Origin of the sequence: Aeromonas bestiarum (genome assembly GCF_028751155.1) — a bacterium.
GTDB classification, from domain to species: domain Bacteria; phylum Pseudomonadota; class Gammaproteobacteria; order Enterobacterales; family Aeromonadaceae; genus Aeromonas; species Aeromonas bestiarum.
Genome location: NZ_CP064746.1, coordinates 4,620,001 through 4,675,785, shown reverse-complemented (window position 1 = coordinate 4,675,785; position 55,785 = coordinate 4,620,001). Strand labels below are relative to the sequence as shown.

At 61.4% G+C, this 55,785-nt stretch carries 51 protein-coding genes and 1 pseudogene (2 of these 52 cut by a window edge); 24 read left to right on the top strand and 28 right to left on the bottom strand.

From position 1 onward, the window contains the following. Nucleotides 1-2,492, top strand: the 3' portion of a protein-coding gene (locus IU367_RS21670) for a putative bifunctional diguanylate cyclase/phosphodiesterase (protein ID WP_274453076.1). It extends 55 nt beyond the left edge of the window; 2,492 of the gene's 2,547 nt are visible here — the last part of the coding sequence; its start codon lies beyond the left edge, outside the window; its stop codon occupies nucleotides 2,490-2,492. Between the two features lie 7 nt (nucleotides 2,493-2,499). Here IU367_RS21670 and IU367_RS21665 read toward each other — a convergent pair whose 3' ends face one another. Further along, complete coding sequence (locus IU367_RS21665) at nucleotides 2,500-3,240, bottom strand: substrate-binding periplasmic protein (protein ID WP_274453074.1); 741 nt, start codon at nucleotides 3,238-3,240, stop codon at nucleotides 2,500-2,502. Between the two features lie 76 nt (nucleotides 3,241-3,316). On the opposite strand from IU367_RS21665, the gene IU367_RS21660 reads away from it, so the two are divergent. After that, nucleotides 3,317-4,066: a class I SAM-dependent methyltransferase gene (locus tag IU367_RS21660; protein ID WP_274453073.1), complete on the top strand. Its 750-nt coding sequence runs from the start codon at nucleotides 3,317-3,319 to the stop codon at nucleotides 4,064-4,066. Nucleotides 4,067-4,138: 72 nt separating this feature from the next. Here IU367_RS21660 and IU367_RS21655 read toward each other — a convergent pair whose 3' ends face one another. The 4 genes from IU367_RS21655 to rhlB form a co-directional block, all read right to left on the bottom strand. Then, nucleotides 4,139-4,393 carry a Rho-binding antiterminator gene (locus IU367_RS21655; RefSeq protein ID WP_274453072.1) on the bottom strand — a complete coding sequence of 85 codons (255 nt, stop codon included), beginning with the start codon at nucleotides 4,391-4,393 and terminating at the stop codon, nucleotides 4,139-4,141. 17 nt (nucleotides 4,394-4,410) lie between these two features. Continuing rightward, nucleotides 4,411-5,388 carry a DUF4382 domain-containing protein gene (locus tag IU367_RS21650; RefSeq protein WP_274453071.1) on the bottom strand — a complete coding sequence of 326 codons (978 nt, stop codon included), beginning with the start codon at nucleotides 5,386-5,388 and terminating at the stop codon, nucleotides 4,411-4,413. 208 nt (nucleotides 5,389-5,596) lie between these two features. Continuing rightward, nucleotides 5,597-7,087: a guanosine-5'-triphosphate,3'-diphosphate diphosphatase gene (gene gppA, locus IU367_RS21645; protein ID WP_043135795.1), complete on the bottom strand. Its 1,491-nt coding sequence runs from the start codon at nucleotides 7,085-7,087 to the stop codon at nucleotides 5,597-5,599. A gap of 13 nt (nucleotides 7,088-7,100) precedes the next feature. Continuing rightward, the gene (rhlB, locus tag IU367_RS21640) at nucleotides 7,101-8,390 is read right to left on the bottom strand and encodes an ATP-dependent RNA helicase RhlB (protein WP_042867371.1); all 1,290 of its coding nucleotides are present in this window, start codon (nucleotides 8,388-8,390) and stop codon (nucleotides 7,101-7,103) included. A gap of 113 nt (nucleotides 8,391-8,503) precedes the next feature. Here rhlB and trxA point away from each other — a divergent pair, with 113 nt between their 5' ends. The 5 genes from trxA to fre all read left to right on the top strand — a co-directional run bounded on the left by trxA (nucleotide 8,504) and on the right by fre (nucleotide 13,827). After that, nucleotides 8,504-8,830, top strand: a complete 327-nt coding sequence (trxA, locus tag IU367_RS21635; protein ID WP_005307306.1) for a thioredoxin TrxA — start codon at nucleotides 8,504-8,506, stop codon at nucleotides 8,828-8,830. A gap of 206 nt (nucleotides 8,831-9,036) precedes the next feature. Further along, on the top strand, nucleotides 9,037-10,302 hold the full coding sequence (gene rho / locus IU367_RS21630; RefSeq protein ID WP_042036072.1) for a transcription termination factor Rho: 1,266 nt from the start codon (nucleotides 9,037-9,039) through the stop codon (nucleotides 10,300-10,302). A gap of 107 nt (nucleotides 10,303-10,409) precedes the next feature. Then, nucleotides 10,410-11,414: a hypothetical protein gene (locus IU367_RS21625; protein WP_274453070.1), complete on the top strand. Its 1,005-nt coding sequence runs from the start codon at nucleotides 10,410-10,412 to the stop codon at nucleotides 11,412-11,414. A 30-nt stretch (nucleotides 11,415-11,444) separates the two neighbouring features. After that, on the top strand, nucleotides 11,445-12,914 hold the full coding sequence (gene ubiD, locus IU367_RS21620; RefSeq protein ID WP_274453069.1) for a 4-hydroxy-3-polyprenylbenzoate decarboxylase: 1,470 nt from the start codon (nucleotides 11,445-11,447) through the stop codon (nucleotides 12,912-12,914). 214 nt (nucleotides 12,915-13,128) lie between these two features. Next, nucleotides 13,129-13,827, top strand: coding sequence for an NAD(P)H-flavin reductase (gene fre / locus IU367_RS21615; protein ID WP_043135798.1), 699 nt, complete (start codon nucleotides 13,129-13,131; stop codon nucleotides 13,825-13,827). Nucleotides 13,828-13,926: 99 nt separating this feature from the next. Here fre and ubiK read toward each other — a convergent pair whose 3' ends face one another. After that, nucleotides 13,927-14,184 (bottom strand): ubiquinone biosynthesis accessory factor UbiK, encoded by a 258-nt coding sequence (ubiK, locus tag IU367_RS21610; protein ID WP_042867376.1) that lies wholly within the window; start codon nucleotides 14,182-14,184, stop codon nucleotides 13,927-13,929. A 300-nt stretch (nucleotides 14,185-14,484) separates the two neighbouring features. Here ubiK and IU367_RS21605 point away from each other — a divergent pair, with 300 nt between their 5' ends. After that, entirely contained in the window at nucleotides 14,485-16,908 is a 2,424-nt protein-coding gene (locus IU367_RS21605) for a VolA/Pla-1 family phospholipase (RefSeq protein WP_274453068.1), read from the top strand. A gap of 87 nt (nucleotides 16,909-16,995) precedes the next feature. Here IU367_RS21605 and IU367_RS21600 read toward each other — a convergent pair. From IU367_RS21600 to glpE, 3 genes and pseudogenes are all read right to left on the bottom strand, one after another. Beyond that, nucleotides 16,996-17,109, bottom strand: a pseudogene (locus tag IU367_RS21600) (rhomboid family intramembrane serine protease GlpG); the annotation flags it as partial. Between the two features lie 20 nt (nucleotides 17,110-17,129). Further along, on the bottom strand, nucleotides 17,130-17,963 hold the full coding sequence (glpG, locus tag IU367_RS21595) for a rhomboid family intramembrane serine protease GlpG (RefSeq protein WP_103472987.1): 834 nt from the start codon (nucleotides 17,961-17,963) through the stop codon (nucleotides 17,130-17,132). 29 nt (nucleotides 17,964-17,992) lie between these two features. Further along, nucleotides 17,993-18,316 carry a thiosulfate sulfurtransferase GlpE gene (glpE, locus tag IU367_RS21590; protein WP_043557281.1) on the bottom strand — a complete coding sequence of 108 codons (324 nt, stop codon included), beginning with the start codon at nucleotides 18,314-18,316 and terminating at the stop codon, nucleotides 17,993-17,995. 170 nt (nucleotides 18,317-18,486) lie between these two features. On the opposite strand from glpE, the gene IU367_RS21585 reads away from it, so the two are divergent. Beyond that, complete coding sequence (locus IU367_RS21585) at nucleotides 18,487-19,080, top strand: LysE family translocator (protein WP_274453067.1); 594 nt, start codon at nucleotides 18,487-18,489, stop codon at nucleotides 19,078-19,080. Here IU367_RS21585 and IU367_RS21580 read toward each other — a convergent pair. From IU367_RS21580 to IU367_RS21555, 6 genes are all read right to left on the bottom strand, one after another. Further along, the gene (locus IU367_RS21580; protein ID WP_043557279.1) at nucleotides 19,059-19,901 is read right to left on the bottom strand and encodes an AraC family transcriptional regulator; all 843 of its coding nucleotides are present in this window, start codon (nucleotides 19,899-19,901) and stop codon (nucleotides 19,059-19,061) included. The two genes, IU367_RS21585 and IU367_RS21580, sit on opposite strands and share 22 nt — an antisense overlap. A gap of 3 nt (nucleotides 19,902-19,904) precedes the next feature. Continuing rightward, nucleotides 19,905-20,606: an ABC transporter ATP-binding protein gene (locus tag IU367_RS21575; RefSeq protein ID WP_274453066.1), complete on the bottom strand. Its 702-nt coding sequence runs from the start codon at nucleotides 20,604-20,606 to the stop codon at nucleotides 19,905-19,907. Nucleotides 20,607-20,616: 10 nt separating this feature from the next. Beyond that, complete coding sequence (livG, locus tag IU367_RS21570) at nucleotides 20,617-21,390, bottom strand: high-affinity branched-chain amino acid ABC transporter ATP-binding protein LivG (protein WP_065402307.1); 774 nt, start codon at nucleotides 21,388-21,390, stop codon at nucleotides 20,617-20,619. 97 nt (nucleotides 21,391-21,487) lie between these two features. Beyond that, nucleotides 21,488-22,756 carry a high-affinity branched-chain amino acid ABC transporter permease LivM gene (locus IU367_RS21565; RefSeq protein ID WP_043135809.1) on the bottom strand — a complete coding sequence of 423 codons (1,269 nt, stop codon included), beginning with the start codon at nucleotides 22,754-22,756 and terminating at the stop codon, nucleotides 21,488-21,490. Then, nucleotides 22,756-23,682 carry a high-affinity branched-chain amino acid ABC transporter permease LivH gene (gene livH / locus IU367_RS21560; protein WP_042867383.1) on the bottom strand — a complete coding sequence of 309 codons (927 nt, stop codon included), beginning with the start codon at nucleotides 23,680-23,682 and terminating at the stop codon, nucleotides 22,756-22,758. Before livH ends, IU367_RS21565 begins: the two co-directional genes overlap by 1 nt. Nucleotides 23,683-23,746: 64 nt before the next feature. After that, nucleotides 23,747-24,868 carry a branched-chain amino acid ABC transporter substrate-binding protein gene (locus IU367_RS21555; protein ID WP_043135811.1) on the bottom strand — a complete coding sequence of 374 codons (1,122 nt, stop codon included), beginning with the start codon at nucleotides 24,866-24,868 and terminating at the stop codon, nucleotides 23,747-23,749. A gap of 435 nt (nucleotides 24,869-25,303) precedes the next feature. Between IU367_RS21555 and IU367_RS21550 the strand changes: the two genes are divergently transcribed. Then, a complete protein-coding gene (locus IU367_RS21550; protein ID WP_043135813.1) occupies nucleotides 25,304-26,308 on the top strand; it encodes a substrate-binding domain-containing protein in 1,005 nt (334 codons plus the stop codon). A gap of 92 nt (nucleotides 26,309-26,400) precedes the next feature. Here IU367_RS21550 and norR read toward each other — a convergent pair whose 3' ends face one another. After that, a complete protein-coding gene (norR, locus tag IU367_RS21545; protein WP_274453065.1) occupies nucleotides 26,401-27,930 on the bottom strand; it encodes a nitric oxide reductase transcriptional regulator NorR in 1,530 nt (509 codons plus the stop codon). A gap of 171 nt (nucleotides 27,931-28,101) precedes the next feature. Here norR and norV point away from each other — a divergent pair, with 171 nt between their 5' ends. The 6 genes from norV (at nucleotide 28,102) to IU367_RS21515 (ending at nucleotide 34,829) form a co-directional block, all read left to right on the top strand. Continuing rightward, nucleotides 28,102-29,586: an anaerobic nitric oxide reductase flavorubredoxin gene (gene norV, locus IU367_RS21540; RefSeq protein ID WP_274453064.1), complete on the top strand. Its 1,485-nt coding sequence runs from the start codon at nucleotides 28,102-28,104 to the stop codon at nucleotides 29,584-29,586. Then, on the top strand, nucleotides 29,583-30,749 hold the full coding sequence (gene norW, locus IU367_RS21535) for an NADH:flavorubredoxin reductase NorW (protein ID WP_274453063.1): 1,167 nt from the start codon (nucleotides 29,583-29,585) through the stop codon (nucleotides 30,747-30,749). The genes norV and norW overlap by 4 nt, the downstream gene beginning before the upstream one ends. A gap of 51 nt (nucleotides 30,750-30,800) precedes the next feature. Beyond that, nucleotides 30,801-31,157: a TehB family protein gene (locus tag IU367_RS21530; RefSeq protein ID WP_274453062.1), complete on the top strand. Its 357-nt coding sequence runs from the start codon at nucleotides 30,801-30,803 to the stop codon at nucleotides 31,155-31,157. Nucleotides 31,158-31,280: 123 nt separating this feature from the next. Continuing rightward, nucleotides 31,281-32,498, top strand: coding sequence for a 4Fe-4S binding protein (locus tag IU367_RS21525; RefSeq protein WP_274453061.1), 1,218 nt, complete (start codon nucleotides 31,281-31,283; stop codon nucleotides 32,496-32,498). A 287-nt stretch (nucleotides 32,499-32,785) separates the two neighbouring features. Then, entirely contained in the window at nucleotides 32,786-34,012 is a 1,227-nt protein-coding gene (locus IU367_RS21520; RefSeq protein ID WP_274453060.1) for an aromatic amino acid transporter, read from the top strand. A 262-nt stretch (nucleotides 34,013-34,274) separates the two neighbouring features. After that, on the top strand, nucleotides 34,275-34,829 hold the full coding sequence (locus tag IU367_RS21515) for a hypothetical protein (protein ID WP_274453059.1): 555 nt from the start codon (nucleotides 34,275-34,277) through the stop codon (nucleotides 34,827-34,829). Nucleotides 34,830-34,975: 146 nt separating this feature from the next. Here the strand turns inward: IU367_RS21515 and IU367_RS21510 are convergent, their stop codons facing one another. Continuing rightward, nucleotides 34,976-35,455, bottom strand: a complete 480-nt coding sequence (locus tag IU367_RS21510; protein ID WP_274453058.1) for a DM13 domain-containing protein — start codon at nucleotides 35,453-35,455, stop codon at nucleotides 34,976-34,978. Between the two features lie 166 nt (nucleotides 35,456-35,621). On the opposite strand from IU367_RS21510, the gene IU367_RS21505 reads away from it, so the two are divergent. Next, nucleotides 35,622-36,194, top strand: a complete 573-nt coding sequence (locus IU367_RS21505; protein WP_274453057.1) for a P-loop nucleotide/nucleoside kinase family protein — start codon at nucleotides 35,622-35,624, stop codon at nucleotides 36,192-36,194. Between the two features lie 288 nt (nucleotides 36,195-36,482). Next, nucleotides 36,483-37,556 carry an SMEK domain-containing protein gene (locus IU367_RS21500; RefSeq protein WP_274453056.1) on the top strand — a complete coding sequence of 358 codons (1,074 nt, stop codon included), beginning with the start codon at nucleotides 36,483-36,485 and terminating at the stop codon, nucleotides 37,554-37,556. A 154-nt stretch (nucleotides 37,557-37,710) separates the two neighbouring features. Here the strand turns inward: IU367_RS21500 and glyS are convergent, their stop codons facing one another. Further along, on the bottom strand, nucleotides 37,711-39,780 hold the full coding sequence (gene glyS, locus IU367_RS21495) for a glycine--tRNA ligase subunit beta (RefSeq protein ID WP_274453055.1): 2,070 nt from the start codon (nucleotides 39,778-39,780) through the stop codon (nucleotides 37,711-37,713). A 9-nt stretch (nucleotides 39,781-39,789) separates the two neighbouring features. After that, nucleotides 39,790-40,716 (bottom strand): glycine--tRNA ligase subunit alpha, encoded by a 927-nt coding sequence (gene glyQ / locus IU367_RS21490; RefSeq protein ID WP_163155262.1) that lies wholly within the window; start codon nucleotides 40,714-40,716, stop codon nucleotides 39,790-39,792. Between the two features lie 221 nt (nucleotides 40,717-40,937). On the opposite strand from glyQ, the gene IU367_RS21485 reads away from it, so the two are divergent. Both IU367_RS21485 and IU367_RS21480 read left to right on the top strand, forming a co-directional pair. After that, the gene (locus tag IU367_RS21485) at nucleotides 40,938-41,510 is read left to right on the top strand and encodes a DNA-3-methyladenine glycosylase I (protein ID WP_274453054.1); all 573 of its coding nucleotides are present in this window, start codon (nucleotides 40,938-40,940) and stop codon (nucleotides 41,508-41,510) included. 254 nt (nucleotides 41,511-41,764) lie between these two features. Continuing rightward, nucleotides 41,765-42,421, top strand: a complete 657-nt coding sequence (locus IU367_RS21480; RefSeq protein WP_043135845.1) for an OmpA family lipoprotein — start codon at nucleotides 41,765-41,767, stop codon at nucleotides 42,419-42,421. 145 nt (nucleotides 42,422-42,566) lie between these two features. On the opposite strand, the gene IU367_RS21475 is transcribed toward IU367_RS21480, so the two are convergent. The 3 genes from IU367_RS21475 to tusA are packed head-to-tail and all read right to left on the bottom strand — an operon-like array spanning nucleotide 42,567 to nucleotide 43,297. Continuing rightward, the gene (locus tag IU367_RS21475) at nucleotides 42,567-42,674 is read right to left on the bottom strand and encodes a RidA family protein (RefSeq protein ID WP_098981349.1); all 108 of its coding nucleotides are present in this window, start codon (nucleotides 42,672-42,674) and stop codon (nucleotides 42,567-42,569) included. Between the two features lie 10 nt (nucleotides 42,675-42,684). Then, nucleotides 42,685-43,032 carry a RidA family protein gene (locus IU367_RS21470; RefSeq protein WP_043135848.1) on the bottom strand — a complete coding sequence of 116 codons (348 nt, stop codon included), beginning with the start codon at nucleotides 43,030-43,032 and terminating at the stop codon, nucleotides 42,685-42,687. A 19-nt stretch (nucleotides 43,033-43,051) separates the two neighbouring features. Next, a complete protein-coding gene (gene tusA / locus IU367_RS21465; RefSeq protein ID WP_043135850.1) occupies nucleotides 43,052-43,297 on the bottom strand; it encodes a sulfurtransferase TusA in 246 nt (81 codons plus the stop codon). A gap of 391 nt (nucleotides 43,298-43,688) precedes the next feature. On the opposite strand from tusA, the gene IU367_RS21450 reads away from it, so the two are divergent. Beyond that, the gene (locus tag IU367_RS21450) at nucleotides 43,689-43,880 is read left to right on the top strand and encodes a hypothetical protein (protein ID WP_042036104.1); all 192 of its coding nucleotides are present in this window, start codon (nucleotides 43,689-43,691) and stop codon (nucleotides 43,878-43,880) included. 74 nt (nucleotides 43,881-43,954) lie between these two features. Here IU367_RS21450 and IU367_RS21445 read toward each other — a convergent pair whose 3' ends face one another. The 6 genes from IU367_RS21445 to IU367_RS21420 all read right to left on the bottom strand — a co-directional run bounded on the left by IU367_RS21445 (nucleotide 43,955) and on the right by IU367_RS21420 (nucleotide 53,176). Then, nucleotides 43,955-45,193 carry an ABC transporter substrate-binding protein gene (locus tag IU367_RS21445; protein WP_274453052.1) on the bottom strand — a complete coding sequence of 413 codons (1,239 nt, stop codon included), beginning with the start codon at nucleotides 45,191-45,193 and terminating at the stop codon, nucleotides 43,955-43,957. Nucleotides 45,194-45,197: 4 nt separating this feature from the next. Then, nucleotides 45,198-46,643 carry an ATP-binding protein gene (locus tag IU367_RS21440; RefSeq protein WP_042867408.1) on the bottom strand — a complete coding sequence of 482 codons (1,446 nt, stop codon included), beginning with the start codon at nucleotides 46,641-46,643 and terminating at the stop codon, nucleotides 45,198-45,200. 51 nt (nucleotides 46,644-46,694) lie between these two features. After that, nucleotides 46,695-47,417 (bottom strand): response regulator, encoded by a 723-nt coding sequence (locus IU367_RS21435; protein WP_042867409.1) that lies wholly within the window; start codon nucleotides 47,415-47,417, stop codon nucleotides 46,695-46,697. 286 nt (nucleotides 47,418-47,703) lie between these two features. Further along, a complete protein-coding gene (gene fadA / locus IU367_RS21430) occupies nucleotides 47,704-48,867 on the bottom strand; it encodes an acetyl-CoA C-acyltransferase FadA (protein WP_042867410.1) in 1,164 nt (387 codons plus the stop codon). 21 nt (nucleotides 48,868-48,888) lie between these two features. Beyond that, nucleotides 48,889-51,036: a fatty acid oxidation complex subunit alpha FadB gene (gene fadB, locus IU367_RS21425; RefSeq protein WP_274453051.1), complete on the bottom strand. Its 2,148-nt coding sequence runs from the start codon at nucleotides 51,034-51,036 to the stop codon at nucleotides 48,889-48,891. A 202-nt stretch (nucleotides 51,037-51,238) separates the two neighbouring features. Further along, nucleotides 51,239-53,176, bottom strand: coding sequence for an acetoacetate--CoA ligase (locus IU367_RS21420; protein ID WP_274453050.1), 1,938 nt, complete (start codon nucleotides 53,174-53,176; stop codon nucleotides 51,239-51,241). A gap of 190 nt (nucleotides 53,177-53,366) precedes the next feature. Here IU367_RS21420 and pepQ point away from each other — a divergent pair, with 190 nt between their 5' ends. The 3 genes in view from pepQ to IU367_RS21405 are tightly spaced (at most 36 nt apart) and all read left to right on the top strand, a layout consistent with a single transcriptional unit that may run on beyond the window. Further along, a complete protein-coding gene (gene pepQ, locus IU367_RS21415) occupies nucleotides 53,367-54,689 on the top strand; it encodes a Xaa-Pro dipeptidase (RefSeq protein WP_274453049.1) in 1,323 nt (440 codons plus the stop codon). Further along, a complete protein-coding gene (locus IU367_RS21410; protein ID WP_098981361.1) occupies nucleotides 54,689-55,306 on the top strand; it encodes an IMPACT family protein in 618 nt (205 codons plus the stop codon). Before pepQ ends, IU367_RS21410 begins: the two co-directional genes overlap by 1 nt. Nucleotides 55,307-55,342: 36 nt before the next feature. After that, nucleotides 55,343-55,785, top strand: partial view of a TrkH family potassium uptake protein gene (locus tag IU367_RS21405; RefSeq protein WP_043557707.1) — the start only. It continues 1,015 nt past the right edge of the window; only the first 443 of its 1,458 coding nucleotides appear in the window; its start codon is at nucleotides 55,343-55,345; the stop codon falls past the right edge of the window.

The following is a 55,785-nucleotide window of genomic DNA, read 5'->3' as shown; positions in this document are numbered from 1 at the left end:
GTGGTCAGGGATATTTCGATACCTTTGTGAGTGAAATCGCAGCAGCGGTCAGGGCCGACTTCGTCCTGATTTCAGGTAGGGATCAAGCGGGGCTGTTTTTCAAGGTGCACGCCGCCCATCCCGCATCTCTCGACACCACCAACTTCAGTTTTCCGGTTAGCGCCAGCCCGGGGGAAGTCACCCTGCAAGAGGGGGAGGCCTGGTTCAGCGATCGCGTCCAGCAGCTGTTTCCCCATGCCGCCGTGTTGAAGGTCTGGCATATTCAGGCCTATGCCGGTGTGGCCCTCAAGAATGCCCAGGGCGAGACCATAGGCATCTGCAGCGTGCTGTTCAAACAGCCGCTCGCCAACATGGACAAGGTGATGGGCTTGTTGCGGCTGCTGGCACCGCTGGCGGGCCGCGAGCTGGCGCTGATGTGCCAGTCGTTGCCGGTGCAGAGCCAGCCCGAGTATCACCACTTCCTGCACACCATGATGTCCCACGCCCCCGTGGGGATTGGCAAGCTGGATCTGGATGGCAGGATCCTCTGGACCAACCCGGCTATCGAGAAGATGCTGGGCTACAGCCAGAAGGAGCTGCAGCACCGCACCGCCGCCGAGATCAACCATCCGGAAGACTGGCTGCGCAGCGTCTCCTGTTACGCTGAGCTCAAGCGCGGTGAGCGTACCGCCTTCACCCAGGAGAAGCGCTACCTGCATCGGGATGGTCAGGTGCTGTGGGGGCGAGTCACAGTCACCCTGGTGCGGGATGAGCAGCTGCAGCCCGACTACCTGATGGTGGTGCTGGAAAATATCGATCCCCTCAAGCGCCATGCCGAGCAGCTCAAGCTCTCCCACCGGGTCTATGACAACCTCTCCGAAGCCATTCTGGTGTGCGATGCCGACAGCCGCATCATCTCGGTCAACCCGGCGTTCGAGCAGATCACGGGCTACAGCGAGACCGAGGTGTGCGGTCAGCGCCCCAGCCTGCTCAAGTCCGGGCTGCACGATCAGGCCTTCTACGCCGACATGTATCACGCGCTGGAGCGGGTAGGGATTTGGCGTGGCGAGGTGTGGAACAAGCGCAAGAACGGCAAGCTCTACCCCCAGCAGCTGATGATCAGCACCCTGCGGGAAGGGGGCAGGATCAGCCAGTACATCGCCATCTTCAGCGATCTCTCCCAGACCAAGCTGGCGGAGCAGAAGATCGCCGCCCAGGCCAACTACGACAATCTCACCGGCCTGCCCAATCGCTGGCTGTTCGGTCGCTGCCTCAGCCGCTTCTGCGAGCGGGGCGAGCGCTTCGCGCTCATGGTGCTGGATCTCAACAACTTCAAGGCGGTCAACAACAGCATGGATCACCACGCCGGTGACGCCTTGCTGCGGGAGGTATCGGATCGGCTGGTGAGCCGGGTGCGCACCGAGGATCTGGTGGCCCGCATCGGCGGCGACGAGTTCGCCTTCCTGGTGCCCGGCATAGTCAACCGCCGCCAGGCCGAGGTGTTCGCCAAGCAGGTGATAGGCGGCTTCGCCCGTCCCTTCATGCTGGCCAATCAGCACCTCTATGTGACGGCCACCATAGGCATCACCCTCTGCCCAGGGGATGGCGTCGAGAGCGACGAGCTGCTGCGCAACGCCGAACAGGCGCTGTTTGCCGCCAAGCGACAGGGGCGCCTGCTCGGTACCTACTGCGCCTCCATGCGCGAAGAGGTGCGCCAGCGTCACCAGATGCAGCAGGATCTGGCGGAGGCCATCAAGCTGGAGCAGCTGACCATGGCCTATCAGCCGATCTGGGACAACCGCAGCGGCCGGGTGGCCAAGCTGGAGGCGCTGGTGCGCTGGTATCACCCGCACTGGGGCCAGGTGTCACCGGCGGACTTCATTCCGCTGGCGGAGGAGGCAGGGCTCATCCAGGGGCTGGGGGCGCTGGTGCTGTGGCAGTCCTGCCGGGATCTGGCGCGGCTGCAGCAATCCGGCTTCCCGGATCTGCAGATGTCGATCAACCGCTCCACCCTGGAGTTCCAGACCATAGATCCGGAGGCGAGCGAGTGGCTCAAGGTGATCCACCACTTCGGGCTCGACCCCTGCGACATCGTCATCGAGATCACCGAATCCCTGCTGATGGAGACCAGCGATCAGCACAGGGTGCGGATCGATGCCCTGCGCGAGGCGGGCTGCAAGCTGGCCATCGACGACTTCGGCACCGGCTATTCGGCCCTCAACTACCTGCGCAACTTCCCGGTGGATCTGGTCAAGATTGACCGCGCCTTCGTGCGCCACATCCCGTTCAACGAACAGGACAGGCTGCTGCTCGACGGCATCATCAACATAGTGCACAACCTCGGCATGCAGGTGGTGATCGAGGGGGTGGAGACGCGTGAGCAGCTCAACTTCCTCTGCCAGAAGGGGTGTGCCTTCACCCAGGGCTTCCTGCTCAGCCGCCCGCTGGCGTATGACGACCTGATCGAATACCTGCAGCTCAACGACAAGAGCATGTTCCTGCAGATTAGCTAGCGGGCGATCACTCCGCCGGTTTCAGCTTGTCCTGCCTGCCTTTCAGTGTCCGATAGTCTTCGCCGAGATAACGCAGGTAGATGCGATCCAGCACACCCTCCTCCAGCATCTGCTGCAGTGCCTTGCTGTATGCGGGCAGCAGCGCGGTCCTTTGCTCGCCAAAGCAGAGGTAGAGCGGGGTCGAGTCGATGAAGGGGGAGAGCGCGCGGATCGGCACGTCCTGCTCCTTCGACAAGATGGGGGCCGAGAAGTAATCCAGAATGATCATGTCGACCCGGCTCTTTTCGAGCAGCAACAGCAGCTGTTTGTCCGAGTGCGCCTTGATCGGCACCCAGCCATCATAGCGCTTGATCTTCTCCGTGTAGTCATAGCCCCTCACCATGCCGACCTTCATCCCCCTGGCCATCTCCCATGAGAAGTTGTGCAGGGGGCTGTCGGTGCGCACATAGGCGGCCAGGGGATAAAAAGCGGTCGCGAGATCGGGGTGATGACAACCGGGCAGCGGGGCATTGTCGAGAATGCCGTCGGCGAGCCGGGTGCTGACATACTGCTCGCAGCGCCCCCATGGCAGTTCGATCAGGCTGAGCTTCATCCCCAGACGCCGGGCGACCTCCTGATGGATCTCGATGGAAATCCCCTCGGTCAGGCGCCCCTGCTCCGCATAGGAAAAGGGGGGCCAGTCCACCCCGCATACCTTCAGGTCTGTGCCGCTCTGGGCGGCGAGTAGCAAGGCGATGAGCAGGTGCATGGGGTTTCCTCCCTACAGCGATGGAAAGGGGCTGTGGTACACTCCCTTCACTGAACTTAGAACGCCTCCAAAGACCATGCAAATCCTCCTCGAAGACCCCGCCAAGGCCGCGCTGGCGCAAGCGCTGGCCAGCAAGCTTGACCAGACCGACTACCCCCAGTTCGCCCTGGTGTTTACGCCCGAGCGGCTGGAGCTGCGCAAGCTGGATGAGCCCAAGCTGGGGGCCGTCTACGTGGACTTCGTGGAAGGAGCTGTGGCCCATCGCCGCAAGTTTGGCGGCGGACGGGGCCAGTCCATCGCCAAGGCGGTCGGGCTCAAGGCCGGGGCGACCCCGACCGTGGTGGATGCCACCGCCGGGCTGGGCCGCGACGCCTTCGTGCTGGCCTCCCTCGGCTGCAAGGTGACCCTGATCGAGCGCAGCCCCGTGGTGGCGGCCCTGCTGCAGGATGGGCTGATGCGGGCGGCGCAGGATCCCGAGATAGGCCCCTGGGTCAGCGAGCGGATGCGGCTGCTGCAAGGGCCGGCGGTGGACAACCTGCTGGCGTTGACCGAGCGGCCCGAGGTCGTCTATCTCGACCCCATGTTCCCCCACAAGCAGAAGTCGGCGCTGGTGAAGAAGGAGATGCGGGTGTTCCAGTCGTTGGTGGGGCCGGATCTCGATGCGGATGCCCTGTTGCCGGCGGCCCTCAAGATGGCGGACAAGCGGGTGGTGGTGAAGCGGCCCGACTACGCGGGCTGGCTCAATGAGCACAAACCCAGCATGGCCATCGAAACCAAGAGCAACCGCTTCGATGTCTACGTGATGGCGGCGCTGGCAGCGAGTTGACTGCCGGCCTGAGTCGCGGGATGAAAAAAGGAGGGCTAACAAGGTGTTGGCCCTCTTTTTTAGGTTTGGCGTTTAGGTGGCGGAGGCGAAGCGGATCAGCTTCTCTTCCCCCTGCCAGACCAGGCTCAGGCTAGCCAGCTCGGCCAGGCTGAGCCGCTCGCCACTCTCCAGCAGCAGGTACTCGACGCCCTCGCTGGCTGTTATGGTGCGGATCTTGTCATCCCACTGACGACCATCGCGGCTGGTGAGCGTGACGGATAACTGCCAGCTGGCGGCGATCTCGAGCCAGTCGTAGAGGTCACAGCTGATGGGCTGGTAATCTGCCATGCGTGTCTTGCCTCTCGCTACTGGAAGTTGATGCTGGTGGCGGGGGCCACCACCGCCTGACCCTTCAGCACCTGCTCCAGTTGCAGCGGATCGCCTGCCAGCTCGGGATCATCCTCGTTGCCATTGCAGATCAGGGCCAGATCGTAATTGCCGAGGTCAACAAAGCCCAGCTCGTAGCCAAAGCCACCCGCGGTCAAGGGCTGCACGGGGGCGCTGGCGTAGAAGCCGTTGTCGCTGTCGGCCATGTCAGGGTAGTTGTCATCGTTTCTCGGCTGATAGAGATAGACGAAGGCCTTGTCGGTCAGCTGACCGCCGCAGGCACCGCTCGCCACAGTGCCCTTGACGGTCGCGACCTGGGTATTGTTCACCAGCCGTACCCCTCTGGGCTTGAGCTTGTAATACTGCTCGTGGCCCGGCAACACCATGGCGTGGCGCAGGTCGAACTCAGTGGTGAAGGCGCTGAGGCCGTTGGCGGCTATGGTGAAGGCGTCCAGTTTGAGCTCGCTGCTGGGCACCTCCAGCGGTTTGATCACCCCATCATCCTGTTTGACGTAGGAGTAGGGGGTGCCACCCAGAAACTGGTTGCTGACCTCCCGTCCATCCAGTACCCGCAGCCGCATCTGGCTGTAGTCACCGGGTACCACGCTCTGGCTGGCCAGCAGGGGACGGCTGGTGGAGCCCTGATATTGCAGCAGATCTATGTAGGTGAACAGGGGATGTCCCGCGCTGTCGAGGGGAATTGTCTCCCCCGTCGGCGTGCAACCGTCGTCCTGGGCCGAGGTCAGGAAGCTGGCGGTTGTCCAGCCCAGCTCGGTGCCTGTCACTGGGTGAATACTGATGTTGGATACGGCGATGCAGACCTTGCTGACCGCATCCACGGGGGCATCGGAGAAGGCCAGCGACAGCTGGGCATTCTGCTGGCTGTTGTTGTCACCGCCGCCACCACCACAGGCAGTCAGCAGGGCGGTCAGGCCTATCAGAGTCAAAGGTTTCATGGCGTCCATTCCTGTTTGAGAGACGATCCTACTCTAGCCGAGATGGAGAAACTGGGTGGAATGCAAGACGATCAGGAGGGGCGTGATCGGGCTGAAAAGCCAATGAAATCAAAGGCAAGTCTTGAATGAAACCATGTTTGGCTGCGAAAGGGATTGTCGGAACGGGTGAGGCGGGGTGAAAAGGGGAGCTGATTGGGCGCGGGTCCAATCAGGCTTCCAGCAAGCGGGTGGGCCAGCCCAGCTTCTGCTGGCGTTCCACTTCGAGTCGCAATTCGCTGGCGCGCAGGTAGTGCTCATCCAGCCAGCCCTTGGGCAGGGTCAGGGTCAGCGCCTCTTCATCGGCCTGCAGGGTGAAGCTGGGGACAGTACCCTGGGTGCGGCGCATGCAGAGGATCAGCGAGATGCGCAGAATGCGGGCCAGCCGGATCGCCTGACGACCGGTGACGGCGCCCTGTTTCTCCAGGGTTTCCAGCTTTAATTCGTCCCGCTGGTTGAACAGCAGGGCCGACAACAGCTTCTTTTGCGCAGGGGTGAAGCCCGGCATGTCGATGTTGTCTATGATGTAGGCGGCGTGTTGCGGCGCCTTCTTGTACTCGATGCAGAGGCCAATCTCGTGCAGCAGAGCCGCATAACGCAGGATGGGGCGACCGTAACGTTTCGAGAGGCGCCAGCTCGGCTGCAGCTGGGTGAAGGCCTCGATGGCTGTGTCGCGCACCCGCTCGGCATGCTCCTTGTCCAGCTGATAACGGCTGATCAGGCTGTCGGCGGTGCGATCCCGGGCATCACAGTCGTGATTGTTGCCGAGCAGACCGTAGATCAGTCCTTCCCGCAAGGCGCCGCCCGCCAGGGTCATGCTCTCGATGCCGAGAGTCTCGAAGATGGCGATCAGGATGGCGAGGCCGGAGGGGAACACGGTCAGCCGTTCGGCCGCCAGCCCTTCCAGCTGCAGCCGGTCCAGCCTGCCACAGGCGATGGCCTGACCCATCAGCTCCTGCAGTTTCGGCAGTGTGACCCGCTCGCTCTTCCCTTGCGCCAGCATGATCTCCTGCAGCGCCTGCACCGTGCCGGAAGCGCCGACACAGGTGCGCCAGCCCAAGGTGCGGTAATCTTCCGCCACCTTCTCCAGCACTGCCTTGGCGGCCGCGATGGCCTGCCCGAAGCGGGCTTCACTCAGCTCGCCATCACCGAAGTGGTTGTTGAGCCAGGTGACGCAGCCCATGTGCAGGCTGTTGAGCAGTTTCGCTTCGCTGTGCTCGCCGATCACCAGCTCTGTGCTGGCGCCGCCTATGTCGATCACCAGCCGGTTGCCTTCCCCGGCAGAGGTCCAGGAGACCCCCTCGTAGATGGTCTTGGCCTCTTCCTCGCCCGAGATGATCTCTATGCTGTGGTTGAGCACCCGTTCCGCTTCGCTGAGGAACTCGTCGACATTGGTGGCAAGGCGCAAGGTGGCTGTGCCCACCACCCGGATGTTGTCGGCCGGAATGTCCTGCAACTGCTCGGAGAACAGGCGCAGACAGTCCCAGCCCCGCTCCATGGCGGCACGGCTGAGACGAAATTCCGGATCGAGCCCGGCGGCGAGGCGAACCTTGCGCTTGACCTTGGTGACGGTGCGCAGCGCACCGGCGACCTCGCGCACCACCAGCATATGAAAGCTGTTGGAGCCGAGGTCGATGGCGGCATAGAGCGGCGAGTTGTACAACTGTGCCTGTCCTTCAGCTCTTGCGCGGCGGACGACGACGGTTGTTGCTGTTGCCACCGCCCTGGCGATCCCGCATGTTGCGGTTCACCGGCTGACGGTTGCGAACGACCCGTTTCGGTGCGGTCACGTCATCCAGCAGCGCCTCGCGATCATACTTGCTGACCGGGATCGGGTGGTGGATGTACTCCTCGATGGCCGGCAGGTTGAAGGCATAGTCTTCACAGGCCAGGCTGATGGAGTGACCGCTCTTGCCGGCACGACCGGTACGACCGATACGGTGTACATAGTCCTCGGCGTCGTCGGGCAGGTCGTAGTTGAAGACGTGGGTCACGTCCGGGATGTGCAGACCACGGGCGGCCACGTCGGTGGCGACCAGGATGTCCAGCGTCCCCTTGGTGAAGTCTTCTAGGATTTTCATCCGCTTCTTCTGCGGCACGTCACCGGTCAGCAGACCGACGCGGTGGCCGTCATTCTCCAGCCACGCATGTACGTCTTCACAGACATGCTTGGTGTTGGCGAAGACGATGGCCTTTTCCGGCCACTCTTCTTCCATCAGGGAGAGCAACAGCAGCATCTTGTCTTCGTTGGAGGGGTAGAACAGCTCCTCCTTGATGCGCACGCCCGTCATCTGCTCAGGCTCCACCTGCACGTGTTCCGGGTGGTTCATGTGCTCGTAGGCCAGCTCCTGCACCCGCAGGGAGAGGGTGGCGGAGAACAGCATGCTCAGCCGCTCGGTCGGCGCCGGCATGCGGCGGAACAGGAAACGGATGTCCTTGATGAAGCCGAGATCGAACATGCGATCCGCTTCGTCCAGTACCACGACCTGGATGTTGCTCAGATCGATGACCTTGGACTTGAAGTAGTCGATGATGCGGCCCGTGGTGCCGATCAGGATGTCGACGCCCTGCTCCAGCACGGCCAGCTGCTTGTCGTAACCTTCGCCGCCGTAGGCGAGGCCAAGCTTGAGGCCGGTAGAGGCGGCTATGCTGTCGGCATCGTTGTAGATCTGTACTGCCAGTTCCCGGGTGGGTGCCATTATGATGGCTCTGGGTTGGTTAACCAGACGGGGATTGGTCAGCGGGTGGGTCAGCAAATAGTTGAATGTCGCGGCCAGGAAGGCAATGGTCTTGCCGGTTCCTGTCTGGGCCTGACCGGCGAGGTCATGGCCTTCTACCAGCAGTGGCAGAGACAGTGCCTGGATGGGCGTGCAATAGTGAAATCCCTTTGATTCCAGACCAGCCAGAACTTCGGGTTCGAGGCCCATTTGGGCGAATTTTTCGGTCGTTAAGTGTGTTTTGCTCATGGCGGTAGGTTATCAGGTTAGGCTTGCAATAATAAACAGGATCATTTCAAATAGGGCAACTATTGCCTTTGTTGATACGTCAATAAAGCCTTAATTACTGACTGGAGTTGGAGATGAGTGACAAGATTGTTCAGCTGAGCGATGCCAGCTTCGAGGCAGATGTAATCAAAGCCGATGGCGCCGTTCTGGTCGACTTCTGGGCCGAATGGTGTGGTCCGTGCAAGATGATTGCCCCGATCCTGAACGAAGTCGCCCAAGAGTATGCCGGTCGTGTGACTGTGGCGAAATTGAACATCGACCATAACGCCGACACTCCGCCCAAGTATGGCATTCGCGGTATTCCGACCCTCTTGCTGTTCAAGAATGGCGAAGTGGCAGCGACCAAGGTCGGTGCCCTGTCCAAGACTCAGCTGAAAGAGTTTCTGGACGGTAACCTGTAATAATCAAAAAGGAGCGCATTGCAATAATGCGCTCCTTGTGTTTTATCACCTAGACGCTCATCCCGATTGGTGCTAGTTTATCGTTCGTTTGCTAACCTTTTTGCCTGACTCTTTGCTTAACAACAGCCCGGCAAATCAAATCCGATCAGCATCAATCCAGCAGACTGTCTCCTCATTTCAATCCTTGCTTACAGACTTTCACCACTATGAATCTGACTGAATTAAAGAACACTCCTGTGTCCGAGCTGGTCAAGCTTGGCGAATCCATGGGGTTAGAAAATCTGGCTCGGGCGCACAAGAAAGATATTATTTTCGCGATCCTCAAGGCGCATGCCAAGGGTGGTGAGGATATCTTTGGCGACGGTGTGCTGGAAATCCTGACCGATGGTTTTGGCTTCCTGCGCAGTGCAGACGGCTCCTATCTGGCAGGCCCGGACGATATCTATGTCTCCCCGAGCCAGATCCGCCGCTTCAACTTGCGTACCGGCGATACCATCTCCGGCAAGATCCGGCCACCGAAAGAGGGCGAACGTTATTTCGCGCTGCTCAAGGTCAACGAGGTCAACTACGACCGTCCGGAAAACGCCCGCAACAAGATCCTGTTCGAAAACCTGACCCCCCTGCATGCCAACGAGCGTCTGCGCATGGAACGGGGCAATGGTTCGACCGAAGATATCACGGCCCGTGTGCTGGACCTGGCTTCCCCCATCGGCAAGGGCCAGCGCGGCCTGATCGTGGCACCGCCCAAGGCCGGTAAGACAATGCTGCTGCAGAACATCGCCCAGAGCATCGCCTACAACCACCCGGACTGTGAACTGATCGTCCTGCTGATCGACGAGCGTCCGGAAGAAGTGACCGAGATGCAGCGCATGGTGAAGGGTGAAGTAATAGCTTCCACCTTCGACGAGCCGGCATCCCGTCACGTTCAGGTCGCCGAGATGGTGATCGAGAAGGCCAAGCGCCTGGTCGAGCACAAAAAGGACGTGGTGATCTTGCTGGACTCCATCACCCGTCTGGCCCGTGCCTACAACACCGTCATACCCTCATCCGGCAAGGTACTGACCGGTGGTGTGGACGCCAACGCCCTGCACAGACCCAAGCGTTTCTTCGGCGCCGCGCGTAATGTTGAGGAAGGCGGTAGCCTGACCATCATAGCGACCGCGCTGGTTGATACCGGTTCCAAGATGGACGAGGTTATCTACGAAGAGTTCAAGGGTACCGGCAACATGGAACTGCACCTCTCGCGCAAGATTGCCGAGAAGCGCGTCTACCCGGCCATCGACATCACCCGCTCCGGCACCCGGAAGGAAGAGTTGCTGACTACCGGTGACGAGCTGCAGAAGATGTGGATCCTGCGCAAGATCATTCACCCCATGGGGGAGATCGACAGCATAGAGTTCCTGATCGACAAGTTGGCTGCCACCAAGACCAACGACGAATTCTTTGACTCCATGCGGCGTCAACAGAAGTAATCCGGTCGGAGAATGACGAAACCGCGGCTCAGGTCGCGGTTTTTGTTTATCTATTTTCCGGTCGCTTGAGTAGTATGAAACCTCGATGTCACAAGGACAGGGACGTCATGAAGCTGGTACTCCTGATATGGCTCGGTTGGCTGATGGGCATGCCGGTACATGCTGCCCCCTCGGTGGCCAAGTCCGAGCTGGTCGCCGATGAAGGGCTGCAAGGCCATCTCGACTATCTGGGCAGTCGTCTGCAGCAGGGGCAGTTTGCCGCCATGGATTCGCTGCTGGACTCGCTGGCCGTGGGCCAGCGGGAATACCTGCTGTGCCGGTTGCTGGCCACCCTGGATGCCAGCCCCAGAGCGAGTTCCCCCGAACTGCTGGCCTGGGTGCGCGCCCAGTCGGTCAAGGCGCCCCGCTGGCTGGTGGAGAAGGAGGTGGACGGTTTTCTGATCCAGCAGCCCGCTTATGATTTTGCCGCCGCGGCGCGGTTGGTACTGAGCCGCTGGCAGCAACAGGCCTGGCAGGACAACTACCGCCAGTTGCTGGAACAGAACAGCTTTGAATTCAAACGGATCTACAACAGCCGCAACCCGGACCTGGCCCAGCAGCAGCAGGCGTTGCTGGCGGTACTCGAGCGGCAGCCGCTCTTTGTCTTGCAGCGCGAGGCGCGCAAGCTGGCCGCCATGAGCATCTTCCTGCCCGACAACCAGCTGCTGCGACAGCTGCTCGAGCGCACCGGCGACAGCGCCCTCTATCAGAAGTTGTGGCACCAGCCGGTGGATCACGACAGCGTTGCCGCCCTTCGGAGCGTGGCCCGTTTTCACCAGGGTCAGGCGGCGAGCGACCTGCTGATCGCCGCCAGCCGCAACGGCCGCCTGAAACTGCCCGCTCTGCAACAACTCAGCCAGCTCTCACCCCTGCCCGACACGGCGCAGCAGTTCCTATTGGCCGAGCTCGGTAATCGTCAGTACAGCGGTCAGGTGGCAAGTCTGCTGTTGCAGATGGATGAACCCAGGCTGCTGGCTCAGCTCGCCGATCGGCTCACCCGGCAGGAAAAGCGCCATGCAAGTCCTGTGATGCTGCCCGATACGGGTACACCCGTCGCCCCGCCAGGGTTATAATGCGGCATCGCCTGAACACAGGGTACCTGCATGAAATACAAGGATTTGCGTGATTTCATCGCGCAGCTGGAACAAAACGGACAACTCAAGCGCATCACCCGCGAGATAGATCCCTATCTGGAAATGACGGAGATCAGCGATCGCACCCTGCGTGCGGGTGGCCCGGCCCTGCTGTTCGAAAATCCCAAAGGTTACCGCATGCCGGTGCTGACCAACCTGTTCGGCACCCCGGATCGGGTCGCCATGGGCATGGGCCAGCCCAACGTCGGTGCCCTGCGCCAGGTCGGGGTCTGGCTCTCCTATCTGAAGGAGCCCGAGCCGCCGCGCGGCCTCAAGGAGCTGATGGAGAAGCTGCCCATCTTCAAGCAGGTGCTCAACATGCCGACCAAGCGGCTCTCCTCCGCCCCTTGCCAGCAGGTGGTGCTGGAAGGGGAGGCGGTCGATCTGGACCAGGTCCCGATCCAGCACTGCTGGCCCGGCGATGTGGCGCCTCTGGTCACCTGGGGCCTCACCATCACCCGCGGTCCCTACAAGAAGCGGCAGAACCTCGGCATCTACCGTCAGCAGAAGATCGGCAAGAACAAGCTGATCATGCGCTGGCTGGATCACCGCGGCGGTGCCATCGATTTTCGCGAGTGGCAGGAAGCCCATCCGGGCGAGCGCTTCCCCGTGGTGGTGGCGCTGGGTGCTGATCCTGCGACCATACTCGGCGCTGTGACGCCTGTGCCTGACTCCCTCTCCGAATATGCGTTTGCCGGTCTGCTGCGCGGCAGCCGCACCGAGGTGGTGAAGGCGCTGAGCTGTGAGCTTGAGGTGCCCGCCAGCGCTGAAATCGTGCTGGAAGGCTATCTGGAGCCGGGGGAGATGGCTCCCGAAGGGCCTTATGGGGATCACACCGGCTACTACAACGAGGTGGACGAGTTCCCTGTGTTCACCATCACCCACATGACCATGCGTCGCGATGCCATCTACCACAGCACCTACACGGGCCGGCCGCCCGATGAGCCGGCGGTGCTGGGGGTGGCATTGAACGAGGTGTTCGTGCCGCTGCTGCAGAAGCAGTTCCCCGAAATTGTGGACTTCTACCTGCCGCCGGAAGGCTGCTCCTACCGGATGGCGGTGGTGACCATCAAGAAGCGTTACCCAGGCCATGCCAAGCGGGTGATGCTGGGGGTCTGGTCCTTCCTGCGCCAGTTCATGTACACCAAGTTCGTGATCGTCTGCGACGACGACATCAACGCCCGCGACTGGAAGGATGTGATCTGGGCCATCACCACCCGGATGGACCCGGCCCGGGATACCACCCTGATCGAACACACCCCGATCGACTATCTGGACTTCGCCTCGCCCGTCTCCGGCCTTGGCTCCAAGATGGGGCTGGATGCCACCAACAAGTGGCCGGGGGAGACCAACCGCGAGTGGGGGCAACCCATCGTCCAGGACGAGGCGGTGAAGCAGAAGGTGGATGCCATCTGGGATGAGCTGGCTATTCTCGGCTAGGCCCGGCTGCCTGGGATTTATATCACTCGGGCCGGGTCGAACATGCCCGGCCAGCCGGAGGATCCGCGGTGCCACCGCCGTTCTGGTGCAAAAGGTTGATGATCTCCGGGCGGAATTGGGTATGCTCGGGGAACCTGACCAGCTGCACTGGTCGTCAGTCCACAGTGAATCAATGAGCGAAAGCGGGCCGAGCGAGCCCGTCACAAGGATAAGAATGCAACGTATCAAGTGCCGCGTAGAGGAACTGCGCGAATATGTCGACACCATCTGGCACGTGGCCCTGACGCCGCAGCAAGCGGTCAGCTTCAAGCCGGGCCAGTATCTGCTGGTGGTGATGAGCGATTCGGACAAGCGCCCCTTCTCCATCGCCAACTCACCGACCCGCCCCGGTGTGCTGGAGCTGCAGATCGGTGCCACCCCCGAGAACGCTTATGCAGGTCAGGTGCTGGCCCGCATGCGCGAGCAGGGCGAGATAGAGATTGAACTGGCGGCAGGCAAAGCCTTCCTGCGGGAAGAGTCGCCCCGTCCGTTGATCCTGATGGCGGGGGGAACCGGCTTCTCCTATGCCCGCTCCATCCTGGAGTTCCTGATCGATACCGGCAGCAAGCGCCCTGTGTTCTTCTACTGGGGCGTGCGCCAGGCGCACTGGCTCTATGAACAGGAGCAGATGCAGCAGTGGGCGCGCGACTATGCACCGCTGACCTTCATCCCCGTGGTGCAGGAGCCGGAAAGCGACTGGACCGGCAAGACGGGTCTGGTGCACAAGGCCATCATGGATGACTTCGTCAGTCTGCATGACTACGATATCTATGTGGCCGGCCGTTTCGAGATGGCTGGCGCGGCGCGGGAGGAGTTCAAGATCCTCGGTGCCGAGCCTGAGCGCATCTTCGGCGACGCCTACGAGTTTATCTGAGCGCTAGCCGGGGGTCTCTTCGGCGAGCCAGAAACAACAAACCCCAGCCAGGCTGGGGTTTGTTTTATGCGCCGTGCGAGCCGGCGATGTCAGCGTTTGTTATTCGCCTTTGGCGCCGAGCTGCTGTTCCAGCTGCGTCAGCTTGGCCTCGAGGGCGGTCAGCTTCTCGCGGGTGCGCAGCAGCACCTTGGTCTGCACGTCAAACTCCTCGCGACTGACCAGATCCAGCTTGTTGAGCTGGGACTGCAGCACCTGACGGATCTTCTTCTCCACCTCTTCACCCATGCTGCGAATGCCGGGCGGCAGGGAGTTGTGCACCTGTTTGGCGATCTCTTCCAGTTTCTTCGGGTCGATCATGTGGTTCTCCTTAAGCAATGGCGACATTCTACCGACAATTCAGCCGCTTTGCCGAGATCGGGGTGGCTTTTTGCCATCAGGAGCAGGGGAGTCGCTGGTCGGGTCTGGTATCCGGAATGAAGCTGTTAACCTATCGAGTCCCGTTTCTATTCCAATTCCTTGATGTTGTACACAAAAAAAGCAGATCAGATGACCGACCAGACGCTTAACAATTGTTGCGTTGCTGTTAAGATGGTTCGGTCGGGTTTTCACCCTCCCCCGTCAGCACATCATGGATAACAACTAAAAAGAGATAAGGATATGAAAAAGAAGCTAATTTATGCCGCAGTTGTCAGTGCCTTGTTGGCTGGCTGTGGTGGCAGTGACGATAACAAAGGCGACACCTCAAGCTATCTCGACTATCTGTTGACCGGTTCCAACGCTGTGCGCCCCAGCGCCCTGGCGGCCCGGGCCAGCGATGGTACCCTGAAATTCTCCACCGAGACCGCGGATCTCTCCAACCCCGTCTCCGCCATGTCGACCCTGGATGGCTGGTCCACGACCCAGGCTATCCAGATCGTGCCCGTCACCTCGTCCGGCATCACTGTGCAGGCACCGACGGCTGCCGAGTTTGGCGCCTCGGTGGCACCGCTCTACCTGCTGGAATTGACCTTCGACAGCACTGCGCTGCGCCCGAATGGCGTGAAGAAGGTGCTGACCTATGGCGTGGACTTCGTGGTCGCCGCCTCGGCCGGCAAGCTGAACCTGGTTCCGCTCAAGCCGTTGAACCCGTCCTCCTACTACATGATAGTGGCCACAGATTCGCTGAAAGACAGCCGTGGCGATGTCCTCAAGGCAGGCAGTGACTACGGCAACTACAAGAACAACGTCGGCAACAATGCCCAGGAGCAGACCATCAACGGTCTGATCGCGCTGCAGGAAGGGTTGTTCAAGTCCGCGACCGGTATCGCCACGGATCATGTGATCTTCTCCGACTGGTTCGGCACCCAATCCGGCGCCGATGTGCTGGTGGCGGTGAAGGGCGCGGCCGCTTCCGTGCTGAAGAGCCCGACCCGGGACGCTGCCGCCCTGTGGAAGCAGGATGCCCTGGGCAACACCAGCCTGCCAGGTACCTACATGGCTAGTTGGGATGCCAATGCTCCTCTCTTCTTAGATGCGCTTGATAACGTATCAGAGCTGTTACTGCCTCTAGATTCAAAAGAGGCGATTAAAGCTGGGATTGCTGCCGCCGGTTTAACCCCTGTGGCGAATGTCACTAAGGTCTACAGCGGAACGGTCAAGCTGCCTTATTTCCTCTCCTCGCCGGCGACCGCCGGTTCCTGGAGCAAGGCCAAGACCCAGTCCTGGCACGGTGCCATCCCCAGCCTGTACGCCATCGCCAATGCACTGAAAGCGTCTGACAGCGAAGTGATCGGTGGGCTGGTGGGGGCGGGTGTGGATCCGGCCCTGCTGGCGACGCTGATTGCCGATCCGACCCGCCAGAGCGAGCTGCTGGCCGAAGCGAGCAAGCTGATCGGGGTGACCCTCACCTCCGGCGGCAAGCCGCTGGATGCCGAGCAGAACATAGGCCGCTTCAACCCTCTGCCGATGCTGGAAGAGGTGCAATCCGTACCGATGCGCGTCTTCGCCAAGGATGCCCTCAACACCATCACGGATGTCATCATCTATCAGCACGGCGTGACCTCGGTGAAAGAGAACGCCTACGCGCTGGCACTGGGCCAGATCTATGCCGGCATGCAGGCGGGCAAGAAGGTGGCGCTGGTGGTGATCGATCATCCGCTGCACGGTGAGCGCGGCTTCGCCCTGAGTGGCAGCATGGATACTGTGACCACCCCCGACAACCCGACGCCGTATCTGAACCTGAGCTACCTGACAGTGGCGCGGGACAACCTGAAACAGAGCGTGGCGGACCTGCTGGGTCTGCGTCTGGCGGTTGGCCTGGCCAACGCCAAGAGCGCCATCGGGACGCCCGGCAACCTCAAGGTGCACTTCCTGGGGCACTCCCTGGGGGCCATTTCGGGTACCAACCTGCTGGCGGTCGCCAACCAGACCCTGGGCAACGCGCAGGCGGATGCCCTGTTCAAGTTCGACACAGGTGGCCTGGCCATGCCGGGTGGCGGCATAGCGCCGCTGCTGCTGAACTCGCCGACCTTCGGCCCGACCATCAAGATGGGCGTGCTGACCAGCGGCAGTGCCGAGCTGAAGGCCGGTTTCACCGCCTATGCTCCCAATTGCCAGACGGCGGTACCGACCTGCTTCGTCAACGAGTTCCTGCCGAGCCTGGACGTGGCCACTCAGGCGACCGCAGCCAGCACGCTGCAGAGCTACAGCTTTGCGGCCCAGTCGGTGCTGGATTCGGCTGACCCGATCAACCTCGGCCGTGGCATCAAGGCGGACTTCCCGCTGTTTGCCACCGAGATCGTGGGTGACGGTGCCCTGAGCCTGTCGGATCAGGTGATCCCGAACAGCATAGCGTCCGCCCCGCTGGGTGGTACCGAGCCGTTGTTCAAGGTGCTGGCGCTGCAACCCCTGACCGCCACTGGCGCGGCCAGCCACAACGCGGCCCGCTTCGTGGCCGGTGGTCACAGCTCGCTGCTGGCACCGGACGAGAACTTCGATCCGAGTGGCGACGTCACCACAGAGATGCAGTCCCAGTTCGGCAGCTTCTTCATGAGTGGCGGTACCGCGGTCCAGGTGACCAATGGTGGCCTGCTCAAGCAGTAAGCCAGTCGGCCAATAAAAACGCCGCCCCAAGGGGCGGCGTTTTGTTTTCTGGCGTAAAAACAGTGGCAGCAGGCTGCGGTAACAAACTCAGGCTGGTTTGTGATGGCGATCCAGCCAACCTTGCAGCAGGCCGACCAGCAGACCCACCACCACCAGGTGGGTCATGTTGACTGTGATGCGGCTGCCGAGTGGGTCGAAGAAAACCCGATGACGGCAAGGGGTCAAGCTGGCTGGTGGTTTCTGTCCAGCCAACCTTGCAGCAGGCCGACCAGCAGACCCACCAGGTGGGCCATGTTGGCCGTGCTGGTGCCGAGCAGGTCGAAGAAACCGAGCACCAGCCAGAACAGCATGAAGCCCATCAGCGCCGGTGGCAGGGTGAGGCCACAGGCAGGTTGCAGCTTGCCGCGCAGCCAGCAGTAGCCGAGCAGGGCATAGACAACGCCGGAGAGGCCGCCAAACAGCGGGCCGCTCGCGAAGAACTCGGCGATGTTGGGCAGGGCCGCGCCCACCAGCAGCAGGATCAGCAGCTTGCCGCCGCCGAGGCGCTGCTCTATCTGCCCCCCCAGATACCACCACCACAGCAGGTTGAACACCAGGTGCAGCACCGAGAAGTGGATAAAGGCCGGGGTGAAGTAACGCCACGCCTGCCAGTCGGTGAACTGGGCCAGGGTCGGGTGGAACGCCAGCTCGTCAAAGATCGGCAGGCCTATGGCATTGAGCGCATAGATGGCCAGACAGGCGATGATCACCACCAGGGTCAGCGGCCCCGCCTGATGGAGGAAGTCGGTGACGGGATCCGTCATCCCCTTGCTGTAGTCGATACGGGCATCCGCCCGACCCGACTGCCAGGAGGCCTCCATGTAGCGCGGGTGGGCCGGCTCTGCCAGGAAGCGTTTCACCTCCAGCTGGGCTTGGGCGAGGCGCTGCTCGTCCGCCAGCCAGACCGAGACGCCGAGCTCGGACTGGGTCAGCTCGCACGAGATGCCGAGAGTGGCGAGGTAGTCCACCAGCGCCTGGGCCATGCGGGCGTTGTCGAGCACCAGCAGCTGGATCATGCCGGTTGAGGAGGGCCTGCCCGCCCCTGTCATGCGTCGCCTGCCTGGACGGGGAACTCTTTGCGCCACGCCTCGAAGCCGCCATCCAGGCTGTAGACCTGGTCATAGCCCTGTTGCAGCAGGTACTGGGCCGCGCCCTGGCTGCTGTTGCCGTGATAGCAGATCACTATCACAGGGGTATCGAAATCCACCTCGTCCATAAAGCGAACCAGAGAACCATTGGTAAGGTGGAAGGCGCCGACCGCGTGGGCGGCCTCGAAGGATTGCGGATCGCGAATATCCACGAGGCGGGCTTCACCGGCAGCGATCTTCTGGTGGGCATCATGGGCACTGATATGGGCAAACTGGTCCATTAACATGTCCTGTGAATAGGTGATTGTGGGTCAGTTTACCGCAAGCGTGCGTCCGTGCTAAGCCCGCAATGTGTCGGCTCGTCCCGCCGGAGGAGATCGCAATTTTCTTCAATATCGGCGCCAGGCTCATGGGTAGGGTAAGGATTCAACACCTTCAACGAGTGTCATCCATGGAAATGAGTCTGCTGTTGTCCATGGCCGGGTTTGCCCTGGCCATGTCCATCTCTCCCGGCCCGGTCAATCTGGTCGCCCTCGGTGCGGGGGCGCAATATGGTTTTCGCGCCAGCCTGCGCCATGTGGTGGGGGCCACCCTGGGCTTCATCCTGCTATTGCTGCTGATGGGGCTGGGCCTGGGGGCCGCCTTGTCGCACTGGCCAGTGGCGCTCAGCGGCATCCGCTGGGGAGGCATCCTCTTTCTCTGCTATCTGGCCTGGTTGCTGATGACGGACAAGGGAGAACTGAAGCGTGAGGGCGTCACCCCACCCGCCTTTTTATACGGCGCCCTGATGCAGTGGCTTAATCCCAAGGCCTGGCTGGCGGCCAGCATGGGCATGGGAGCCTATGGGGCCGTGGGCAATGTGGGTCAGACGATATGGTTCACCAGCCTCTATCTGGTGATCTGTCTTGCTTCCATCGCCTGCTGGGCTTATGTCGGCAGCTGTCTGCAGGAAGCCCTGCTCGCACCTCGCCGTCTGCGCTGGTTCAACCGCGGTATGGCGATGCTGCTGTTGCTCAGCGTTGGCTATCTTGTGCTGGAGCGCTGAGGGAGGCACTGGTATTGGCCCGGAGTCGCGGCGACCAGCCGCTTGAACTGGCGCTGGAAGTGGGCCTGATCGGCGAAGCCCGTCGCCAGCGCCACCTCGACCAGGGGGCGCCCCTGAACGAGCAGGGCACGGGCATGGCGAATGCGCTGGTTGAGCAGGTAGGCGTGAGGGGTCATGCCGTAATGGCGGCTGAAGGCGCGCACGAAGTGAGACGGGGTCAGACCGGCGACTGTGCTCAGGTGCTGCAAGGTGAGGGGGCTGGCGTACTCGTCCTGCATCAGCTCGGCGGCGCGCCTCAGATGCAGGGGCGGGCGCGCGTCCCATCTGGCGGGGGTGAGCCTGGCCAGCAGCTGGTGGCTGAACAGATGGCAGGCCACCTCCTTGGCGAGGCGATCCTGGCGGTCATCCTGCAGGGTGCGATAGAGGTGTTGCAAGCGGGCATACAGCAGGGGATCCCGGCTGGCCGTCATGTCGAAGGGGCGAAAATGGGCCCCCAGTCCGGCTTCCTCCTGCTGGCTGCGCAGCCAGTCGGTATCGAGGTAGAACATCAGATAGGACCAGGGCTGGTCTGCGATGGGGTTGCAGGCGTGCACCTCTTCCGGGTTCATCAGCACCAGGGAGCCAGAACCGACCTCCTGTCTGCTGCGCTGGTTGAGGTAGTGGCTGTGGCCGCCGGTGATGGCGCCGATGGAGAAGTGGGCGTGGCTGTGCTTGTCGTAACAGACGCGGCGGCCATCCTGCACCGCCCGCGCCTCTATGAAGGGCAGGGCCGGGTCGCGCCAGAACAGGTGGCGATCCCGCTCTGCACCGGCCCTGCTCATGGGTTAACCACCCAGGTAGGCCTGCCGTACTGCGGGGTTGGCCAGCAGGGCGGCCCCCGTGTCTTGCAGCACCACGTGGCCGTTCTCCAGCACATAGCCCCGATCGGCCAGCTTGAGCGCCTGGTTGGCGTTCTGCTCAACCAGGAAGATGGTCATCCCCTTCTGGCGCAGCTGCTCTATGGTGTCGAAGATCTGCTGGATGACGATGGGGGCCAGCCCCAGCGAGGGTTCATCCAGCAGCAGCAGGCGCGGCTTGCTCATCAGGGCGCGGCCTATGGCCAGCATCTGCTGTTCGCCGCCGGACATGGTGCCGGCACGCTGCTGCAACCGCTCGTGCAGGCGCGGGAACAGGGTGAACACCTGATCCAGCAGGTCGTGCTGCTCCTCCTTGTCGACGAAGAAGGCGCCCATCAGCAGGTTCTCCTCCACCGTCAGGCGGGCGAAGATGCGGCGCCCCTCCGGCACCACGGCTATGTCCTTGCGCATGATGCGGGCCGTGGTGAGGGCGCTTATCTGCTCCCCCTCGAACCAGATGCTGCCGCTGCTGGGCTTGGGTTCGCCGCACAGTGTCATCAGCAAGGTGGTCTTGCCGGCGCCGTTGGCACCTATCAGGGTGACGATTTCCCCCTCTTTCACTTCGACGCTGACGTCGTGCAGCGCCTGAATTTTGCCGTAGTGGGTCGATACGTTGCGAAGTTCTAACATCTTTTTGTCCTTACGACTCGCCCAGATAGGCCTTGATCACGGCCGGATTGTTGCGGATCTCATCCGGCTTGCCGTGGGCCAGCGGGGTGCCCTGATTGACCACGAAGATGCGGTTGGAGATGCCCATCACCAGCTTCATGTCGTGTTCGATAAGCAGGACGGAGACACCAAACTCGTCCCGCAGGCTGATGATCAGTTCGTTCAGCTCATCTGTCTCGTGCGGGTTGAGGCCGGCGGCCGGCTCGTCCAGCATCAGCAGATCGGGCCGGGTCGCCATGCAGCGGGCGATCTCGAGCCGGCGTTGCTGACCATAGGCCAGGTTGCCGGCGGCGCGATTGGAGAGATCCTTGAGGCCCACCTTCTCCAGCCAGAAGGCGGCGTGTTCCAGCCCCTCCTGCTCGGCACGGCGAAAGGCCGGGGTCTTGAACAGGCCGGCGATGAAACTGGTGTTGAGGTGGCGATGCTGGGCCACCAGCAGGTTCTCCACCGCCGTCATGTCCTTGAACAGCCGCACGTGCTGGAAGGTGCGCACTATCCCCTTGCGGGCGATGAGGTGACCGGGCAGACCCTGGATTTCCTCACCCTTGTAGCGAATGATGCCGCCGCTCGGGCGGTAGAAGCCGGTCAGGCAGTTGAAGACGGTCGTCTTGCCCGCGCCGTTGGGACCTATGATGGAGATCACCTCCCCCTTGTCCACGTCCAGTTTGACGCCGTTGACCGCCAACAAACCGCCGAAGCGCATCGACAGATCAGAGACTTCCATTAACTTCTGATTGGCACTCATTTTTTCAGCCCCCGATTCAAGGTGGAGCAAGTCACCGCCAGCAATCCGGCCAAATAGCGCATCGACAAATCAGAGACTTCTAACAACGTCTGATTGCTCATTTTTGTAGCTCCAGGTGAGGTCTGGTCATCGGCAGCAGTCCCTGTGGCCGCCAGATCATCATGAACACCATCAGCAGACCGAACATCAGCATGCGGTACTCGTTGAATTCACGGGCCAGCTCCGGCAGTACCGTCATCACTATGGCGGCCAGCACCACCCCGATCTGGGAGCCCATGCCCCCCAGCACCACGATCGCAAGGACGATGGCCGACTCGATGAAGACGAAGGACTCCGGGCTGATGAAGCCCTGGCGCGAGGCGAAGAAGCTGCCGGCGAAGCCAGCGAAGCAGGCGCCTATGGTGAAGGCGGTCAGCTTGATGATGGTGGGGTTGAGCCCCAGCGACTTGCAGGCGATCTCGTCCTCCCGCAGCGCTTCCCAGGCGCGGCCCAGCGGCATGCGCAGCAGGCGGTTGATGACGAACAGGGTGGCCACCACCAGCACCAGCGCCATCAGGTAGAGGAAGATCACCTTGTGGTTGGCGTTGTAGGCGATGCCGAAGAAGTCGTGGAAGGTGCCGAAGCCCCCGTCCTTGACGGTGCGGTTGAACTCGAGTCCGCCCAGCGTCGGCTTGGGAATGCCGGAGATGCCGTTCGGGCCGCCGGTGAGGCTGGTCATGTTGTTGAGCAGGATGCGGATGATCTCGCCAAAGCCCAGGGTGACTATGGCCAGGTAGTCCCCCCGCAGCCGCAGCACCGGGAAGCCGAGCAGGAAGCCGAAGGTGGCTGCCGTCAGGCCGGCGATGGGCAAGCACTCCCAGAAGCTCAGGCCGAAGTAGGTGTTGAGCAGGGCATAGCTGTAGGCGCCGACCGCGTAGAAGCCGACGTAGCCCAGATCCAGCAGACCGGCCAGACCCACCACCACGTTCAGGCCCAGGCCCAGCATGATGTAGATCAGGGTGAGGGTGGCGAGATCGATGGCGCCTCGCGAGGCCATGAAGGGCCAGCTCACCGCAAACAGCAGTACCAGCACGGCGGTGAGGTTATAGAGCTTGGGTGCCTCTTCCGGGCTGGGCAGCACCAGCTTGGTGAAGCCGATGGAGAAGCCGCTGATGGAGCCTTTGAACAGCCGGCTGATCTGGCCGCGCAACATCTGGAACCAGAACACCAGGGCGGCACCGCCCACCAGCCAGGCCAGCGACACGTCGAGGCGGCTGACTACCAGCAAGCGGGTGCCGTCGGTCTCGAGTTTGAAGCCGAGCAGCCAGAAGGAGAGCACCAGCAATACCAGGCTGGCGATACAGGCGTGAATGAATTGGCGTTTCATCAGACTTTCTCCACTTCCGGTCGGCCGAGAATGCCGGTGGGCATGAACAGCAAGACGCCGATCAGCAGGGCGAAGGCCATCACATCCTTGTACTCGGTGCTGAGATAGCCGGCGGTGAGTGCTTCCACCACACCCAGCAGCAGGCCGCCCAGCACGGCGCCGGGAATGCTGCCGATGCCGCCCAATACCGCAGCGGTAAAGGCTTTCAGACCGGCCATGAAGCCGAGATAGGGGTTGATGACGCCGTAATACATGCCGAGCAGCACGCCCGCGACGGCGGCCAGGGTGGCCCCCAGCACGAAGGTGATGGAGATGACCACATGGGTGTCTATCCCCAGCAGGTTGGCCATCTTGATGTCTTCCGAACAGGCGCGGCAGGCACGACCCATGCGGGAGCGGCCGATGAACTGGGTCAGCGCCAGCATGGTGATGAAGGTCACCACGAAGATGATGAGCTGCATGTAGGAGAGGCTGGCCTGGAAGCCGTCTTCGGCGCCCAGGGTCCAGCCCCCGGAGATCAGGGTGGGCATGGCGATATCGCGCGAGCCCTGTGCCATTCGCATCATGTTCTGCAGGAAGATCGACATGCCGATGGCGGAGATGAGGGGGATGAGGCGGTTGCCGCCCCGCAGCGGGCGATAGGCGACCCGCTCTATGGTCCAGCCATAGGTTCCCGTGATGATGATGCTGACCAGGAAGGCGCCTCCCAGCAGCAGGAAGGTGCTGTCGATGCCCATCATGGCGAGCCCGGCCATCACCATAAAGGCGACATAGGAGCCGATCATGTAAACCTCGCCGTGGGCGAAGTTGATCATGCCGATGATGCCATAGACCATGGTGTAGCCGATGGCGATCAACGCATAGGTGCTGCCTATGGTTAACCCGTTCAGCAGCTGCTGAACCAGGTAAAGGAGGTGTTCGGACATACTGCGATCCCTGTACTTGCCCGCAAAGAAAGGAGGGGTGACTCATGTCACCCCGACCGGCAGATTATTTGACTTGAGTGGAGGTACCGTCGGCGTGCCACTGGAACACACCGAATTCAAAGCCTTTCAGGTCGCCACTCGGCGCCCAGCTCAGGGTGCCCATGACGGTATCGATCGGCGTGGCCTTGATGGCGGCGGCGACTGCAGCCGGGTCATCCTCACCCGCCTTGGCGATACCGGCAGCCAGGGTCTGTACCGCCGCATAGGTAGTCCAGACGAAGGGGCCTGAGGAGTCCTGGCCCTTGGCCTTGAACGCCGCCACCAGCGGGGCGTTGGTCGGCACCAGATCGTACTTGTTCGGCAGGGTGACCAGCAGACCTTCGGAAGCCGGGCCACCGATGGCGGAGATGTCCTTGTTGCCTACCCCTTCCGGACCCATGAACTTGGCTTTCAAGCCCTTCTCGCCAGCCTGACGCAGGATCAGACCCAGCTCGGGGTGGTAGCCGCCGTAGTAGACGAAATCGACGTTCTCTTTCTGCAGCTTGGCGATCAGGGCGGAGAAGTCCTTGTCACCGGCTGTGATGCCTTCAAACGCCACCACTTTCACGCCGGCCTTGTCCAGGGATGCCTTCACGCTGGTGGCGATGCCTTCACCGTACTGCTTCTTGTCGTGGATGACGGCCACGCGCTTGGGCTTGACCTGCTCGATGATGTACTTGGCGGCGGTCGGACCCTGGTCGCTGTCCAGACCTATGGTACGCAGCACCAGCTGATAGCCGCGCTCGGTGATCTTGGGGTTGGTGGAGGCGGGGGTGATCATCAGCACGCCTTCATCTTCATAGATGTCGGAGGCGGGCAGGGTGTTGTCGGAGCAGAGGTGGCCGACCACGAACTTGACGCCGTCGTTGATCACCTTGTTGGCGACCGCCACGGCCTGCTTGGGATCGCAGGCATCGTCATAGATGACGGCTTCTATCTGCTTGCCTGCGATACCGCCAGCCTTGTTGATCTGCTCGACCGCCATCTTGCCGCCGGTGAACTGCATGTCACCGTACTGGGCGACCGGGCCTGTGACCGGGCCGGCGATGCCGATCTTGATGGTGTCAGCCGCGTTGGCGATGGATATCGATCCAAACAGAGCCAAAGAAACCGCTGCGCTTACTGTGATTTTGCTCAACTTATGCATTGATTCGTCCCTTAATCAGTGGATTGTTTCATTTTCCGTGTGCCATTCCGGGCCGGGATCCCGCCAGTCCGGTAATAGGTATGGTTCTATCATTCCTCGCTGGGCAATAACAAGCTGTTAAAGATACTAACCAGAGTGGGTGGGATAGTGCTTTTTTGAAACAAATAGCTAATTTCAAATGCCATTGTAGACATTAATACCGATTTGTTCAGTTAACATCTTCACAACAAGGTGTGCTGGTGACAAATGGTAGATGAAAAAACTGACGATATTTTACCCTGACACTGCTCCCATTTTGACCAAAATCCGTTTGCGCAAATAGAAATGAGCGCCTAGATTAGCCAGCATTGACAATTCATTGGCAGTGCCTGTTAAAACCAAGCCTTTATTCGGGAAATCTGCTAATGTTCCGCTTTTGATCTTCAGGAGACAGAGATGGCCACTATCAAGGATGTCGCTTCCCGTGCAGGCGTATCCATCTCCACCGTCTCACATGTACTCAATCACACCCGTCGGGTCAGCGAAGATGCAACCCAAAAAGTGCTTGAGGCGGTGGCAGAACTCAACTACGCGCCCAACTCGGTAGCGCGCAGCCTCAAGATAAACTCAACCAAAACCATAGGCATGCTGGTCACCACCAGTGCCAACCCCTTCTTCGCGGAAGTGGTGCAGGGGGTGGAGGCGTACTGTTTCGAACAGGGTTATAGCCTGATCCTGTGCAACACCGAAAACCAGCCGCCCCGTCAGCAGCATTACCTGAGAATGCTGATGGAGAAGCGGGTCGACGGCCTGCTGGTGCTGGGAACCGATATCGACACTCCGCTGCGCGACATGCTGCGCATCCACAAGAACGTGCCGCAAGTGGTGCTGGATTGGGGCACAGAGTGCGATTTCGCCAACGTGATCAACGACAACGCCCGCATAGGCGCGCGGCTGGCGGTACGTCATCTGCTGGAGCAGGGCCATAAAGAGATCGTCTGCATCACCGGCCAGCTCTCCAAGCCGACCACCCAGCAGCGGCTGGACGGGGTACGCGATGCCCTGGGCGAGCATGGCCTGACCCTGAAGGACGAGCAGATCTTCGAAGGGGATTACGAGAGCCAGAGCGGTTTCGATGCCATGCAGCGCATCCTGGCCCTCACGCCTCGCCCGACGGCTGTGTTCGCCTTCGATGATCCCATGGCCATCGGCGCCATCTGCGCCGCCTGGGAAGCCGGGGTCAAGGTGCCGGACGACATCTCCATGATCGGCTATGACGATGTGGAAATGGCGCGCTTCTCCAGCCCGCCGCTCACCACCATTCGCCACCCCAAGGCCGAGCTCGGCCTGCTGGCGGTGAAGCATCTGGTGAGCCGGATCCGCAACAAGGCGCTGGAAGTCGAGTCCATGACGGTAGAGCCCGAGCTTATCGTCCGCCGCTCGGTCAAATCCCTGCGCTGACCGCCCCGCTGTATTGCACGGCGATAGTCGGCACCACGAAAAACCCCCTCGTCACCGAGGGGGTTTTTGTTTGTGGGGGTCAAGTCTTTGCATCAGGCCTTGAGCCCGAGCCGTCTGGCGAGCCGGTGCAGGTTGCCGCCGTCCAGCTCAAGCGCCCGGGCGGTGGCGGCCCAGTTGCCCTGCTGGGCCGCCAGGGTCTGCTCGATCAGCTGGAGCTGGAAGGCATCGGTGGCCGTGCGCAGTCCTATGCCAGCCGTCATCTGCTGCGCTGCCTGTTCCACAGGGATGCGACTGGATGAGGGGGCGCCGGTGGCCGCCAGGTTGAAGTGGTGGCAATCCAGCGCGGGGGCCTGACTGCCCTGCTCGGCCCGCGCCAGCACGGCAGCCCTGTGGATGGCGTGCTCCAGCTCCCGCACGTTGCCCGGCCAGTCGTAGCTGGCGAGCAGTTGCAGCGCCCTGGGCTGGATGCGCAGCCGCTCCAGCCCCAGGCTGACCCGGCAGCGTTCGCAAAAATAACCGGCAAGCAGGGGTATGTCGTCCGGCCGCTCCCGCAGGGCGGGAGCGTGGATCGGGAAGACGCTCAGGCGGTGGTAGAGATCGCTTCGAAACTGCCCCTCGACCACAGCCTGTTTCAGATCCCGGTTGGTGGCGGCCAGGATGCGCACGTTCACCTTGAGCGGGGTGTCGTCACCGATGCGCTGCAGATCGCCGTATTGCAGCACCCGCAGCAGCTTGGCCTGCAGCGGCAGGGAAAGCTCGCCTATCTCGTCCAGGAACAGGGTGCCCTTGTCGGCCAGCTCGAACTTGCCCGCCCGGTTGTGAATGGCGCCGGTGAAGGCCCCCTTCACGTGGCCGAACAGCTCGCTCTCCGCCACAGATTCCGGCAGGGCGGCGCAGTTGAGATAGACCAGGGACGCGCTGGCGCGGGGTGAACCCTGATGCACCGCCTTGGCGATCAGCTCCTTGCCGACCCCTGTCTCCCCCAGGATCAGCACGTTCAGCTCCGAGCTCGCCACCACGGCTATCTCGTGGCGCAGCCGCTCCATGGCGGGGGAGCGGCCTATCATCTCGGGTTGGTCCGGCCCATTCTGGCTGGAGGGGGCGAGGGGCTCGCTGCTCTGGCGGGCGAGCCGTTCCAGCAGCAGGGCGTTGCTGAGGGCGGCGGCGGCCAGGGCACCCACCAGTCGCAGCTCCTCGTCGCTGATGCCGTCGAACTGGGTCGGATTCATGCCGTCTATGGTCAGGGCGCCTATGAGCGTCTGATCCGAAAACAGTGGCAGGCCGACGCAAGCGTGCACCCTGAAGTCGTCGTGATCCGGGATCAGGCCATCATAGGGGTCGGGCAGGTTGCTGTCGGCGGGGAAGCGCACCACGTCGCCGGCCCGGGCTATGGCCTCCATGCGCGGATGGTCCGCCAGCGCGAAGCGGCGCCCCAGCACGTCCTGCATCAGGCCGTCGATGGCCAGCGGGATGAACTGGCCCCCCTCGTAGCGCAGCAGGGCCGAGGCGTCCGAGTGCAGCAGGCTGCGCACGCTCTGGATCAGGCGATGAAAGCGGTCCTGATGGGAGATGCCGAGTTGCAGGTCGAGGGCGATGCGCGCCAGGCTGTCGGTCGAGATCACGGTGATTGTCCAAATGACAGTGTGTTTGTGATTTTGACTATAAATAGTGGCTGTCTAAATGACAATGTCTGATGTGAGTATCAAGCAAAAACAATAAATTATGAGTTGGCACGTCAACTGCAATAGTCCGTTCAGTCGCACATTCGCTATTGCATTCTGAGGAACAACTTGATGACCATTCACGTCAAAAACAACATTCACTGGGTCGGCCAACGGGACTGGGAGGTGCGCGACTTTCACGGCACCGAGTACAAGACCCACAAGGGCACCAGCTACAACAGCTACCTCATCCGCGAAGGGAAGAACGTGCTGATCGATACCGTCGATCACAAGTTCAGCCGGGAGTTCGTGCAGAACCTGGCGGCGGAGATCGATCTCGCTTCCATCGACTTCGTGGTGATCAACCACGCCGAGGAGGATCACGCCGGCGCTCTGACCGAGCTGATGGCCCGCATCCCTGGCACCCCCATCTACTGCACCCACAACGCCATCGACTCCATCACAGGTCATCATCATCATCCTGAGTGGAACTTCCACCCGGTCAAGACAGGGGACAGCCTGGATATCGGCAACGGCAAGCAGCTGGTCTTCATCGAGACCCCCATGCTGCACTGGCCCGACAGCATGATGACCTACATGACTGAGGACGCCGTGCTCTTCTCCAACGACGCCTTCGGTCAGCACTACTGCGATGAGCACCTGTTCAACGACGAGGTGGATCAGACCGAGCTGATGGAGCAGTGCCAGCGCTACTACGCCAACATACTCACCCCCTTCAGCCCGCTGGTGACCGCCAAGATCAAGGAAGTGCTCGGCTTCAACCTGCCGGTGAGCATGGTGGCCACCTCCCACGGCATCGTCTGGCGCGAGGACCCCACCCAGATCATCCTGAAATACCTGGAGTGGGCGGATCAGTATCAGGAAGACCGCATCACATTGTTCTACGACTCCATGTCCAACAACACCCGCATGATGGCGGACGCCATCGCCCAGGGCATCCATGAGGTGGACCCGGGCGTGGCGGTGAAGATCTTCAACGTGGCGCGCCACGACAAGAACGAGATCCTGACCCAGGTGTTCCGCTCCAAGGGCATTCTGGTGGGCTCCTCCACCATGAACAACGTCATGATGCCCAAGGTAGCGGGCATGCTGGAGGAGATCACCGGCCTGCGCTTTCGCAACAAGCGCGCCTCGGCCTTCGGCAGCTACGGCTGGACCGGCGGCGCCGTGGACCGCATCCAGACCCGGCTGATGGATGCGAGTTTCGACATCAGCATCTCCCTCAAGGCCAAGTGGCGCCCGGATGGTTCGGCGCTGGCCGACTGCCGCGAGCACGGCCGCCAGCTGGCCCGCCAGTGGGCGCTGCACCCGCTCGAGGCACCCCGCCCGATCATCACAAACAACGCCGCAGTGACGGCGCCCGTGATCGAGGTGCCGGTTGCGCATGTCGCCACCCCGGCCGCCAGCACGCTGGACGACGACCAGAGCATGCTCTGTGTCGTCTGCCAGTGGGTCTATGACCCGGCACTGGGGGAGCCGGATCAGCTGGTGGCACCGGGCACTCCCTGGGCCCAGGTACCTGACAGCTTCCTCTGCCCCGGCTGTGGCATCGGCAAGGAGGTATTCGAACCCTGTGCCGTGGAGGCCTGTGTATGAACGCAGCAACCCTGAATGACGCCGGCATCAGCCGGGAAATCGTGGTGATCGGCAGCGGCTTCGCCGCCCAGCAGCTGGTCAAGAGCCTGCGCAAGCTGGATGGTGAACAGCCCATCCGCCTCATCACCGCCGATAGCGGCGACGAGTACAACAAGCCGGACTTGAGCCACGTGGTGAGCCGGGGCTGCGCCGCCGCGGCCATGACCCGGCAGAGCGGCAGCGACTTTGCCGAGCAGCAGCGCATCGCGCTGCTGCCCCACTGCTCTGTGCTGGGTATAGATCCCGCCCGGCGCACCCTGTTGACCTCGCAGGGCAGCTTCCCCTACGGCCAGCTGGTGCTGGCCACCGGCGCCAGCGCGGCGCGCCCCGAGATACCGGGCAGCGAGCATCTGGTGACCCTCAACAGCCAGCAGGAGTACGCCGCCGCCGAGGGGCTAATCCAGCAGGCCCGCCGCATCCTGGTGCTGGGGGCCGGCCTCATAGGCTGCGAGCTGGCGATGGACATGGCGAGCGATGGCCGCGAGGTCACCCTGCTGGATCTGGCCGACAGCCCGCTCAGCGCCCTGTTGCCGGCCGCTCTGACCCAGCCGCTGCAACAGGCGCTGCGCAGTCAGGGGGTCAGCCTGCAATTCGGGCTGGGTATCGCCAGGATAGATGCCCAGCCCGGCGACGGCTGGCGGGTGGCCCTGACCGATGGCCGCACCAGCGAGCAGGATCTGGTGATCGCCGCGATCGGCCTGCGGCCGAATCTGGCCCTGGCCCGGGGGGCCGGGCTGGAGGTGGAGCGCGGCATCCTGGTCGACGACAACTTGCAGACCAGCGATCCCCATATCTTCGCACTGGGTGATTGCGTGCAGTGGCGGGGCCAGCTGCTCCCCTTCCTGCAACCCATAGTGCTGGGGGCCAATGCGCTGGCGCGTACCCTGCTTGGCACGCCGACCCCGCTGACCCTGCCGCCCATGCTGGTGAAGGTGAAGACGCCGCGTTACCCCTTGCAGCTGGCGGGCCGCACCAAGGGCGAGGATCTCGCCTGGCAGTGCCGCTGGAACAGCCACGGCATGGTGGCCGAGGCGCATGGCGAGGATGGCGAGCTGTGCGGCTTCGTGGTGGGGGGTGATCAGATGAGCGCCGCCTTCCCGCTGCTGCGTCAGTTGCCCCGTTGATCCACTTTATCGATTGAGGCCGGGCCGACCGGCCATCTGAGGAGAATGTCTATGTCACTGCACCTTATTCCTGCCCATTCTATTCCTACAGATTGGGTGGTGCGTCGTTCCACCCCCTTCTTCACCCGCCAGAGCGTACCCGCAGCCCTGCTCACCCATCACAACACCGCAGCCGGCGTCTTCGGTCAGCTCTGCGTGATGGAGGGCACAGTCACCTATCACGGCTTTGCCGACGAGCAGGCCGAGGAGCCTGAGATAAGCCTGGTGATCCATGCCGGCCAGTTTGCCACCAGCCCGCCCCAGTACTGGCACAGGGTCGAGCTGTCGGAGGATGCCCGCTTCAACATCCACTTCTGGGCCGAGCAGGCCGAATCGGACCAGCCGCTGTTCAACAGCCGCAAGGCATAAGGTTCAACCCTCGCCAGGAGCATTGGGCGCGAATGTCCCCCTCTGCCCATGCAGATCAAAATAATCAACTCAGATGTTCGTTATCCTGCCCCCTTATCCGAATGAGTGCTATGAGGGAGATGCATGAGCCTGATTGAAGCGATGACCATGGTGGCTGGCCTGGTCTATCTGGCCCTGTTGGGTTGGCAGGCGCGCACCGGTTGGCAGTGGCGTCTTGCCCTCGGCCTGCTGGGCCTGATCTGGCTGGTGGCGGCGGACAGCCTGCTCTGGTTCGCGCTGGGGCTGGTGGTCGTCCCCCTCGCCCTGTGGCACCAGCGGCGGCCGCTGCCCGCCCTCGAGGCGCTCGACAGCCAGTGGCTACGGGCACGCACACGCCAGCTGCTGCTGCTCTGCTGGGGGCTGGTGACTGTGCAGTACGGCCTGCATGTCTGGCAGCTGGGGCAGGGGATATCCCCCTGGCTGGTGCGTCCGGACGTGGTGGACGGCTTCCTGCCCATCGCCGGCGGGCTCGGGCTGCGGGCCTGGCTCAGTCAGGGCATAGTGGATCCCCATCATCCGGCGGCGACCATGACTGTACTGGTGCTCTGCCTGTCGGCCCTGCTGCTGGGGCGGGCCTTCTGCGCCTGGTTCTGCCCGCTCGGGCTGGTGGGCGAGTGGCTGCACGGCCTGCGCAGCCGATGGATAGTGGGGGAGTGGACGCCGCCGCGCTGGCTCGATACCGTGCTGCGTTCCCAGAAATTCCTGGTGCTGGCTTTCCTGCTGTTTATCGTGCTGATCGCGGTGCCAAGCGCCGCCCTGCCCGGCTACTTCACCAGCCCCTACCATCAGGCGGCGGACATGAAGATGGGGGCCTTCTTCTTCAACCTGACCCTGATTTCGGGCCTGTGTCTGGGCTGGGTGCTGCTGCTCACCGCCACCTTCCGCCAGGGCTTCTGCCGCTACCTCTGCCCCTACGGCGCCTGGCTGTCTTTACTCGGCTTGCTGACACCGCTGCGCATTCGCCGTGACCCGGCCCGCTGCCTGCGAAGTGCTGGCCATGACTGCGACAAGTGCAGCCGGGCCTGTCCCTCCCGGATCCAGGTGCACCAGCTGATCGCGGTGCGCAGCCTGGAGTGCACCAGCTGCCTGAGCTGCGTCGCCGCCTGCCCCAAGCGGGCCGATGCGCTGCACCTTGGCAGCAAGGCGCGCAGGCTTGAGCCCCGCCAGCTGCTGGGTCTGCTCTGCCTGCTGTTGTTGATATTGCCGCTGCTCTCCTACGGCCTGCTGGGTATCTGGGTCAGCCAGACGCCGCTGGCGGATCGCGCCCAGCTGCTGCAGCTATTGCCCCAACTGGCTCATTGAGCACAGATGAGTCAGTTGCAGGCACTCCTCTGAGGGGGCCGCCGGGCGCTCTGAAGATGCACCCGCATTTGATACCTGAGGGGTAGCAGGGTAAAGTCCCTTCCCCGACATGGCGGCCCTGCTGCCGTGTCGGGCCGGCAGCCCGCCTTAACCACCTTGCTTCGCTTTCGAAGCAACAAGCACTGGGCGCCGGCACATAGATGAGCGCGATCTACCATGACAACCGGCGTAGCAAATGCAACGGTCCGCGGTCGCGACCAGATCCACAATCGTCTTTGGAGAAGTAAATGGGACAGAAACCATCTTTGGTGGGCGGGGCATGCATCATTGCCGGCGTCTGTGTAGGAGCCGGCATGCTGGGCTTGCCGAGTGCCGGGGCGGGTGCCTGGACCATCTGGTCGGTGCTGGCCATCACCCTGACCATGGTGGTGATGACGGTATCCGGCTGGATGCTGCTGGAGTCTTATCAGGGCTATCCGCTGCGCGTGTCGTTCGATACCGTCACCCGCGAACTGCTGGGGGACAAGGTCAACGTCCTCAACAACCTCACCGTCTACTTTGTCGGCGGCATACTGCTCTACGCCTACATCACCTCGGCCGGCCTCATCATAGATGGCATGACCGGCATCGGCAGCCACTGGGGCTCCATCCTGTTTACCCTGGGCTTCTCCGGCCTGGTGTGGCACTCCACCCGGGCGGTGGATCGCATCTCAGTGGTGCTGGTCATCGCCATGGGGCTGAGCTTCGTGTTCGGCATCTCGGGCCTGTCGCTCAACATCAAGCCGACCCTGCTGTTCGATACCCTGAGCCAGCACGCCAGCTATGCCCCCTATGCCCTGGCCATGTTGCCGGTGGCGCTCACCTCGTTCGGCTATCACCATTCGGTGTCGTCTATGCGCGCCTACTACGGTGAGGAGCGCCGCGCCCGTTACGCCATTCTCGGCGGCACCGCCATAGCGCTGCTGTTCTACCTCATCTGGCTGGTGAGCGTGTTCGGCAACCTGCCGCGCAGCGAGTTCGGACCCGTGGTGGCCCAGGGCGGCAACGTCGATGTGCTGCTCAAGGCGCTGGCCTCGGTGATAGAGTCGGAGGCCGTCGCCAGCGCCCTCAACCTCTTCTCCATGGCCGCCATCCTCTCCTCCTTTATCGGTGTGGGTCTGGGGGTGTTCGACTATCTGGCGGATCTGTTCAAGTTCGACAACGGCCGCGGTGGCCGCGCCAAGTCGTGGGCGGCCACCTTCCTGCCGCCGCTGCTGCTCTCCCTGCTGTTCCCGTTCGGCTTCCTGATGGCCATCGGCTACGCCGGCGCCGTGGCCACCCTGTGGACCTGCATCATACCCGCGCTGCTGGCCTGGAAGGTGCGTACCGGCAAGGGCGAGCAAGGCGGCAAAGGCGATGGCTTCCGCGCGCCGGGCGGCATGCCGATGATAGTGGGCGTCTTGCTGTTCGGTGTGCTGACCGCCCTCTTCCATCTGCTCAACATGGCGGGTCTGCTGCCGGTCTACATGGGCTAGTTTTTTGTCCTCACCCTATGACAAGGCGCCCGGGTGGCGCCTTGTTTTTTGCGCCATCCGGCGCAGGGAGCTGGAGGGACTATAGTCAGACAGATGACGTCGGCGGCCCACCGCACGCCCCCGGGCTGCGACCCCATGGCGCCACCTTCCGATCACTCCGTCCCCCACCAGACAGCTGCTGCCCGGCAGCACGGCCGCCATGGTAGTCAGGCCGCGCGTGATCTATCCAATCAACCGGGAGACAGACGTTATGTGCAAGCACATGTCCACCCTTGGAGCACTCGCGGCCATCACCCTGGCCGGCCTGGTGCAGGCCGAAGAGATGGCCGGCGCTGCGGCTATGACGGACGAGGCGATGATCACCAGCGCCATGGCGGCGGCCCCCACCAGGGTCGGTGCCGGCGCCACCATTGTCGCCATGGGCGCCGATGGCAAGATGCGTACCCTGCGGGAAGGCAGCAACGGTTTTACCTGCATGCCCGACAACCCGGCCACGCCGGGGCCGGACCCCATGTGCATGGATGCGGCGGCGATGGCCTGGGCTCACGCCTGGATCGGCCATCAGACCCCGCCCAAGGGCAAGATCGGCTTTATGTACATGCTCAAGGGTGGCACCGATGCCAGCAACACAGATCCTTACGCCACCCAGCCCACCACCAGCAATCACTGGTTGCAGACCAGGCCCCACGTGATGGTTGTCGGGGCGGATGACGCCTTCTACGATCAGTACCCGAAAGGTGCCGCTCCTGACACCTCGATACCCTATATCATGTGGTCTGGCACCCCCTACCAGCACCTGATGGCGCCGGTGGAGTAAGGTGTTCCGTGCAATGGGGTCGGTGCGGCTCGCCGCTACCGATCATCAAAAGGCGCCCGTTGGCGCCTTTTGTATTGGAGTGTCGCGGGAGAAGAAACCTCCTCTTTGAGCGGCTGGCTCATGACGGCGGGAAGCGGGCATGGCATCTACTGCCGATAGCGGGCGGCCGTGATGAATTGGCCGAAGGTTTCGCACCAGACGATCACGCTGTCGTAGCGGGCCGGATCGATATTGGCGGGGAGCGGCACGATAAAGTTGTCGAAGGTTTTCACCGGTCCGACCCGCACCATCCGTGGCTTCAGGCGGGCAAAGTCCGCTTCGGTTTCGACAAATTCCGGCGACAGATAGAGCTGGTAGTCGGGCCCCGGCGCCAGCTTGCCCATCAGGCTGATGGCATCTGGCCCTATGCTCACCTGGCCTTCGCCCCAGTGCAGCCGGTCGCTCTCTTTCAGATCCCGGCGAAAGGTGCCGTTAAAGGTTGCCTGTTGCTGACTGGCCGCCACCTGTTCACTGCTCGGTGCGGCAGGCGCTATCAGGATCGGCAGGGCATAGATGCCGGCGGCAAAGCCGGCCGCCCCTACCAGCAAATGGGTGGCCAGCAACAGGGCCAGGGTCTTGCGTTGCATAACGCCTCGGTCGTCGATTAATTGATGGTCATACCCTAACAGCGGCAGCTTCCCATGCCCATACCCGAACGCGGCAAGGTTCACTCTGTGGGGGGGGGCCGCAGCCGGTGCCTGCATGGGGTTGTGGTGATCGGGCGAGCCTTGCCGGTGGGCTGCCGACACACCGGTGCTGGACTCAGGGTCTCCATCGCGGGGAAAATGCCGGCAAGCCTTTTCATCACAAGGGAACATGATGCTGATTATCTTCAGTGGTTTGCCGGGCAGCGGAAAGAGCACCATTGCGCGTGCCTTGGCCCAGCGGTTGGGGGCCGTCTATCTGCGCATTGATACCATAGAGCAGGCCATTCGTGACGCCGACCAGACAAACAAAGAGATGGGGCCCGCCGGTTATTTCGTCGCCTATGAGCTGGCCAGAGAGAACCTGAAGCTTGGCTCGACCGTCATCACGGATTCCGTTAACCCCATACAGCTCACCCGGGATGCTTACCACGACATCGCCCTCTCGGCCGGGGTGCCCTGTCTCGATATAGAGGTGATCTGCTCCAACCCGAGTGTGCACCGTGAACGGGTCGAGAGCCGGACGGCCGATATTGCGGGGTTTGCATTGCCGGACTGGCAGGCGGTGCTCGACCGCGACTATGAACCCTGGGACAGGGATCGCCTGATACTGGATAGCGCCACCCTGTCGGTAGCTCAGAGTGTGGAGCAGATCATTGCCGCGTTGGCACAGGAATCGTAGGTTCGATGAACGAAGCGTAATCGGACGATCGAGATGCCGTTGTTTCGGCTGTTCCTGCGAGTCTACGGCGGCCAGACGGAGGGGAAATATGGGTGGCCGTGATAGCGGGTGAATTCATTTACGCAAACGTCCGATTACGCCTGACGGCTAATCGAACCTACGGGCTGTCAAGAAAATTGCTAGATAGGAGATTGTATCCGCAGTGATATTTATATTTTACTGACATTCTAAAACATAATATAGTCTGCCGGTAATCTATTAAAATAACCATCATAGAGAAAATAACATATGGAATCTGAAAGTTCATTTGTTGCAAGACAACTAACATATTTTTTTGCTACTCTTTATGCACAGATAAAGTTAAGCACACGAAATGGCTTGAGTGACTTAGCAAAAAATCAGGAGGTTTCTCTACTCAATTTAATAAACAAAGCATATGGAAAAGAATTCAAGGACTTAAATGTAAATAAAAGTAATTTTCCTGCTATTGACTACGGTGATCAATTAGCTAAATTGGGTCTGCAAATGACCGCAACTGTATCTAAACAAAAGTTCAAAGATACAATTGACAAATTGAATAACGATCCGGCTCTGAAAATACAATACCCTACAATTATCTTCTTCTTGTTGACTGTAGAGCCAGTCAATGCTTCGATTAGGTACGTTCCGGTCGATACTGATGTTAATTATGTTACATTATTCGATATGCTGAAGCAGGTTACTCATAAAGACTTAGAATTCCAGAAGGACTTCTTCAGATTATTAAAAATTGAATATGGCAATTATTTTATTCGTGATATGAATAAGGGGGTGGATTTTAATCTAATTGATGACGCGCCAACACCTCAGGATTTAATGTTATTTAATGAATTTATCTGTACGCAAGAATGGTTTCCTGATAATACTGGTGAAGCATACATTGAGATATATAAGTTTATTGATAGCTTTAGATTGTGTTTAAAGAAATGTCCACTGAAGGCAAGGAACATTCTTCTTTCATGTATAAAAGTTGCAGGAATACCCTCTTTTCAAAGTGAAAAAATTCAAGTCTATGCTGATGAGGTTATTGGGAGCCTGAACCTTGAAGAAAAAGATTACTCTACTTTTGAGTATTACCTTGAATTCTTAATTCAAAATAATCTTCTTGAAAAAGAAAACCATTTTCAAGATACTTATACAATTGGAGATGACCTGTATATAAAAAACAGACTGAAATTTGTTTTGAACTATAGAAAATGGGAGCCTGAGATGAACCTGTATTCAGCATTGATAGGGTTCTATATAAAGCATCATGATTTTTCCAAGTTTGAGCATGCACTTATAAATAATGATTTTTCATTGTTATCTGATAGCAAATGTTAAAAAACTTGGGGGAGAAGTGGTTGCCAAGCCCCCATGGTTCAGGTTCTTCATATTGGGTACTGTCTTGTGATTGGTGGAATGTCGCCAGTAAGTTAGTGAAATTAAAAACGGCGCCTTTCGGCGCCGTTTTTAATTTCACTCAACCCAACCAAGATCACTGCAGCAGGGAGATATCCGCGACTTGCAGGAACAGGTTGCGCAGGTTGTTCAGCAGCGCCAGACGGTTGGCCTTGAGGGCCTCGTCGTCTGCCATCACCATCACCTCGTTGAAGAAGGTGTCGACCGGCTCGCGCAGGGCCGCCAGACGGGTGAGGGCGGTCTGATAGTCACCGGCGGCAAACAGCGGGGCCAGTTCGGCTTGCAGTGCAGCAACCTGGGTGGCCAGCGCTTTCTCGGCGGCATCCTGCAACAGTTCCGGTTTGACGGCAGTCGGCAGTTCGCCTTCGACCTTGGCCAGAATGTTGCTGACGCGCTTGTTGGCGGCGGCCAGGGCCAGGGCGGCATCCAGGCTGCGGAAGTGGCTGACGGCCTTGACGCGACGATCGAAGTCCAGCGGACGGGTCGGGCGGCGGGCCAGCACGGCCAGCACAACATCGGCACCTATGCCTTCGTCCTGATAGGCGGCGCGGAAGCGGCCCAGCATAAAGTCGACCACGTCGGTGACGACGGTCTTGTTGGTCAGCTTGTCGCCGTAGACGCGTACCGCTTCTTCAACCAGTTCAACCAGATCCAGATCCAGCTGCTTCTCGGTCATGATGCGCAGGGCACCGATGGCGGCGCGGCGCAGAGCGAAGGGATCCTTGTCGCCTTTGGGCAGCATGCCGATGCCGAAGATGCCGGCCAAGGTGTCGAGCTTGTCGGCCAGCGCGACGGCGCAGGCTTCCAGCGCGGACGGCAGGGCATCACCGGCGAAGCGCGGCATGTACTGCTCGTTCAGAGCCACGGCCACCACTTCGTCTTCGCCGTCGTGACGGGCGTAGTGCATCCCCATGACACCCTGGGTGCTGGCGAACTCGCCGACCATGTTGGTCATGAGATCACACTTGGAGAGCAGGCCGGCACGCTTGGCCTGAGCCACGTTGGCGCCGATGCGCTCGGCGATGAAGCCGGCGACGGTCTCGATGCGCTCGACCTTGGCCTTGACTGTGCCGAGTTGCTGCTGGAACAGCACGGTTTCGAGGCGCGGCAGGCGGGAGGCCAGGGTTTGCTTGAGGTCGGTCTTGAAGAAGAACTCTGCGTCAGACAGACGGGGGCGAACCACCTTCTCGTTGCCGCTGATGATCTGGCTCGGGTCTTTCGACTCTATGTTGGTGACGAAGATGAACTTCGGCAGCAGCTTGCCGTTCTTGTCGTAGACCGGGAAGTACTTCTGGTCACCCTTCATGGTGTGCACCAGCGCTTCAGCCGGAACGGCCAGGAATTTCTCTTCGAAGTTGGCGGTCAGCACCACGGGCCATTCGACCAGGGCGGTGACCTCTTCCAGCAGGGCGTCGTCCAGATCGGCAACGCCACCGAAGGCGGCAGCGGCCGCTTCGACGTCAGCCTTGATCTTGGCCTTGCGGGCCATAAAGTCGGCCACAACCATGCCGCGTTCCAGCAGGATCTGCGGGTACTGGCTGGCGTTGTCGATTTGGAACTCGGGCTCGCCCATAAAGCGGTGACCGCGGATGGTGCGGGCGGAGTCGATCCCCAGGATGTGGGCGGGCACCAGCTCGCCGTCCAGCAGCAGGGTCACGGTGAACACCGGACGCACGAACTGGATGGTCTTGTCGCCCCAGCGCATCATCTTGGGGATGGGCAGCTTGGCCAGAGATGAAGCTACAAGCTCACCCAGCAGCTCGCGCGCCGGACGACCTTCGACCTTGGCGGTGTGGACCAGCCACTCACCCTTGTCGGTGACCAGACGCTCGGCTTGAGCAACTGTGATGCCGTTGCCACGGGCCCAGCCTTCGGCAGCCTTGGTCGGCTTGCCGTCGGCATCGAATGCCTGGGACACGGCCGGGCCGCGCTTCTCGACGCTCTTGCTCGGCTGCTCGCCGGCCAGCTCACTCACCTTCAGCGCCAGACGGCGCGGTGAGGCGAACCACTCGACGTCACCGAAGGCCAGATCGGCCTTGGTCAGCTCGGCTTTGAAGTTGTCGGCAAAGGCTTCGGCCAGGGAGCGAAGGGCCTTGGGTGGCAGCTCGGCGGTGCCGATCTCTACCAGAAATGTATGTTGTGCCATGTCCGTTCCTTAACCTTGCTGCTCGTTGTTGCCACGCTTGCACATGGGGAAGCCCAGCGCTTCGCGGGAGGCGTAGTAAGCCTCGGCCACGGCCTTGGTCAGGGTGCGAATGCGCAGTATGTAGCGCTGACGCTCGGTGACCGAGATGGCCTTGCGGGCATCCAGCAGGTTGAAGGAGTGGGCGGCTTTCAGAATGCGCTCGTAAGCGGGCAGCGGCAGCGGTGTTTCCAGTGCCAGCAGGTGCTGGGCCTCTTTCTCGTACTGCTCGAAGCAGTGGAACAGGAAGTCCACGTCGGCGTGCTCGAAGTTGTAGGTGGACTGCTCCACCTCGTTCTGGTGGAAGACGTCGCCGTAGGTGGTCTTGCCCAGGGGGCCATCGGACCAGACCAGGTCATAGACGCTGTCCACGCCCTGGATGTACATGGCCAGACGCTCGAGACCATAGGTGATCTCGCCGGTCACCGGCTTGCATTCGAGGCCGCCAACTTGCTGGAAGTAGGTAAACTGAGTCACTTCCATGCCGTTGAGCCAGACTTCCCAACCCAGACCCCAGGCACCCAGGGTCGGGTTTTCCCAGTTGTCTTCCACGAAGCGAATATCGTGGATTTCGGGATCCATGCCCAGCTCCTTCAGGGAGCCGAGGTAGAGTTCCTGAATGTTGTCGGGGGAAGGCTTGATGATCACCTGGAACTGGTAATAGTGCTGCAGGCGGTTCGGGTTCTCACCGTAGCGGCCGTCGGTGGGACGGCGGGACGGTTGCACGTAGGCGCAGGCGATGGGCTCCGGGCCCAGGGCGCGCAGGCAGGTCATGGGGTGGGAGGTACCGGCACCCACTTCCATATCCAGCGGCTGAATGATGGTACAGCCCTGGCGGGACCAATAGTCCTGCAGCTGCAGGATCAGGCCCTGAAAGGTTTTGACATCGAATTTTTGCATAGTGTTTTTCGCGCGAAGTGAAATCAGAGCAAGATTTGCTGAATGTGAACCGAAGGAGTATACCGTCTGGCATGGTCGGATAATAGGCGAAATTGTAGGGGATTCATGGGGCGGGGCTGCGCCGGGCCTGGTTGGCCCGGGATGAAAGCCCCGTCATGTTGCCGACGAAATCCCCTTGTCGGACAGAGAGTCGGACAGAGAAAAATAACAGGAGACGAGGAATGGAACTGCGCTGCGCCTGGGTGACCAAGGACCCGGAATATATCGAATACCATGACAGACAGTGGGGGCGGCCGGTACGCGACCCGCGGGAGTTGTTTGCCAAGCTCTGCCTCGATGGCCAGCAGGCGGGGCTCTCCTGGATCACCATTCTCAAGCGCACCGACAGCTACTACCGCGCCTATGCCGACTTCGATCCCACCCTCATCGTCCGGTTCGACGAGCAGGATGTGGAGCGGCTGATGCAGGACAAAGGCATCATCCGCAACCGCCTCAAGGTGCAGTCGATCATCAAAAACGCTCGCGCCTATCTGGCGCTGGAGGCGCAGGGGATCGACTTCGCGGATTACCTGTGGGGCTTCGTCGGCGGCGTCCCCATGGTCAACCAGCGGCAGGGCAACGGCGATATCCCGGCCACCTCACCGGAGTCGGATGCCATGGCCAAGGCCCTCAAGAAGCTGGGCTTCACCTTCGTCGGCAGCACCATCTGCTACGCCTTCATGCAGGCGGTGGGCATGGTGAACGATCATCTGGTGACCTGCCCCTGCCACGGCGAGTGTCAGCAACCCGCCTGAGGCTGCTTATCGCCCGTGCCAGATGCCTGCCAAGGGCCATCGGTCACACCGAATTGCCTGGGGCTGTCGGTTATCCTCCTCCTCGCGACGAATTCGGCTGCATTTGTAGCCGAATTTGGCCCGCCAAGCGCCGCTGGTGCGCAAAAATCGCTCACTCTCGCCAACCGTTCAGACCTGCGTCAGACAATGGCGTGGTGGCGCGTTACAATCCGGCCCCCGGCATGGTGCCGGACTGTATTCATAGAGGTTTTTTCATGCGAGCCAAGATCCTGGTGCCAGCTCTGGCACTGACCATTGCCCTGACCGGCTGTACTACCAATCCCTATACCGGTGAATCCCAGACCTCCAAGGGTGCCTGGGGGGCGCTGGCCGGCGCCGCGACGGGCGCCGCCGTGGGCGCGCTCTCCTCCAGCAAGGGTGATCGCAAGAAGGGGATCCTGACTGGCGTGGCCGCCGGTGCCGCCCTGGGTGGCGGTATCGGTTACTACATGGACGTGCAGGAAGCCAAGCTGCGCGAGAAGCTGCAGGGCACCGGTGTCAGCGTGACCCGCAATGGTGACGAGCTGATCCTCAACATGCCGAACAACGTCACCTTCGACAGCTCCAGCGCCCAGCTGAAAGCGGCCGGTGCCAACACCCTGTCCGGCGTGGCCATGGTGGTTGCCGAGTTCGACAAGACCCGCCTGAATGTGGTCGGCCACACCGACAGCACAGGCTCTCGCGATCTGAACATGAAGCTCTCCGCCCAGCGTGCCGATGCCGTTGCCGCCCAGCTGATCGGTCAGGGCGTGACCGGCAGCCGCATCGCTACTAGCGGTGTGGGCCCGGATCAGCCGGTTGCCAGCAACAGCACCACCGCCGGCAAGGCCCAGAACCGCCGCGTGACCATTACCCTGACCCCGACTGCCTAAGTCGTCCGGTTTGTGGTAACAAAAAGGCCCCGCCAGTGATGGCGGGGCCTTTTTTATTGGAGCCGTTGCGAGCAATGGCGCCTTGTTCTTTGCACCCTTCTCCCCTTGCGGGAGAAGGGCTGGGGATGAGGGGGAAAACAGCCTCTTAGACGGCCGCAGTCAGCTGGATTTCCACCTTGTAGCCTTCGTGGGCCAGGCGAGCCTGCACGCAGGCCCGGACGGGCGCCGTGCTGGCGTGAGGGGAGCCAGGCATCCCGCTCGGCTTAGACAGCCGCAGTCAGCTGGATTTCCACCTTGTAGCCTTCGTGGGCCAGGCGGGCCTGTACGCAGGCCCGGACGGGCGCTGTACCCGCCGGGATCCAGGCATCCCACAGCTCGTTGAAGGCGGCTATGTCCGCAATGTCCTTGAGATAGATGTTGGCCATCAGGATCTTGTCGACCCCGGAGCCGTTGGCTTCCAGCAGGCGCTGCAGGCTGGTCAGCACTTCGCGGGTCTGCTGGTGAATGTCGGCCTCTTCGCTGACGGGGACTTCCACCACATAGAGGGTGCCGTTGTGAATGACCACGTCTGACCAACGCTGGGTGGTGCCGACTCGGGTAATGGTTGTCATGTTTGCTCCGAAACTGGGCTTATTGACCCTTGCGGATCAGATAGCGGTAGGGGGCCTGCTCTGTCTCGCTGGCGATCAGGGTGTGATCCATGAAGCGGCAGAAGCTGGGGATATCGCGGGTGGTTGAGGGATCGTCGGCGCTGACCAGCAGGGTCTCGCCCTGGGCCATCAGCCGCACTTTTTTACGCACCATCATCACGGGTTCCGGGCAACGAAGCCCGATTGCATCCAACTCGTGAGTCGCATTGCAGAATAAAGTAGTCATTAATAATCAACCTTCAGCCGCACTTTCTTGCGGGCTATCGTCACGGGTTCCGGGCAACGAAGCCCGATTGCATCCAACTCGTGAGTCGCATTGCAGAATAAAGTAGTCATTAATAATCAACCTTCAGCCGCACTTTCTTGCGCGCTATCGTCACGGGTTCGAGACAACGAAGCCCGATTGCGTCCAACTCATGGGTTGCATCGCAGAATAAAGCACTCATCAATAATCAACCTTCAACCAATTCAGCTGCCAATGATACTCACGGCGAAAAAATAATCAAACTACTGGGGCTGGAAGCAGCATATGTAACCAAAGTGTTATCTGGCCCTATCTAGTCCCCGTCTTGTGAGTAATATAAAAATTGAACCATATTCAACAAGGAGGTGTGAATATGCAGGTCTCCTACGGCAGATTGCAAGCCTACGCAGGCATGGGGTTCTTGGCTTTCGCCATGATAGTGATGGGCAGCCCGATCGGTAACACAGGCACCTGGTTCGGTTCCATGGTGATGATCGGACTGGGGCTCTGGATCGAGCTCAGCGATTACTACGACGAAGATGAGGACGAGAACGACAACACTTAGCTCCCGGATTTCTCCCACAATGACAAAGGCGGATGCATCATCCGCCTTTGTCGTTTCTGGCCGTCGGGAAAGGGCTAGCGGGTCGAGCGCATGGCCCGCTCCAGATGCAGTGCCGTCTGCTCCGGGTTGGCCCTGGGGTCGTTGAAGAAGTTGCTCAGCACATCCATGATCGCCTGGCGCATGTTGGTGGGCGTCGCCATCCCTTCCGCCATGCTGGGCAGCAGGTTGCCCTCTTGCTCCGCCAGCAGGAAATCCTGGTAGGAGCGCAGGGCGCAGCGATCGAACTTGCTCATGTCCGGTTTGGTGAGGGCGGGGATAGAGCCCTTCACCCGGTTGAACTCCTGCTGGAAGCGCGGCGTCATCAGCAACTGGGCCAGCTCGCCTTGTGCCTGCAACTGGGCGGGATCCCGCTGCTTGAACATGGCGATGGAGTCCAGGTTGTAGCTGAACAGCCCTTCGCTGCCCGGGCTGGGCAGGCACTCAATATCTTCACCCGGCCTGTAGTTGCTGACGCTCAGCTCCCCCTTCACCCAGTCCCCCATCAGCTGCATGGCGGCCTCGCCCGTCTCCAGCTGGTTGGTGGCCTGGTGCCACTTTAAGCCGATGAAGCTCTTGGGCACATAGGCGCGCAACTGCTGGAAGCGGGTCAGCACCCGCACCATGTCGGGGCCGGTCAGGGTGGCGCCGTCCAGTTCGACGAAGGCCTTGCGATAGAACTCCTTGCCTCCTTCGCCGAGCGCCACCGTTTCGAACAACACCGCGAGCTGCCAGGGCTCGTTGCCGATGGCGAGCGGTGTGATGTTCTGCGCCTTGAGCCGTTCGGCCACGGCCACGAACTGGTTCCAGTCGGTGGGCGGGGTCAGCCCCAGCTTGTCGAACAGCTTGCGGTTGAGCCACAGCCAGTTGACGCGGTGGATGCCGGTGGGCACAGCCATCAGGGCGCCATTCTGGCTGAGGGTTTCCCGCACCATGGCGGGCAACTGCGGATACCAGCCCAGGTGTTCGGCCATGGGGGTGAGATCGCGCAGGAAGCCGAGCCCGGCCCACTCCCTCAGCTCATAGCCCTTGAGGTGCGCCGCTTCCGGCGGGTTGGCCGCCAGTGCCCGGCTCTTGAGTACCGTCATGGCGCTCTTGCCGCCGCCGCCCTGCACCGCGAAATCGTTCCACTGGTTGCCCTGCTCGGTCCACTCGGACTTGAGCACTTCCACCGCTTTGGCCTCACCGCCGGAGGTCCACCAGTGCAGCACCTCCACCTGGGAGGCGCCTACAGGCAGGGAGAGCAGGGCGACAATGGCAAACGGGAACAACTTCATAAGGTTACTGCCTTGGTAGGGAGAGGGTGGCCTGCAGGCCGCCCTGCGGGCGATTTTCCAGCACCAGATCGCCGCCGTGGGCGTGGGCTATGTTGCGGGCTATGCCCAGGCCAAGGCCGGTACCGGCCAGATCCGTGCTGAGCCGGTAGTAGGGCTCGAAGATGCGCTCGAACTGATCGTCCGGCAGGCCCGGGCCCTCATCCATGATGAAGAGGATCAGCATCTCCTCGTCGTCCATTATGATGATGCGCACCTTCTGGCCGTACTTGATGCCGTTGTCCACCAGGTTGCCGATGCAGCGCTTGAGTGCCAGCGGCTTGCCACGGTAGAGCTGCTTGCAGTGGCCCTCTATGGTCAGCCGCTCGTCGTGCAGGTTCATGGACTCGGCCATCTGCTCCAGCATGGCGTCTATGTCCAGCTGCTCTATGTTCTCGTGGATGTCGGTGTCTTTCACCGTCTGCAGCGCCCCTTTGACCATCAGCTCCAGCTCGTCCAGATCCTTGTTGAACTTGCCGATCTGCACCTCGTCATCGAGCAGCTCGACCCGCAGCCGCAGCCGGGTGATGGGGGTCTTGAGATCGTGGGAGATGGAGCTGAACAGCCGCTCCCTGTCATCGATATAACGGCGGATGCGGTGCTGCATGATGTTGAAGGCGCGGGTGGCCGCCACGATTTCCGACGCCCCTTCCTCTTTGAGCGAGGGCTGGTCTATGTCCTTGCCGAGATTGACCGCCGCCTTGGCGAGCCGGCGCAGCGGCCGGGTCTGCCAGCGCACCAGCAGGAAGGTGAAGAAGCAGAGGAAGACAGTCATCAGGGCGATGAAACGCACCTGGTTGCTCGGCATGACGGTATCGTCGAGCGTCATGTAGGGGGCGGGCAGCAGGGCCGCCAGATAGAGCCACTCACCGGGTTCTATCTCTATCTGGGTCACCAGCACCGGCGGATTGAGCGGCTCCAGCGACAGGGTATAGCGGGCCCAGGAGGAGGGCAGGTCCGCCAGCAGGGTGTCGTTGTTGAAGACGTGCAGCTCTTCCGGGCGCGAGAAGTCCACCTTGATGGCCATGGCATCGGAGAGCTTGCGGGTCAGCACGCCCTGCACCTCTTTCAGCACCAGCGTCTTGCGCTCACTCTCCGGGATGGCGCTGATGTGGATCTCCTCCTCGTTCAGCGAGACGAAGAAGCGGCTGCCGCCCATGTTGCGCAGCTGGTCCAGCGCTATGTGGCGGTACTGCAGCGGAAGGGACTTGAAGAAGTTGACGGTGGAGGCGGCCGACAGCGCCAGGTTGCGGGTGGTGCTGAGCATGCCTTCCAGCTCCCGCTTCTGGATCTGTTGCATCCAGATGCCGGTGAGTATGGTCTGGGAGAGCAGGATGGCGAGCAGCAACAGCAGCAGCATCCGCGACAACAGGGAGCGGGGTACCAGCGCCCGCCAGAACCACCTCGTTCTCATGGGATCTCGTGCCTCTTGTCGATCAGCATGCCGTCGCTACCTTTTTACCCTTCATGGGATCTCGTGCACCTCGGCGATCAGCATGTAGCCGCTGCCGCGAATGGTTTTGATGATGCGCGGGCTCTTGCCGTTGTCCCCCAGCTTCTGGCGTAGACGGCTGATCTGCACGTCTATGCCGCGCTCCATCGGCAGGCTCTCGCGGCCGCGGGTCGCGTCCGAGATGGTGTCTCTGTCCAGCACCACGCCGGGTTGTTGCAGGAACATGCCGAGCAGCAGGGCATCGCTGCCGGAGAGATCCAGCAGGCTGCCATCCTCGTGGGTCAGCTGGTGGCTCAGGGTGTCCAGGGTCCACTCGGCAAAACGCAGCCGGCGGCTCGGTTCCTTCTCTTTTTCCGGCTGGCGGAATTCGGCGCGGCGCAGCAGCGCCTTGATGCGGGCCTGCAGTTCGCGCGGGCTGAATGGCTTGGCGATGTAGTCGTCGGCGCCGAGTTCGAGGCCGATCACCCGGTCCGCTTCATCGGAGGCGGCGGTCAGCATTATGATGGGCACCTGGGAGTCGCGACGGATCTGCTGGCAGAGGGTAAAACCGTCGTCGCCTGGCATCATGATATCGAGAATAATCAGGTCAGGGCTGTGCAGGGCGAGCTGCTGGCGCATCTCGTTTCCTTCCGCCGCCGTCAATACCTGGAAACCCGCCCTGGTCAGGTATTCATTGAGCAGCTCGCGGATCTCTTGGTCGTCGTCGACGATCAGCAGTTGTTTGCTCGTTGACATATGTATGTGCATCCACCCATTTTTTTGTGCAGATTGAACCTGTCGGGGGAGCAAAAAGCAAGCAAGCCCCCCATCTAATGTGAGGTTATGGGCAATATCCTCCCATATCGCGTCCCGTAAATAAAAAAGGCCGACCCAAACGGGGCGGCCAACACGCAGATTCCGACGACAGGCGATCACCCCGTGTGGCGATCTCCACAGACTCGATGACGGGCCGGCAAGGCCGACCCCAAAAGAGACAATTCTGGCTCGCCCTCGCTGTCGAAGGGAGGGCGAGCCGTTGACATCACACCCGTTCGAACACGGTTGCTATGCCCTGGCCCAGACCTATGCACATGGTGGCCAGACCCAGGGTGGCGTCCTTCTCCTCCATCAGGTGGATCAGGGTGGTGGAGATACGGGAGCCGGAGCAGCCCAGCGGGTGGCCCAACGCGATGGCGCCGCCGTTCAGGTTGACCTTCTCTTCCGCTACGTCCAGCAGTCCCAGGTCCTTGACGCAAGGCAGGGACTGGGCGGCGAACGCCTCGTTCAGCTCGACCAGATCTATGTCGCCTATGGTCAGACCGGCACGCTTGAGCGCCTTCTGGGTGGCGGGCACAGGGCCGTAACCCATGATGGCGGCATCGCAACCGGCCACGGCCATGGAGCGCACCCTGACGCGCGGGGTCAGCCCCAGCGCCTTGGCCCGATCCGCGCTCATTACCAGCATGGCGGAGGCGCCGTCGGACAGGGCCGAGGAGGTACCGGCGGTGACTGTGCCGTTGACCGGGTCGAACACAGGGCGCAGCTGGCTCAGGGTTTCGACCGTGGTCTCCGGGCGGATCACCTCGTCGTAGTCGTAGAAGAAGCGGGCGCCGCTGGCGTCATGCCCTTCCAGCCCGACGATCTCTCTGGCGAAGCGCCCTTCCACGGTCGCGGCATAGGCGCGGCGGTGGGAGCGGGCGGCAAACTCGTCCTGCTGCTGGCGACTGATGCCGTGCAGCTTGCCCAGCATTTCGGCGGTCAGCCCCATCATGCCGGAGGCCTTGGCCACCGACTTGGCCATGCCGGGGTGGAAGTCGACGCCGTGGCTCATGGGCACATGGCCCATATGCTCCACGCCGCCGATGATGAAGATGTCCCCATCACCCACCTGGATGGCGCGGGAGGCATCGTGCAGCGCCTGCATGGAGGAGCCACACAGACGGTTGACGGTGACAGCACCTACCTGCTTGGGGATCCCCGCCAGCAGGGCGGCGTTGCGGGCTATGTTGAAGCCCTGTTCCAGGGTCTGCTGCACGCAGCCCCAGTAGATGTCCTCGATCTCGTTCGGGTCTAGGTTGGGGTTGCGCAGCAGGATGGAGCTCATCAGGTGCGCGGACAGATCTTCTGCACGCACGTTGCGGAAGGCGCCGCCCTTGGACCGGCCCATGGGGGTCCGGATACAGTCGACAATGACTACGTCTTTCATGAATGGATCTCCTTTCCGCAATCAGTAGAAGGTTTTGCCCTGGGCAGCCATCTCACGCAGCTTGTCGCTGACGCGGTAGAGCGGACCCAGATCGGCATACTGGTCGGCCATGGCCACGTAACGATCCAGACCTATGGTGTCCAGATAGCGGAACACGCCACCACGGAAGGGAGGGAAGCCCAGACCATAGACCAGCGCTATGTCGGCCTCGGCCGGCGTGGCGACTATGCCCTCTTCCAGACAGAGCACCACCTCGTTGATCATGGGGATCATCATGCGGGCTATGATGGCTTCCTTGTCGAAATCCTGTTTCGGCTTGGCAATGGGGGCCAGCAGCTCGTAAGCGGCCACATCGGCCACCTTCTTCGGCTTGCCTTTCTTGTCCTGCTCGTAGGCGTAGAAGCCCTTGCCATTCTTCTGACCGAAGCGGCTGGCGTCGTACATCACATCAATGGCGGTGCGACCTTCCTTGCTCATGCGCGCCGGGAAGCCCTGCGCCATGACGTCACCGGCATGGTGACCAGTGTCGATGCCGACCACGTCCAGCAGGTAGGCCGGGCCCATGGGCCAGCCGAACTCTTTCTCCATCACCTTGTCGACGGCGGCAAAGTCGGCGCCATCGGCGACCAGCTTGTTGAAGCCGAAGAAGTAGGGGAACAGCACCCGGTTGACGAAGAAGCCCGGGCAGTCGTTGACCACCACCGGCGACTTGCCCATGGCGGCGGCGTAGGCCACCACGCGGTTGATGGTTTCATCGGAGGTCTGCTCGCCACGGATGATCTCCACCAGCGGCATGCGGTGCACCGGGTTGAAGAAGTGCATGCCGCAGAAGTTCTGCGGACGCTTCAGCCCCTTGGCCAGCAGGGAGATGGGGATGGTGGAGGTGTTGCTGGCGAGGACGGCGTCGTCACCGATAATGCCTTCCACTTCGCCCAGCACGGCGGCCTTCACCTTGGGATTCTCGACCACGGCTTCAACCACCAGATCCACATGCTTGACGCTGTCATAGCTCAGGGTCGGGGTGATGGCGGAGAGCACCTGGCCCATCTTGATGCCATCGATGCGGCCCTTCTCGAGCTGACCGTTGAGCAGCTTGGTGGCTTCACCCATGCCGAGCGCCAGCGCCTTCTCGTTGATGTCCTTCATCACAGCCGGAATGCCCTTGCTGGCTGACTGGTAGGCAATGCCGCCCCCCATGATGCCGGCACCCAGCACGGCGGCGTGGCTTGTGGCCTTGGCTGCCTGCTTGGCGGCCTTCTTGGCCAGCGCCTTGATGTGCTGATCGTTGAGGAAGATACCGACCAGCGCCTTGGCCACGTCTGTCTTGGCCAGCTTGATAAAGCCCTGTGCCTCGACGACGAGCGCCTCGTCACGGCTCATGCCGGCGGCGGCTTCGACGGTTTTAACCGCCGTCATGGGGGCCGGATAGTGTTTGCCCGCCACGGCGGCAACCATGCCGGCGGCGGTGCTGAAGCTCATCATGGCTTCCAGCTTGGAGAGACGCAGCGGGGCCTTCTTGGCGGCGCGGCGGCTCTGCCAATTCAGCTTGCCCGCGATGGCGTCTTTTATCATCTGCACGGCGGCGCTGTGCAGTGTCTCGGGAGCGACCACGGCATCGACGGCACCCACCTTGAGGGCGTCATCGGCACGGTAATCCTTGCCTGTGGTGATCCACTCCAGCGCGTTGTCGGCGCCGATCAGGCGCGGCAGACGAACCGTGCCGCCAAAGCCCGGCATGATGCCAAGTTTGGTTTCCGGCAGGCCAATCTTGGCACTGGTGTCGGCCAGACGAAAATCGGTGGAGAGTATGGTCTCGCAGCCGCCGCCGAGGGCATGGCCCTTGATGGCACAGAGGGTCGGCACCGGCAGATCTTCGATGGCGCTGAAGATGTCGTTGGCCTTTTTCAGCCAGCCGAGCAGATCTTCTTGCGGCAGATCGAACAGTTCCAGGAATTCGGTAATGTCGGCGCCGACGATAAAGGCGTCTTTGCCGGAGGTGAGGATCAGACCTTTTAGTTCACGTTCTTGTTTTAATGCGGCGATCGCTTCGCTCAGTGAGAGCAGGGTAGCGCGATCCAGCTTGTTGACTGAACCCGGGGCATCAAACCTCAGTTCGGCAATGCCGTTTTCGAGGTAGCTGACCGACAGGGTTTCGCCTTGGTAGATCATGAGAGTGTCTCCTTGTTCCCACTCGGTGGGGGGTGTTGCTCCTTTATCCCCAGCAGGGGGCGAGGCTCACTATTGATCCAAAAGAAGACAATTTCAACACCTATTTAAAACATTTGTTTAACAGATCTCGAGTAAAAGCTCGCCTCAGACTAACAGCCAAAATAAAGGCGTCTCATGACGCCTTTATTAACCTTGTGTGCCATCAGCTGGCCAGCTCGGGCCTGTCGCGATACTGGCTCAGCACCTCGGGATCGGCGAGGGCATGGGTGTTGTTGACGGGTCTGTTGTGCACGACTTCCCGCACCGCCAGCTCCACTATCTTGCCGGATTTGGTGCGGGGAATAGCATCCACCTGCAGGATGCGAGCGGGCACGTGGCGGGCGGTGCAGTGCTGCCTTACTTGCTGGCGAATGCGCTCGCGCAGCGGCTCGTCCAGCTTGAGGCCGGGCTTGAGCTTGACGAACAGCACCACCCGCTCGTCCTGTTGCCACTGCTGGCCTATGACTATGCTCTCTTCCACCTCGTCCAGCTGCTCCACGTAGCGATAGATCTCGCTGGTACCGATGCGCACGCCCCCCGGATTGAGGGTGGTATCGGAGCGGCCATAGAAGAGGATGCCGCCAGTGTCGGTCAGCTCGATCCAGTCGCCGTGGCACCAGATGTTGTCGAACCGCTCGAAATAGGCGGCGTGGTATTTGTCGCCGCTGTCGTCCCCCCAGAAGCCGATGGGCTGGGCCGGGAAAGGCTTGGTGCAGACCAGCTCCCCCTTCTCGCCCTGTACCGGCTGGCCCGCCTCGTTGAACACCTGCACCGCGAGGCCGAGGCCGCGCCCCTGGCTCTCGCCGCGATAGACGGGGCTGATGGGATTGCCGATGACGAAGCAGGAGCAGATGTCGGTGCCGCCGGAGATGGAGCTGAGTTGTACATCTTTTTTGATCTGCTGGTAGACGTAGTCGAACCCTTCCGGCGACAACACTGAGCCCGTGCTGCAGATGAGCCGCAGCTGCGGCAGCTCGTGGGTCTTGATGGGGGCATAGCCCTGCTTGTTGAGCGCATCCAGATACTTGGCCGAGGTGCCGAACAGGGCGACCTGCTCATCGCGAGCCAGATCCCACAGTACATTGCCGTCCGGATAGAAGGGGGAGCCGTCATAGAGCACCAGAGTCGCGCCGGAGGCGAGCGCACTCACCAGCCAGTTCCACATCATCCAGCCGCAGGTGGTGAAGTAGAACACCCGCTCCCCCGGCTTGATGTCGCAGTGCAGCTGGTGCTCTTTCAGATGTTGCAGCAGGGTGCCGCCTATGCCGTGCACTATGCACTTGGGCTTGCCAGTGGTGCCGGACGAATAGAGGATGTAGAGCGGATCGTTGAAGCCCATGGGCTCGAAGCGAAGGACGGCATCCGGCTGGCTTGCCAGTACGTGCTGCCAGTCGTGACCAAGCCGCAGGGGATTGCCGAGCAGCGGGATCAGCACAGTCTGCTCTATGCTGTCGATCTGGCCGACCACGCCCGCGACTTTGTCCTGAATGTCGATGGCCTTGCCGTTGTAGCGGTAGCCATCCACCGCAAACAGCACCCGCGGCCGTGTCTGGCCGAAGCGTTCCACCACGCTGGCCTCGCCAAAGTCGGGGCTGGTGGAGGTCCAGATTGCGCCCAGGCTGGTGGTTGCCAGCATGGCCACCACGGTTTCCGGGATATTGGGCAGGTAGGCGGCGACCACGTCGCCACTGCCTATGCCCTGGCTGCGTAACCACTGGGCCAGCCTGGCCACCTGATCCGCCAGTTCACGCCAGCTCAGGGTGTGGCTTGGGCTGCCTTCGATGCGGGAGATAATGGCCGGGCTCTCATCCTGACGGCGCAGCAGGTTTTCGGCAAAGTTGAGCCGGCTGTCGGGGAACCAGCGGGTGCGCTGCATATCCTGGCGGTTTTCTGCCACTATGTCCCCCAGCTCGCCCTTGACGCCGCAGTGTTGCCACACCAGCGGCCAGAAGCGAGTGGTCTTTTCCACCGACCACTGGTAGAGCTGGACATAGTTGTGCAGCTGCAGGCCATGGAAGCGGTTGACCTCGGCCATAAACTGCTGGAGGTTGGATTGTTGAATCCGTTCCTGATCCGGTTGCCACAGGCAAAGGTTGTGCATGAGTAGTCCCTGACTGCATGTATCTACCGGCAGTGTATTGAATTGTTTTTTATTTGTTAATGGTTGGTTTTTGTTTCATAACAAAAGCCTTGTAACGTATGCGTTACCTCACGAAGCGATAGCTTGACGGTTCGAGCCTTGATTCGCTTGATGTTATGCTGAAATCACATTTCTCCCGGAGCAGGACGCCATGAGCAGCTACAGCCAACTTTTTGCCCAGCACCTAGATACCTTGCAGCAGCGCACCCGCGACATACTGCAACAGCAGGGGCTCAGCGGCCTGGCCATCCACTCCGGCCAGACCCACCGCATCTTCCTAGACGACCAGGATTACCCCTTCAAGGTGAATCCGCACTTCAAGGCCTGGCTGCCGGTGCTGGACAACCCCCACTGCTGGTTGCTGGTGGATGGTGTGAACAAGCCGGTGTTGCTGTTCTACCGGCCGGTGGATTTCTGGCACAAGGTGGCGGATTTGCCCAATGCCTTCTGGGTCGACTTCTTCGATATCCGCTTCCTGACGAGGCCGGAGCAGGTTGCCGATCACCTGCCTGCCGGCAAGCAGGAGTGGGCCTATCTGGGCGGCCATCTCGAGGTCGCCGAGTTGCTGGGGCTGGGTCAGCCCAATCCGGAGGCAGTGCTCAACTATCTGCACTATCACCGCGCCTACAAGACGCCCTATGAGCTGGAGTGCCTGCGCGAAGCAAATCGCATCGGCGTGCGTGGCCATGTCGCGGCCAAGGACTCCTTCATGGCGGGGGCGAGCGAGTTCGAGATCAATCTGGCCTACATGAAGGCGGTCGGGCAGGGGGCCAATGAGGCACCCTACGGCAATATCGTCGCCATCAACCGCAATGCGGCCATCCTCCACTACACCCATCTCTCCGCCCTGCGGGTGCCGGATGCGGAGCGCCACTCCTTCCTCATCGATGCCGGGGTGGATTTTCACGGTTATGCCTCCGACATCACCCGTACCTGGGCCTGGCGTCGTGGCGAGTTTGCCGATCTGATCGCGGCGCTGGATGTGCAGCAACAGGAGGTCATCGAGGAGATCAAACCGGGTCGCCGTTACAACGAGCTGCATCTGCAGATGCACCACAGGCTGGCGCGCTTGCTGCAAGCGGTCGAACTGGTGGACATGTCGGTGGACGAGATGATCCACACAGGGGTGACCAACGTCTTCTTCCCCCATGGTCTGGGTCATTTCCTGGGCCTGCAGGTGCATGATGCGGGCGGCTTCATGCAGGACGAGCGCGGCACTCACCTGGCGGCTCCCGACCAGTTCCCCTATTTGCGCTGTACCCGGGTGATGGAGGTGGGTCAGGTGTTCACCATAGAGCCGGGCCTCTACTTCATAGACAGCCTGCTGGAGCCGCTGCGTCAGGGCGAGCAGGGCAAACGGGTCAACTGGAACAAGGTGGAGGCGCTGCGTCCGTTTGGCGGCATCCGCATCGAGGACAACATAGTGTTGCACGCCAACGGGGTGGAGAACCTGACCAGACAAGCGGGACTCTGATGACGGCAGACTATGCCATTCCGGCCGCGCCGCTGGCGGTGAGTGAAGAGATCAAGAAGAGCCGCTTCATCACCCTGATCGCGCACACCCCGACGGTCGAGGCCGCCAAGGCGTGGGTCAACGAGATAAGGCAGCAACACCCCGGGGCCCGGCATCACTGCTGGGCCTTTGTCGCCGGTGCACCGCAGGACAGCCAGGTTTACGGTTTCAGCGATGATGGTGAGCCCTCGGGGACGGCCGGCAAGCCCATGCTGGCCCAGCTGATGGGCTCAGGACTCGGTGAAGTGGCCGCCGTGGTGGTGCGTTACTACGGCGGCGTGCTGCTGGGCACCGGCGGTCTGGTCAAGGCCTATGGGGGTGGCGTGGGCGCCGCGCTCAAGCGACTCGAGACCCGGGTCAAGCGCCAGCAGACACCCTCTCTCATCCAGTGTGACTATGCCGACATGGGGGTGGTGGAGGCGCTGCTCGGCAGCCATCACGGCCAGTTGCTGGAGGCCGACTATGGCTCCCGTGTCACCCTGCGGGTTGCGTGGGGATCCGCTGTTTGGGCCCGGGTTGACCGAGAATTGACCGACCGGACCCATGGACGGGTATCCCTTCGCCCCTTAGATGGCTAGAATCCATCGCTCTTTTAGCCTGAAGAGGGAGCCGGAATGCAGATTCTGAGCATCATTCGTATCGTTGGCCTGCTGGTCGCGCTATTCAGTTCGACCATGCTGCTGCCCGCGATGGTTGCTTTTGGGTACCGTGACGGTGGCGGTGCCGAGTTTGTCAATGCCTTCTTCATCGCCCTGCTGCTCGGTGCTCTGCTCTGGTTCCCCAACCGCCATCATAAGAAAGACCTCAGGTCCAAGGAGGGTTTTCTTATCGTGGTGCTGTTCTGGGTGGTGCTGGGCAGCGTGGGGGCCTTGCCGTTTCTGCTGGGAGAGGTGCCCGGCATGACGGTTTCCGAGGCCTTCTTCGAATCCTTCTCCGGCCTGACGACCACGGGAGCGACCGTGCTGACCGGGTTGGACAATCTGCCCAAGGCCTTCCTCTTCTATCGCCAGTTGCTGCAGTGGCTCGGTGGCATGGGGATCATAGTGTTGGCCGTTGC

What these genes read in the sequence shown, in the direction of transcription:
- IU367_RS21665 (WP_274453074.1), bottom strand. Translation starts at nt 3,240, where the DNA reads ATGCACCTGCTCATCGCCTTGCTACTCGCCGCCCAGAGCGGCACAGAC.
- IU367_RS21660 (WP_274453073.1), top strand. Translation starts at nt 3,317, where the DNA reads ATGCAAATCCTCCTCGAAGACCCCGCCAAGGCCGCGCTGGCGCAAGCG.
- IU367_RS21655 (WP_274453072.1), bottom strand. Translation starts at nt 4,393, where the DNA reads ATGGCAGATTACCAGCCCATCAGCTGTGACCTCTACGACTGGCTCGAG.
- IU367_RS21650 (WP_274453071.1), bottom strand. Translation starts at nt 5,388, where the DNA reads ATGAAACCTTTGACTCTGATAGGCCTGACCGCCCTGCTGACTGCCTGT.
- rhlB (WP_042867371.1), bottom strand. Translation starts at nt 8,390, where the DNA reads ATGAGCAAAACACACTTAACGACCGAAAAATTCGCCCAAATGGGCCTC.
- trxA (WP_005307306.1), top strand. Translation starts at nt 8,504, where the DNA reads ATGAGTGACAAGATTGTTCAGCTGAGCGATGCCAGCTTCGAGGCAGAT.
- rho (WP_042036072.1), top strand. Translation starts at nt 9,037, where the DNA reads ATGAATCTGACTGAATTAAAGAACACTCCTGTGTCCGAGCTGGTCAAG.
- IU367_RS21625 (WP_274453070.1), top strand. Translation starts at nt 10,410, where the DNA reads ATGAAGCTGGTACTCCTGATATGGCTCGGTTGGCTGATGGGCATGCCG.
- ubiD (WP_274453069.1), top strand. Translation starts at nt 11,445, where the DNA reads ATGAAATACAAGGATTTGCGTGATTTCATCGCGCAGCTGGAACAAAAC.
- fre (WP_043135798.1), top strand. Translation starts at nt 13,129, where the DNA reads ATGCAACGTATCAAGTGCCGCGTAGAGGAACTGCGCGAATATGTCGAC.
- ubiK (WP_042867376.1), bottom strand. Translation starts at nt 14,184, where the DNA reads ATGATCGACCCGAAGAAACTGGAAGAGATCGCCAAACAGGTGCACAAC.
- IU367_RS21605 (WP_274453068.1), top strand. Translation starts at nt 14,485, where the DNA reads ATGAAAAAGAAGCTAATTTATGCCGCAGTTGTCAGTGCCTTGTTGGCT.
- glpG (WP_103472987.1), bottom strand. Translation starts at nt 17,963, where the DNA reads ATGATCCAGCTGCTGGTGCTCGACAACGCCCGCATGGCCCAGGCGCTG.
- glpE (WP_043557281.1), bottom strand. Translation starts at nt 18,316, where the DNA reads ATGGACCAGTTTGCCCATATCAGTGCCCATGATGCCCACCAGAAGATC.
- IU367_RS21585 (WP_274453067.1), top strand. Translation starts at nt 18,487, where the DNA reads ATGGAAATGAGTCTGCTGTTGTCCATGGCCGGGTTTGCCCTGGCCATG.
- IU367_RS21580 (WP_043557279.1), bottom strand. Translation starts at nt 19,901, where the DNA reads ATGAGCAGGGCCGGTGCAGAGCGGGATCGCCACCTGTTCTGGCGCGAC.
- IU367_RS21575 (WP_274453066.1), bottom strand. Translation starts at nt 20,606, where the DNA reads ATGTTAGAACTTCGCAACGTATCGACCCACTACGGCAAAATTCAGGCG.
- livG (WP_065402307.1), bottom strand. Translation starts at nt 21,390, where the DNA reads ATGAGTGCCAATCAGAAGTTAATGGAAGTCTCTGATCTGTCGATGCGC.
- IU367_RS21565 (WP_043135809.1), bottom strand. Translation starts at nt 22,756, where the DNA reads ATGAAACGCCAATTCATTCACGCCTGTATCGCCAGCCTGGTATTGCTG.
- livH (WP_042867383.1), bottom strand. Translation starts at nt 23,682, where the DNA reads ATGTCCGAACACCTCCTTTACCTGGTTCAGCAGCTGCTGAACGGGTTA.
- IU367_RS21555 (WP_043135811.1), bottom strand. Translation starts at nt 24,868, where the DNA reads ATGCATAAGTTGAGCAAAATCACAGTAAGCGCAGCGGTTTCTTTGGCT.
- IU367_RS21550 (WP_043135813.1), top strand. Translation starts at nt 25,304, where the DNA reads ATGGCCACTATCAAGGATGTCGCTTCCCGTGCAGGCGTATCCATCTCC.
- norV (WP_274453064.1), top strand. Translation starts at nt 28,102, where the DNA reads ATGACCATTCACGTCAAAAACAACATTCACTGGGTCGGCCAACGGGAC.
- norW (WP_274453063.1), top strand. Translation starts at nt 29,583, where the DNA reads ATGAACGCAGCAACCCTGAATGACGCCGGCATCAGCCGGGAAATCGTG.
- IU367_RS21530 (WP_274453062.1), top strand. Translation starts at nt 30,801, where the DNA reads ATGTCACTGCACCTTATTCCTGCCCATTCTATTCCTACAGATTGGGTG.
- IU367_RS21525 (WP_274453061.1), top strand. Translation starts at nt 31,281, where the DNA reads ATGAGCCTGATTGAAGCGATGACCATGGTGGCTGGCCTGGTCTATCTG.
- IU367_RS21520 (WP_274453060.1), top strand. Translation starts at nt 32,786, where the DNA reads ATGGGACAGAAACCATCTTTGGTGGGCGGGGCATGCATCATTGCCGGC.
- IU367_RS21515 (WP_274453059.1), top strand. Translation starts at nt 34,275, where the DNA reads ATGTCCACCCTTGGAGCACTCGCGGCCATCACCCTGGCCGGCCTGGTG.
- IU367_RS21510 (WP_274453058.1), bottom strand. Translation starts at nt 35,455, where the DNA reads ATGCAACGCAAGACCCTGGCCCTGTTGCTGGCCACCCATTTGCTGGTA.
- IU367_RS21500 (WP_274453056.1), top strand. Translation starts at nt 36,483, where the DNA reads ATGGAATCTGAAAGTTCATTTGTTGCAAGACAACTAACATATTTTTTT.
- glyS (WP_274453055.1), bottom strand. Translation starts at nt 39,780, where the DNA reads ATGGCACAACATACATTTCTGGTAGAGATCGGCACCGCCGAGCTGCCA.
- glyQ (WP_163155262.1), bottom strand. Translation starts at nt 40,716, where the DNA reads ATGCAAAAATTCGATGTCAAAACCTTTCAGGGCCTGATCCTGCAGCTG.
- IU367_RS21485 (WP_274453054.1), top strand. Translation starts at nt 40,938, where the DNA reads ATGGAACTGCGCTGCGCCTGGGTGACCAAGGACCCGGAATATATCGAA.
- IU367_RS21480 (WP_043135845.1), top strand. Translation starts at nt 41,765, where the DNA reads ATGCGAGCCAAGATCCTGGTGCCAGCTCTGGCACTGACCATTGCCCTG.
- IU367_RS21475 (WP_098981349.1), bottom strand. Translation starts at nt 42,674, where the DNA reads ATGCCTGGCTCCCCTCACGCCAGCACGGCGCCCGTCCGGGCCTGCGTG.
- IU367_RS21470 (WP_043135848.1), bottom strand. Translation starts at nt 43,032, where the DNA reads ATGACAACCATTACCCGAGTCGGCACCACCCAGCGTTGGTCAGACGTG.
- tusA (WP_043135850.1), bottom strand. Translation starts at nt 43,297, where the DNA reads ATGACTACTTTATTCTGCAATGCGACTCACGAGTTGGATGCAATCGGG.
- IU367_RS21450 (WP_042036104.1), top strand. Translation starts at nt 43,689, where the DNA reads ATGCAGGTCTCCTACGGCAGATTGCAAGCCTACGCAGGCATGGGGTTC.
- IU367_RS21445 (WP_274453052.1), bottom strand. Translation starts at nt 45,193, where the DNA reads ATGAAGTTGTTCCCGTTTGCCATTGTCGCCCTGCTCTCCCTGCCTGTA.
- IU367_RS21440 (WP_042867408.1), bottom strand. Translation starts at nt 46,643, where the DNA reads ATGAGAACGAGGTGGTTCTGGCGGGCGCTGGTACCCCGCTCCCTGTTG.
- IU367_RS21435 (WP_042867409.1), bottom strand. Translation starts at nt 47,417, where the DNA reads ATGTCAACGAGCAAACAACTGCTGATCGTCGACGACGACCAAGAGATC.
- fadA (WP_042867410.1), bottom strand. Translation starts at nt 48,867, where the DNA reads ATGAAAGACGTAGTCATTGTCGACTGTATCCGGACCCCCATGGGCCGG.
- fadB (WP_274453051.1), bottom strand. Translation starts at nt 51,036, where the DNA reads ATGATCTACCAAGGCGAAACCCTGTCGGTCAGCTACCTCGAAAACGGC.
- IU367_RS21420 (WP_274453050.1), bottom strand. Translation starts at nt 53,176, where the DNA reads ATGCACAACCTTTGCCTGTGGCAACCGGATCAGGAACGGATTCAACAA.
- pepQ (WP_274453049.1), top strand. Translation starts at nt 53,367, where the DNA reads ATGAGCAGCTACAGCCAACTTTTTGCCCAGCACCTAGATACCTTGCAG.
- IU367_RS21410 (WP_098981361.1), top strand. Translation starts at nt 54,689, where the DNA reads ATGACGGCAGACTATGCCATTCCGGCCGCGCCGCTGGCGGTGAGTGAA.